The sequence below is a fragment of the Saccharothrix isguenensis genome (assembly GCF_052936305.1).
Window position 1 is genome coordinate 6,409,699 of sequence record NZ_CP193626.1, and the last position, 56,097, is coordinate 6,465,795.

General features: G+C 72.0%; 59 protein-coding genes (2 of these 59 cut by a window edge). 21 read left to right on the plus strand and 38 right to left on the minus strand.

What is annotated here, in order from left to right; genetic code table 11:
* Window positions 1-22: the final stretch of an aminotransferase class V-fold PLP-dependent enzyme gene (locus ACRAKI_RS28540; protein ID WP_447003582.1), read on the plus strand. 1,364 nt of this gene lie to the left of the window's left edge; the window shows 22 of its 1,386 coding nt (coding positions 1,365-1,386); its start codon lies off the left edge, out of view; its stop codon occupies window positions 20-22.
* A gap of 4 nt (window positions 23-26) precedes the next feature.
* Here the strand turns inward: ACRAKI_RS28540 and tesB are convergent, their stop codons facing one another.
* Both tesB and pyk read right to left on the minus strand, forming a co-directional pair.
* On the minus strand, window positions 27-950 hold the full coding sequence (gene tesB, locus ACRAKI_RS28545) for an acyl-CoA thioesterase II (protein WP_447003583.1): 924 nt from the start codon (window positions 948-950) through the stop codon (window positions 27-29).
* Window positions 951-958: 8 nt separating this feature from the next.
* Complete coding sequence (gene pyk / locus ACRAKI_RS28550; RefSeq protein WP_447003584.1) at window positions 959-2,383, minus strand: pyruvate kinase; 1,425 nt, start codon at window positions 2,381-2,383, stop codon at window positions 959-961.
* 106 nt (window positions 2,384-2,489) lie between these two features.
* Between pyk and ACRAKI_RS28555 the strand changes: the two genes are divergently transcribed.
* Window positions 2,490-2,822, plus strand: coding sequence for a VanZ family protein (locus tag ACRAKI_RS28555; RefSeq protein ID WP_447003585.1), 333 nt, complete (start codon window positions 2,490-2,492; stop codon window positions 2,820-2,822).
* Here ACRAKI_RS28555 and ACRAKI_RS28560 read toward each other — a convergent pair.
* Window positions 2,800-3,453, minus strand: a complete 654-nt coding sequence (locus ACRAKI_RS28560; protein ID WP_447003586.1) for a DUF2461 domain-containing protein — start codon at window positions 3,451-3,453, stop codon at window positions 2,800-2,802. The genes ACRAKI_RS28555 and ACRAKI_RS28560 overlap by 23 nt on opposite strands.
* Before the next feature lie 93 nt (window positions 3,454-3,546).
* Between ACRAKI_RS28560 and ACRAKI_RS28565 the strand changes: the two genes are divergently transcribed.
* Window positions 3,547-5,499, plus strand: coding sequence for a helicase-associated domain-containing protein (locus tag ACRAKI_RS28565; protein ID WP_447003587.1), 1,953 nt, complete (start codon window positions 3,547-3,549; stop codon window positions 5,497-5,499).
* A gap of 88 nt (window positions 5,500-5,587) precedes the next feature.
* Here ACRAKI_RS28565 and ACRAKI_RS28570 read toward each other — a convergent pair whose 3' ends face one another.
* On the minus strand, window positions 5,588-5,965 hold the full coding sequence (locus ACRAKI_RS28570; RefSeq protein WP_447003588.1) for a carboxypeptidase-like regulatory domain-containing protein: 378 nt from the start codon (window positions 5,963-5,965) through the stop codon (window positions 5,588-5,590).
* Between the two features lie 80 nt (window positions 5,966-6,045).
* Complete coding sequence (locus ACRAKI_RS28575) at window positions 6,046-6,981, minus strand: hypothetical protein (protein ID WP_447003589.1); 936 nt, start codon at window positions 6,979-6,981, stop codon at window positions 6,046-6,048.
* A 296-nt stretch (window positions 6,982-7,277) separates the two neighbouring features.
* On the opposite strand from ACRAKI_RS28575, the gene ACRAKI_RS28580 reads away from it, so the two are divergent.
* Complete coding sequence (locus ACRAKI_RS28580) at window positions 7,278-7,976, plus strand: hypothetical protein (RefSeq protein WP_447003590.1); 699 nt, start codon at window positions 7,278-7,280, stop codon at window positions 7,974-7,976.
* A gap of 119 nt (window positions 7,977-8,095) precedes the next feature.
* Window positions 8,096-9,094 (plus strand): IS481 family transposase, encoded by a 999-nt coding sequence (locus ACRAKI_RS28585; RefSeq protein WP_447003591.1) that lies wholly within the window; start codon window positions 8,096-8,098, stop codon window positions 9,092-9,094.
* 63 nt (window positions 9,095-9,157) lie between these two features.
* Here ACRAKI_RS28585 and ACRAKI_RS28590 read toward each other — a convergent pair whose 3' ends face one another.
* From ACRAKI_RS28590 to dctA, 3 genes are all read right to left on the minus strand, one after another.
* The gene (locus tag ACRAKI_RS28590) at window positions 9,158-10,663 is read right to left on the minus strand and encodes a glutamate synthase subunit beta (RefSeq protein WP_447003592.1); all 1,506 of its coding nucleotides are present in this window, start codon (window positions 10,661-10,663) and stop codon (window positions 9,158-9,160) included.
* Window positions 10,656-15,194 carry a glutamate synthase large subunit gene (gltB, locus tag ACRAKI_RS28595; RefSeq protein ID WP_447003593.1) on the minus strand — a complete coding sequence of 1,513 codons (4,539 nt, stop codon included), beginning with the start codon at window positions 15,192-15,194 and terminating at the stop codon, window positions 10,656-10,658. Before gltB ends, ACRAKI_RS28590 begins: the two co-directional genes overlap by 8 nt.
* 366 nt (window positions 15,195-15,560) lie before the next feature.
* On the minus strand, window positions 15,561-16,934 hold the full coding sequence (gene dctA / locus ACRAKI_RS28600) for a C4-dicarboxylate transporter DctA (RefSeq protein ID WP_447003594.1): 1,374 nt from the start codon (window positions 16,932-16,934) through the stop codon (window positions 15,561-15,563).
* Window positions 16,935-17,087: 153 nt separating this feature from the next.
* Between dctA and ACRAKI_RS28605 the strand changes: the two genes are divergently transcribed.
* Window positions 17,088-18,026, plus strand: a complete 939-nt coding sequence (locus tag ACRAKI_RS28605; RefSeq protein WP_447003595.1) for a TAXI family TRAP transporter solute-binding subunit — start codon at window positions 17,088-17,090, stop codon at window positions 18,024-18,026.
* Between the two features lie 34 nt (window positions 18,027-18,060).
* Here ACRAKI_RS28605 and ACRAKI_RS28610 read toward each other — a convergent pair whose 3' ends face one another.
* Window positions 18,061-19,416, minus strand: a complete 1,356-nt coding sequence (locus tag ACRAKI_RS28610) for an ATP-binding protein (RefSeq protein WP_447003596.1) — start codon at window positions 19,414-19,416, stop codon at window positions 18,061-18,063.
* A 77-nt stretch (window positions 19,417-19,493) separates the two neighbouring features.
* Here ACRAKI_RS28610 and ACRAKI_RS28615 point away from each other — a divergent pair, with 77 nt between their 5' ends.
* Entirely contained in the window at window positions 19,494-20,030 is a 537-nt protein-coding gene (locus tag ACRAKI_RS28615) for an AMIN-like domain-containing (lipo)protein (RefSeq protein WP_447003597.1), read from the plus strand.
* Between the two features lie 35 nt (window positions 20,031-20,065).
* Here ACRAKI_RS28615 and ACRAKI_RS28620 read toward each other — a convergent pair whose 3' ends face one another.
* From ACRAKI_RS28620 to ACRAKI_RS28650, 7 genes are all read right to left on the minus strand, one after another.
* Window positions 20,066-20,731, minus strand: coding sequence for a response regulator transcription factor (locus ACRAKI_RS28620; protein ID WP_447003598.1), 666 nt, complete (start codon window positions 20,729-20,731; stop codon window positions 20,066-20,068).
* Window positions 20,732-20,737: 6 nt separating this feature from the next.
* Window positions 20,738-21,835 (minus strand): prolipoprotein diacylglyceryl transferase, encoded by a 1,098-nt coding sequence (gene lgt / locus ACRAKI_RS28625; protein ID WP_447003599.1) that lies wholly within the window; start codon window positions 21,833-21,835, stop codon window positions 20,738-20,740.
* A 280-nt stretch (window positions 21,836-22,115) separates the two neighbouring features.
* Window positions 22,116-22,901, minus strand: a complete 786-nt coding sequence (trpA, locus tag ACRAKI_RS28630) for a tryptophan synthase subunit alpha (RefSeq protein ID WP_447003600.1) — start codon at window positions 22,899-22,901, stop codon at window positions 22,116-22,118.
* Window positions 22,898-24,121 (minus strand): tryptophan synthase subunit beta, encoded by a 1,224-nt coding sequence (trpB, locus tag ACRAKI_RS28635; protein WP_447003601.1) that lies wholly within the window; start codon window positions 24,119-24,121, stop codon window positions 22,898-22,900. Before trpB ends, trpA begins: the two co-directional genes overlap by 4 nt.
* Before the next feature lie 11 nt (window positions 24,122-24,132).
* Window positions 24,133-24,942, minus strand: a complete 810-nt coding sequence (gene trpC / locus ACRAKI_RS28640; protein ID WP_447003602.1) for an indole-3-glycerol phosphate synthase TrpC — start codon at window positions 24,940-24,942, stop codon at window positions 24,133-24,135.
* Between the two features lie 210 nt (window positions 24,943-25,152).
* Entirely contained in the window at window positions 25,153-25,662 is a 510-nt protein-coding gene (locus ACRAKI_RS28645; protein WP_447003603.1) for a Trp biosynthesis-associated membrane protein, read from the minus strand.
* Complete coding sequence (locus tag ACRAKI_RS28650) at window positions 25,655-27,196, minus strand: anthranilate synthase component I (RefSeq protein ID WP_447003604.1); 1,542 nt, start codon at window positions 27,194-27,196, stop codon at window positions 25,655-25,657. The genes ACRAKI_RS28645 and ACRAKI_RS28650 overlap by 8 nt, the downstream gene beginning before the upstream one ends.
* A 96-nt stretch (window positions 27,197-27,292) precedes the next feature.
* Here ACRAKI_RS28650 and ACRAKI_RS28655 point away from each other — a divergent pair, with 96 nt between their 5' ends.
* On the plus strand, window positions 27,293-27,910 hold the full coding sequence (locus ACRAKI_RS28655; protein ID WP_447003605.1) for a TetR/AcrR family transcriptional regulator: 618 nt from the start codon (window positions 27,293-27,295) through the stop codon (window positions 27,908-27,910).
* On the opposite strand, the gene hisI is transcribed toward ACRAKI_RS28655, so the two are convergent.
* Genes hisI through hisF form a run of 3 tightly spaced genes read right to left on the minus strand, consistent with a single transcriptional unit; the run spans window position 27,891 to window position 29,394 of the window.
* Entirely contained in the window at window positions 27,891-28,247 is a 357-nt protein-coding gene (gene hisI / locus ACRAKI_RS28660; RefSeq protein ID WP_447003606.1) for a phosphoribosyl-AMP cyclohydrolase, read from the minus strand. The genes ACRAKI_RS28655 and hisI overlap by 20 nt on opposite strands.
* Window positions 28,244-28,621 carry a hypothetical protein gene (locus ACRAKI_RS28665; RefSeq protein WP_447003607.1) on the minus strand — a complete coding sequence of 126 codons (378 nt, stop codon included), beginning with the start codon at window positions 28,619-28,621 and terminating at the stop codon, window positions 28,244-28,246. Before ACRAKI_RS28665 ends, hisI begins: the two co-directional genes overlap by 4 nt.
* Entirely contained in the window at window positions 28,621-29,394 is a 774-nt protein-coding gene (hisF, locus tag ACRAKI_RS28670; RefSeq protein WP_447003608.1) for an imidazole glycerol phosphate synthase subunit HisF, read from the minus strand. The genes ACRAKI_RS28665 and hisF overlap by 1 nt, the downstream gene beginning before the upstream one ends.
* 342 nt (window positions 29,395-29,736) lie before the next feature.
* Here hisF and ACRAKI_RS28675 point away from each other — a divergent pair, with 342 nt between their 5' ends.
* The 3 genes from ACRAKI_RS28675 (at window position 29,737) to ACRAKI_RS28685 (ending at window position 31,149) form a co-directional block, all read left to right on the plus strand.
* Entirely contained in the window at window positions 29,737-29,940 is a 204-nt protein-coding gene (locus ACRAKI_RS28675) for a cold-shock protein (protein WP_033437808.1), read from the plus strand.
* Window positions 29,941-30,016: 76 nt separating this feature from the next.
* Entirely contained in the window at window positions 30,017-30,385 is a 369-nt protein-coding gene (locus ACRAKI_RS28680) for a PPOX class F420-dependent oxidoreductase (protein ID WP_447003609.1), read from the plus strand.
* Between the two features lie 38 nt (window positions 30,386-30,423).
* Window positions 30,424-31,149, plus strand: a complete 726-nt coding sequence (locus tag ACRAKI_RS28685; protein WP_447003610.1) for a Clp protease N-terminal domain-containing protein — start codon at window positions 30,424-30,426, stop codon at window positions 31,147-31,149.
* On the opposite strand, the gene priA is transcribed toward ACRAKI_RS28685, so the two are convergent.
* From priA to ACRAKI_RS28710, 5 genes are read right to left on the minus strand one after another with little or no spacing between them, the layout of a single operon-like run.
* Complete coding sequence (gene priA, locus ACRAKI_RS28690; protein ID WP_447003611.1) at window positions 31,112-31,846, minus strand: bifunctional 1-(5-phosphoribosyl)-5-((5-phosphoribosylamino)methylideneamino)imidazole-4-carboxamide isomerase/phosphoribosylanthranilate isomerase PriA; 735 nt, start codon at window positions 31,844-31,846, stop codon at window positions 31,112-31,114. The two genes, ACRAKI_RS28685 and priA, sit on opposite strands and share 38 nt — an antisense overlap.
* Before the next feature lie 9 nt (window positions 31,847-31,855).
* Window positions 31,856-32,491, minus strand: coding sequence for an imidazole glycerol phosphate synthase subunit HisH (hisH, locus tag ACRAKI_RS28695; protein WP_447003612.1), 636 nt, complete (start codon window positions 32,489-32,491; stop codon window positions 31,856-31,858).
* A gap of 9 nt (window positions 32,492-32,500) precedes the next feature.
* Window positions 32,501-32,977, minus strand: coding sequence for a hypothetical protein (locus ACRAKI_RS28700; protein WP_447003613.1), 477 nt, complete (start codon window positions 32,975-32,977; stop codon window positions 32,501-32,503).
* Between the two features lie 9 nt (window positions 32,978-32,986).
* Window positions 32,987-33,883, minus strand: coding sequence for a transketolase family protein (locus ACRAKI_RS28705; RefSeq protein ID WP_447003614.1), 897 nt, complete (start codon window positions 33,881-33,883; stop codon window positions 32,987-32,989).
* Window positions 33,883-34,572: a transketolase gene (locus ACRAKI_RS28710; protein WP_447003615.1), complete on the minus strand. Its 690-nt coding sequence runs from the start codon at window positions 34,570-34,572 to the stop codon at window positions 33,883-33,885. Before ACRAKI_RS28710 ends, ACRAKI_RS28705 begins: the two co-directional genes overlap by 1 nt.
* A 71-nt stretch (window positions 34,573-34,643) precedes the next feature.
* On the opposite strand from ACRAKI_RS28710, the gene soxR reads away from it, so the two are divergent.
* Window positions 34,644-35,087, plus strand: coding sequence for a redox-sensitive transcriptional activator SoxR (gene soxR / locus ACRAKI_RS28715; RefSeq protein ID WP_447008541.1), 444 nt, complete (start codon window positions 34,644-34,646; stop codon window positions 35,085-35,087).
* Between the two features lie 52 nt (window positions 35,088-35,139).
* Window positions 35,140-35,655, plus strand: coding sequence for an RNA 2'-phosphotransferase (locus tag ACRAKI_RS28720; RefSeq protein WP_447008542.1), 516 nt, complete (start codon window positions 35,140-35,142; stop codon window positions 35,653-35,655).
* Here ACRAKI_RS28720 and ACRAKI_RS28725 read toward each other — a convergent pair.
* The 5 genes from ACRAKI_RS28725 to hisD all read right to left on the minus strand — a co-directional run bounded on the left by ACRAKI_RS28725 (window position 35,627) and on the right by hisD (window position 39,562).
* The gene (locus ACRAKI_RS28725; protein ID WP_447003616.1) at window positions 35,627-36,217 is read right to left on the minus strand and encodes a TetR/AcrR family transcriptional regulator; all 591 of its coding nucleotides are present in this window, start codon (window positions 36,215-36,217) and stop codon (window positions 35,627-35,629) included. The genes ACRAKI_RS28720 and ACRAKI_RS28725 overlap by 29 nt on opposite strands.
* Before the next feature lie 176 nt (window positions 36,218-36,393).
* Complete coding sequence (locus ACRAKI_RS28730) at window positions 36,394-36,549, minus strand: hypothetical protein (RefSeq protein WP_447003617.1); 156 nt, start codon at window positions 36,547-36,549, stop codon at window positions 36,394-36,396.
* The gene (gene hisB, locus ACRAKI_RS28735) at window positions 36,550-37,149 is read right to left on the minus strand and encodes an imidazoleglycerol-phosphate dehydratase HisB (RefSeq protein WP_447003618.1); all 600 of its coding nucleotides are present in this window, start codon (window positions 37,147-37,149) and stop codon (window positions 36,550-36,552) included. It lies immediately after the preceding gene.
* The gene (locus ACRAKI_RS28740) at window positions 37,146-38,249 is read right to left on the minus strand and encodes a histidinol-phosphate transaminase (RefSeq protein ID WP_447003619.1); all 1,104 of its coding nucleotides are present in this window, start codon (window positions 38,247-38,249) and stop codon (window positions 37,146-37,148) included. The genes hisB and ACRAKI_RS28740 overlap by 4 nt, the downstream gene beginning before the upstream one ends.
* Window positions 38,246-39,562, minus strand: coding sequence for a histidinol dehydrogenase (hisD, locus tag ACRAKI_RS28745; protein ID WP_447003620.1), 1,317 nt, complete (start codon window positions 39,560-39,562; stop codon window positions 38,246-38,248). Before hisD ends, ACRAKI_RS28740 begins: the two co-directional genes overlap by 4 nt.
* Window positions 39,563-39,743: 181 nt before the next feature.
* Between hisD and ACRAKI_RS28750 the strand changes: the two genes are divergently transcribed.
* Window positions 39,744-41,054 (plus strand): M14 family metallopeptidase, encoded by a 1,311-nt coding sequence (locus ACRAKI_RS28750; protein ID WP_447003621.1) that lies wholly within the window; start codon window positions 39,744-39,746, stop codon window positions 41,052-41,054.
* On the opposite strand, the gene ACRAKI_RS28755 is transcribed toward ACRAKI_RS28750, so the two are convergent.
* Both ACRAKI_RS28755 and ACRAKI_RS28760 read right to left on the minus strand, forming a co-directional pair.
* Window positions 41,035-42,165 (minus strand): aminotransferase class V-fold PLP-dependent enzyme, encoded by a 1,131-nt coding sequence (locus ACRAKI_RS28755; protein ID WP_447003622.1) that lies wholly within the window; start codon window positions 42,163-42,165, stop codon window positions 41,035-41,037. The two genes, ACRAKI_RS28750 and ACRAKI_RS28755, sit on opposite strands and share 20 nt — an antisense overlap.
* Entirely contained in the window at window positions 42,162-43,709 is a 1,548-nt protein-coding gene (locus ACRAKI_RS28760; protein ID WP_447003623.1) for an ABC transporter substrate-binding protein, read from the minus strand. The genes ACRAKI_RS28755 and ACRAKI_RS28760 overlap by 4 nt, the downstream gene beginning before the upstream one ends.
* A gap of 29 nt (window positions 43,710-43,738) precedes the next feature.
* Between ACRAKI_RS28760 and ACRAKI_RS28765 the strand changes: the two genes are divergently transcribed.
* On the plus strand, window positions 43,739-44,518 hold the full coding sequence (locus ACRAKI_RS28765; RefSeq protein WP_447008543.1) for a carbon-nitrogen hydrolase family protein: 780 nt from the start codon (window positions 43,739-43,741) through the stop codon (window positions 44,516-44,518).
* A 113-nt stretch (window positions 44,519-44,631) separates the two neighbouring features.
* Window positions 44,632-45,549, plus strand: coding sequence for a DUF2382 domain-containing protein (locus ACRAKI_RS28770; protein ID WP_447003624.1), 918 nt, complete (start codon window positions 44,632-44,634; stop codon window positions 45,547-45,549).
* 60 nt (window positions 45,550-45,609) lie between these two features.
* On the opposite strand, the gene nadC is transcribed toward ACRAKI_RS28770, so the two are convergent.
* Genes nadC through nadA form a run of 3 tightly spaced genes read right to left on the minus strand, consistent with a single transcriptional unit; the run spans window position 45,610 to window position 49,099 of the window.
* A complete protein-coding gene (gene nadC / locus ACRAKI_RS28775; protein WP_447003625.1) occupies window positions 45,610-46,452 on the minus strand; it encodes a carboxylating nicotinate-nucleotide diphosphorylase in 843 nt (280 codons plus the stop codon).
* Window positions 46,449-48,083 carry an L-aspartate oxidase gene (locus ACRAKI_RS28780; RefSeq protein ID WP_447003626.1) on the minus strand — a complete coding sequence of 545 codons (1,635 nt, stop codon included), beginning with the start codon at window positions 48,081-48,083 and terminating at the stop codon, window positions 46,449-46,451. Before ACRAKI_RS28780 ends, nadC begins: the two co-directional genes overlap by 4 nt.
* Window positions 48,080-49,099, minus strand: coding sequence for a quinolinate synthase NadA (nadA, locus tag ACRAKI_RS28785; protein WP_447003627.1), 1,020 nt, complete (start codon window positions 49,097-49,099; stop codon window positions 48,080-48,082). The genes ACRAKI_RS28780 and nadA overlap by 4 nt, the downstream gene beginning before the upstream one ends.
* Window positions 49,100-49,163: 64 nt before the next feature.
* Here nadA and ACRAKI_RS28790 point away from each other — a divergent pair, with 64 nt between their 5' ends.
* From ACRAKI_RS28790 to ACRAKI_RS28810, 5 genes are all read left to right on the plus strand, one after another.
* On the plus strand, window positions 49,164-49,853 hold the full coding sequence (locus ACRAKI_RS28790) for an NUDIX hydrolase (RefSeq protein ID WP_447003628.1): 690 nt from the start codon (window positions 49,164-49,166) through the stop codon (window positions 49,851-49,853).
* A complete protein-coding gene (locus ACRAKI_RS28795; RefSeq protein ID WP_447003629.1) occupies window positions 49,850-50,530 on the plus strand; it encodes an LON peptidase substrate-binding domain-containing protein in 681 nt (226 codons plus the stop codon). Before ACRAKI_RS28790 ends, ACRAKI_RS28795 begins: the two co-directional genes overlap by 4 nt.
* 79 nt (window positions 50,531-50,609) lie before the next feature.
* Window positions 50,610-51,299 carry a type I 3-dehydroquinate dehydratase gene (locus ACRAKI_RS28800; RefSeq protein ID WP_447003630.1) on the plus strand — a complete coding sequence of 230 codons (690 nt, stop codon included), beginning with the start codon at window positions 50,610-50,612 and terminating at the stop codon, window positions 51,297-51,299.
* Window positions 51,300-51,565: 266 nt separating this feature from the next.
* Window positions 51,566-52,828, plus strand: coding sequence for an MFS transporter (locus ACRAKI_RS28805; RefSeq protein WP_447003631.1), 1,263 nt, complete (start codon window positions 51,566-51,568; stop codon window positions 52,826-52,828).
* A complete protein-coding gene (locus ACRAKI_RS28810; RefSeq protein WP_447003632.1) occupies window positions 52,825-53,613 on the plus strand; it encodes a putative hydro-lyase in 789 nt (262 codons plus the stop codon). Before ACRAKI_RS28805 ends, ACRAKI_RS28810 begins: the two co-directional genes overlap by 4 nt.
* Here the strand turns inward: ACRAKI_RS28810 and ACRAKI_RS28815 are convergent.
* The 4 genes from ACRAKI_RS28815 to bioD all read right to left on the minus strand — a co-directional run.
* Window positions 53,610-54,206, minus strand: a complete 597-nt coding sequence (locus tag ACRAKI_RS28815; protein WP_447003633.1) for a DUF2567 domain-containing protein — start codon at window positions 54,204-54,206, stop codon at window positions 53,610-53,612. The two genes, ACRAKI_RS28810 and ACRAKI_RS28815, sit on opposite strands and share 4 nt — an antisense overlap.
* Window positions 54,207-54,246: 40 nt before the next feature.
* On the minus strand, window positions 54,247-54,435 hold the full coding sequence (gene bsaP / locus ACRAKI_RS28820; protein WP_447003634.1) for a biotin synthase auxiliary protein BsaP: 189 nt from the start codon (window positions 54,433-54,435) through the stop codon (window positions 54,247-54,249).
* A complete protein-coding gene (gene bioB, locus ACRAKI_RS28825) occupies window positions 54,432-55,448 on the minus strand; it encodes a biotin synthase BioB (RefSeq protein ID WP_447003635.1) in 1,017 nt (338 codons plus the stop codon). The genes bsaP and bioB overlap by 4 nt, the downstream gene beginning before the upstream one ends.
* A 111-nt stretch (window positions 55,449-55,559) precedes the next feature.
* A protein-coding gene (gene bioD / locus ACRAKI_RS28830) for a dethiobiotin synthase (RefSeq protein ID WP_447003636.1) crosses the window boundary here: on the minus strand, window positions 55,560-56,097 show its 3' portion. Its footprint extends 179 nt past the window's final position; 538 of the gene's 717 nt are visible here — the last part of the coding sequence; its start codon lies beyond the right edge, outside the window; the stop codon is at window positions 55,560-55,562.

Genomic DNA, 56,097 nt, shown 5'->3' on the forward strand with positions numbered 1-56,097 from the left:
CCTGCTGCGGGCCGGTGGCTGATCGGCTACAGGACCCGGAGCAGGCCCTCTTGGACGACGGTGGCCACCAAGTGGCCGTCCTGGCTGTAGAAGCGGCCGGTGGCGAGGCCGCGGGCGCCCGAGGCCGACGGGGACGCGCAGTCGTACAGGAACCACTCGTCCGCGCGGAAGCGGCGGTGGAACCACATGGCGTGGTCGAGGCTGGCTCCCAGGACCTTGTCGGTGCCCCAGTACACGCCGTGCCGCACCAGCACCGAGTCGAGCAGGGTCATGTCCGACGCGTAGGCGAGCACGCACACGTGCAGCATGTCGTCGTCCGGCAGCTTGCCGTCCGCCCGCATCCACACCTGGCTGCGCGCCTCCGCCGGCCCGTCCTCGCGCGCCAGCCACGGCGGCGACGTCACGTACCGGATGTCGATCGGGCGGGGCAGCCGGGCCATGCCGACCTTCTCCAGGTACCCGGCCGCCGACTCGGCGTACGTGGGCAGCGACGACGGCGGCGGCACGTCGGGCATCGGTTCCTGGTGGTCCAGGCCGGGCTCGTCCAACTGGAAGGACGCCGACAGGGTGAAGATCGCCTTGCCGTGCTGGACGGCGACCACGCGACGGGTGGTGAAGGACCGTCCATCGCGGACCCGGTCCACTTCGTACACGATCGGCACGCTCGGGTCGCCGCCGCGGATGAAGTACGAGTGCAGCGAGTGCACCCGGCGCTCCGGGGGGACGGTCCGACCGGCGGCCACCAGGGCCTGACCCGCGACCTGCCCGCCGAACACCCGCACGGGCGATTCGGCGGGCGACACCCCGCGGAAGATGTTCTCCTCGATGCGCTCCAGGTCGAGCAGCGCGACGAGGCGGTCGAGCACGGGCTGCCCGTGCGGCACGCCGTCGGTGTCCAGCGGAACGTCCGAGAACTCGGCGGAAGCCGCGGCGCGGGCAGCCTCGGTCACGTCAACTCCTAAGCGTGGTCGTCCTCTCCCAGGCGGTGCACCCGGATGAGGTTCGTCGAGCCGATGGTGCCAGGCGGCGAGCCTGCCACGACCACGACGAGGTCGCCGGGCTGGTAGCGGCCGATGTCGATCATCGACATGTCCACCTGGCGGACCATCTCGTCCGTCGAGTCCACCTTAGGCACGATGAACGTCTCGGTGCCCCAGGTGAGAGAAAGCTGACTGCGCACGCTGGGCTCCGGCGTGAACGCCAGCAGCGGCAGCGGCGTGTGCAGGCGGGCGAGGCGCCGCACCGTGTCACCGGACTGGGTGAACGCGACCAGCGCCTTGGCGTTCAGCCGCTCGCCGATGTCCCGCGCCGCGTACGAGATCACGCCGCGCTTGGTGCGCGGGACGTGCGTCAGCGGCGGGACCACGGTGGACTCGGTCTCGACGGCCTCGATGATGCGGCCCATCGTCTTGACCGACTCGATGGCGTACCGGCCGACCGACGTCTCGCCGGACAGCATCAGCGCGTCCGCGCCGTCGAGCACCGCGTTCGCGACGTCCGACGTCTCGGCCCGCGTCGGCCGGGAGTTGGTGATCATCGAGTCGAGCATCTGGGTGGCCACGATGACCGGCTTGGCGTTCTCGCGGGCGATCTGGATGGCCCGCTTCTGCACCAGCGGCACGTGCTCGAGCGGCAGCTCGACGCCCAGGTCGCCGCGGGCGACCATGACGCCGTCGAAGGCGAGCACGATCGCTTCGAGGTTGTCGACCGCCTCCGGCTTCTCGATCTTGGCGATCACCGGCTTGCGGCCGTGGCCCACGCGGTCCATGACCTGGTGGACCAGGTCGATGTCCGCGGGCGAGCGCACGAACGAGAGGGCGATGAAGTCCACGCCCAGGTTGAGGGCGAACTCCAGGTCCTCGATGTCCTTCTCGGACATCGCGGGCACCGACACGTCCATGCCGGGCAGCGAGAGGCCCTTGTTGTTGCTGACGGGGCCGCCCTCGGTGACCTCGCACACGACGTCGGGGCCGTCGACCTCGGTGACGACGAGGCCGACCTTGCCGTCGTCCACCAGCAGCTTGTCGCCGACCTTGGCGTCCTGCGCCAGCATCTTGTAGGTCGTGGAGACGCGGTCGTGGGTGCCCTCGACCTCCTCCACCGTCACCCGGACGACGTCACCGGTGCGCCATTCGACCGGGCCGTGGGCGAACCTGCCCAGGCGGATCTTGGGTCCTTGCAGGTCGGCCAGGATGCCCACCGCGCGGCCCGAGGCCTCGGCCGCGGCGCGGACGAGCTCGTAGACCTGCTTGTGGTCGGCATGGCTGCCGTGGCTGAAGTTCATCCGGGCAACGTCCATACCGGCCGCCACCAACTCGTTGACCTTGTCCTCGGTCGCGGTGGCAGGGCCCATCGTACAGACGATCTTCGCGCGTCGACTCACGTCTCAGGAGAGTAGTCGCTGTCACTGGACCGATCAGGATGTACCGGGGGGTAACGTCGGAGAAACCGGCAGAATCTGCCCGGTGGGCGTCAGAATCCTTCCGTTCGTGGTCGCTGCGTTGCTGAGCGTCATCGTGTTGTTCACCCCCGCGTCAGGTGTGCCGACGTCGCCGCCGGGCACCGACAAGGTGGTGCACTTCCTCCTGTTCGCCCTGCTCACGGCCACCGGGTGCTACGGCGGGCTGCGGCCCGTACCGCTGCTCGCCGGCCTGGTCGGTTACGCCGCGGTCTCGGAAGTGTTGCAGTGGCTCATCACCGGGCTGGGCCGCGGCGGCGACGTCCTGGACGGCCTCGTGGACGTGGCCGGCATCGCGTTCGGCTACCTCGTGGCCCGGCGGTGGGCGGCACGGCGGCCGGTCAGCGGAAGCCCACCTCGGTGAGCCCGATGTGGTCGGCGCACCAGTCGACGAACGGGGTCGCCTCGCGCCACGCGTCGCGGACCCGGTCGAGGCACTCCGGCTCGTGCAGCACGTCGTCCGGCGGCCACACCTTCGCCACGTAGAGGCGCTTGTGCTTGAGCAGCTCGATGCGCGGGTGCTCGGGGTCGAAGCCGCGCGGCGCACGCTTGAGCTTGTCGCCGCGCAGCTCCCAGCCGGTGCGGGCCAACCCTGCGAGCAGCTTCTCCAGCGCACGTCCGCGCAGGTCGTCCGCCGCGGACTCGCGGTAGCGGGCGACCTGGTCGGACGCCATGGCGAACGACCCGCCGGCCACGAACAGCCCTTCGGGGCCGACTTGGACGTAGTGCGCGCCGCCGCCGCGGCCCAGCTCGACCACTCCGCCGCAATGGTCCTTATAGGGCGTTTTGTCCTTGCTGAACCGCACGTCGCGATAGGGCCGGAAGACCTTGCCCTTGCCGAACTCCGGCTCCAGCGCGGCGAGCAGCGCCTCCATGGGCGCGCGGACGTCCTCCAGGTAGACGTGCTTGTGGTCCTCCCAGTACGCCTTGGAGTTGTCGACCTGGAGCCCGTCGTAGAAGTCGATGGCGTGTTCGCCGAAACCGGTGAAATCCACGGCGTCAAGCCTACGTTCGTCCATTGGTGGCTCATTCGAACGCCCTATCGCAATGCATGACCGACCTGTCACGTTCTGTGCATAATCGGCCGGGTGGGTAGGAAAGCGGCGCTGGCCGGCTGGTTGCGGGGGCTCGACGCACAGGACATCCGGGACATCTTGGCGCTGCGCAAGGACGCGGCGGACAGCCGGCCGCAGTCGCTGCGCGCGCTGGCGGACGAGTTGGCCACGACGGCGTCGTTGCGGACGGCCGTGGACGGGCTGGACCAGGCGTGCCGGGACGTGCTGGACACCGCGCTGAGGCTCGGTGACGAGGCCGGCGCGGAGGCGCTGGCGGAACGGTTGCGGTGCAACGGGAAGGCATCGCGGGCGGAGCTGAAGCGGACGTTGGGCGAGCTGCGGGCGAGGGCGTTGCTGTGGCCGGCGGACGGCCGGTTGGTCACGTCACCGGGGTTGCGGCAGTTGGAGGAGGAGCCGCCGCGCCGGATCACACCCGCGCCGCGCACCCCGCGCCGTGCCGCCCAGCACCGGGGTTTCGCCGACCGGGCCGCGATCGCGCCCGCGACGTCCACTGTGGATGGTGTGACGCGGCTGGTGGAGCTGTGCGACGTCGAGCAGGTGGCGTGCCGCACGGGGGTGGGGCTGCGGGAGCTGCGGCGGATCGCGGGCGTGCTGCGGACGGAGGAGAGCCGGGCGCGGCTGTGGGTGGAGCTGGCGCTGGAGGCGCGGCTGCTGGCGGTGGACGACAGCCGGTTGGCGCCGACCAGCGGGTCGGACGCGTGGCGGGACGAGTCGCCCGCCGGTCGGCTCACCACGTTGGCCGACGCGTGGCCGCGGATGGCGTGGACGCCGGGCAAGCAGCGTGCGGCGTCGGCGGAGCCCTCGTCGACCGAGTCCGGCGACCGGACGCGGCGGGGTGTGCTGGAGCGGTACGCGGTGCTGGGCGAGGACGAGGCGTACGAGCACCGGCACGAGGTGGTGGCCGACCTGGTGTGGACGCGGCCCGCGGTGCACGGCCGGGCGGCGACCGAGGCGGCGCTGGTGGAGGCCGAGTCGGTGGGCCTGGTGGCGCTGGGCGCGTCGACCGCGCTGGGCCGGGCGGTGTTGGCGGGTGTCACGGCCGAGGTGGCCGACAAGTTCGTGCCGCCCGCCGCGACGACCGCGCACCTGCGGCCGGACCTGACCGCCGTGGTGGCCGGGTTGCCGTCCCGTGAGCTGAGCGGCGTGCTGGACCTGGCGGCGGACTGCGCGACGGGCGGGTGGCGGTTCAGCGGGGCTAGCGTGCGGCGGGCGTTGGACGCGGGGCACGAGCCGGACGCGTTGCTGGCGCGGCTGGCGTCGGTGGCCGAGCACGGCGTGCCGCCGACGTTGGAGCACCTGGTGCGGGAGGTGGCGCGGCAGCACGGGCGGATCACCGTGACGCCGGTGGCGTGCTGCGTGCGGACGGAGGACCCGGCCCTGCTGCGGGAGATCGCCGGGCACCGGCTGCTGGCGCAGCTGTCGTTGCAGCACCTGGGGCCGACGGTGTTGGCGTCGTCGCAGCCGGTCGCCGAGACGTTGGCGCTGCTGCGGGCGGCCGGGTACGCGCCGACGACGTCGACGCCGGACGGGATCGCGATGGTGGAGCGGGTGCCCCGGCGTCGGGTCGAGCCCCCGCCCCCGAAGGTGGCCGAGGGCGGGTGGCGCGCGCCGTTGACGGGGCACGAGCTGGCGAAGCTGGCGATGGCGCTGGTGGAGCGGGAGCGGCCGAGCCCCAGGTTCGTCGTGCCGGCGGCGGACTCGCTGCGGATCGGGACGGTGCGGCTGCTGCGGGACCAGTCGCTGGTGCTGCGGGACTCGGAGGTCGCACTGCTGGCGGAGGCGCTGGCGAGCCGGACGTCGGTGGAGATCGCCGTGGCGAACGGGCCCCGGAGCACGGTGAAGCACGTGATCACGCCCGTGGACCACGCGGCGGGCAACCTGAAGGCCAACTGCGCCCCTCGCGGCGACCGCTGCGAGTTCCCGGTGAGCCGCATCCGTTCGGTGCGCGCGGTGACCGGGGTCTGATGCGCGACCCGCGGTCCGGTCGTCTCCCGGCCACGAGGTGGGCCCCGGCCCGGGTCCGCGGGCCGGGGCTCTCGTCGGCGGGGCGAGGTCAGGGCAGGTGGAGTTCCACCTGTTCGGTCTCGCCCGCCGCCGCGGTGACCTCGGACGGAGGCCCGGTCCGGTCGTCCTTCGTGGCGGTGAACTCGTAGTGCCCCGCGTCCAGGTGCCATTCGTAGCGGCCGTCCGGTCCGGACAGGACCGCCAGTTCCGGCACGGGCCGCGGTGGTGAGTCGAGCGACTTCGGTTGCACCAGGGCGCCCTCGACAGGACGGCCGCTCTGGTCCACGACCACGCCGGTGACGGTGGCCTGGGTGTTCGTCAGGGGTGGTGGCGGGTCCTGGTCGGACGTGCCGGTTTCCCGACCGCACGCCCCGAGCACCAGCAAGCCGATCAGCAGGACCGCTCGCACGCGCAGTGGATGTCGCACGATCTGCTCCTCTCGGTCACGTCGAGGACGGAACGGTCGGGGTGCGCGGTTGCCTGGCAGGCAGGTGGCGGCGCCGAACCTCAGCGCCAGCCGAGGACCAGGTTGAGCCGGCTCTCGGTGATCCGCGGCCCGCTGTTGTGCGTGCCCGAGCCGACACCGTAGGCGTGGAACGCCAGGGAGCACCGGCCGGAGCACCCGGACGACCCGGCCGCGCGCACCGTGTGCACCGAGCTGCCGCTGTTGCCGCCGACGGTGTCGTTGTCGTAGTACAGGCGCAGGGAGTTGCTGACGCGGACCTGGTCGGAGTGGGTCCACTGCTGCTGGGACTTGTCGCCGGGGTAGCCCTGGATCGTGGTGGGCGTGCCGTTGAGCGACGCGGTGGTCCAGTACGCGCCGTACCAGCCGGTGGTGTTGCCGACGGAGCAGTCGAGGGTCGCGCCGCCGTAGTCGGCGTCCGGGCTCCCGTCGACGGTCCAGCCGGTGTTGGACCGCAGGGTCGCGGCGGTGCAGGAGCCGTACGGGTAGGTGGTCCCGTCCGCGCCGGGGTAGAACTTGAGCTGGCCGGTGTACCAGCCGGTGCTCTGGTTGAACACGCAGTGCCCGGCGGTGAGCACGAGGCTCGCGCCGAACATCCAGCCCGTGCAGTGCAGCCGCTCGACACCGCTCACCGTGCGGGTGATGAGCACCGTGGCGCGAGCCGGGAAGCCCGTCGTCGGGGTGACCCGCACGCGGCCGTCCGCGCCGATGATCGACTGGATGCCGATGTCGTCGCCGGTGGGCGACTCGTAGCCCTCGATCCGGTGCCCGGCGGGCACGCGCTGCGCCCCGTACGCGGTCACGTCGCCCGGCACCCCGGTGCCCTCGTAGCTGGACACGCCGCGCAGCCCGCGCGCCGGCGCGGCCGACGTGGTCACGCCCGCGGTGTCGCTCGCTCCGAGTTCCACGCCCTCCGGCGCGCCGGCGGACGACGGCGACACCAGCCCGAGGGTCGCCAGCAACGCGCTCGCGAGCACCACGCCGCCACGTTGCGATGATCTACGCATATTCACCGCGATATCCTTTCGTCGGGGAAAGGCTCTCCAACCGCTTGAGTCGCCGGAAACGTCGTTCCGCTACAGAGAAAGTGAAACTTCGCCCACTCGCCGACTCGAATGGCGCCACCGGCCCATTACCCGACCCCCCGATGGCGGCACGAGAACTATTCAGCCCAAGTGACGTGGAAATTACCGGAGGGACGATGTTGTCCAGCGATAGCGCTCCCGCCGCAGTGCTGGATGCGGAGTCGCCGGATCGGCGCGCGCACATCCGACGTTTGATCGACAGCACCGAGGAGGGCTTGGACGACAAGATCCTGGCACTGCTCGGAGACGAGCGGAGCACGGTGGAGGCGGTGCTCTGCCGCATCCTCGCGGAGCGGGACCCGGACCGGGACCCGTTTTACGCGCTCGCCACCTTCGCGCGCCGGCCGAAGTCCGGGAGGAAACCGGGCCGGATCGACGCATGGTTGCGCAGTCAGGCCTATCGCACCCCGATGGGGATCCCGTACGGGATTCCCCGTCTCCGTCGCGCGTCGCCGATCGAGCACTATCGACGGGACCTGACGAGTCGGATCGCCCTACGTCGGTTCAACCCGGTGTTTTCCCTCGGTGACACGGCGGACCCGGCCGCGGTGCCGCTCGTCGTGAAGGCGTTGCGGGACTGGAAGTGGTACATCCGCACGGAGGCCGCCGGGGCGATCCGCCGGCTCATCAGGGATGGTGCCGTCGCACCGGAGGCGGTGGAGTCGGTGGCCGACGCTCTGGTGGCCACCTGCCTTGTTGCGGACCGCAAGCCGAAGGTCGTGGAGCACGCGGCGGCGGCGTTGTCCGCACCGTTGCTCCGCGACCGGTTGGTGGAGGCGCGGCGCTCGTCCCGGCTGAACCCGGCGAACGCCGCACTCGTGGACGCGGCACTCGAAGGCAAGGCGCCCGCACTGCCACCTATCTGGGTGGGTGACGTGGAAGGCGGCTAGCTGTACTGCCCTGGGAGGTTGTGGGCGGTCCGACACGTAGTCGGATGATGTTGGAATGAGGGAGGGCCTCCGGGTTCGGTGTGGATTGCGACGTCTACACCAAGCCCACGGAGGCCCTCGTGACCCACGCTAACGCACCGCTGACCCCGGCGGGCAGGCTGCGCCTGGCCCGGTGTGTCGTGCAGGACGGCTGGCCGCTGCGACGCGCGGCCGAGCGGTTCCAGGTCTCGCCGACCACCGCCGCGCGCTGGGCCCGGCGCTACCGCGAGCACGGGGAGGCGGGTCTGGTCGACCGCTCCAGCCGCCCCCACCGCAGCCCACGCCGCCTGCCGACCCGCCGCGAGCGCCGCATCGTGAAGGTGCGTCTGGCGCGTCGGTGGGGGCCGGCCCGCATCGCCTACCTGCTCGGCCTGAACCCCTCCACGGTGCACCGGGTGCTGCGGCGTTTCGGCCTGGCCCGCCTGGCGCACCTGGACCGGGCCACCGCCGTGCCGGTGCGCCGCTACGAACACGCCGCGCCCGGCGACCTGGTCCACGTCGACATCAAGAAGCTGGGCAACATCCCCGACGGCGGCGGCCACAAGGTCCACGGCCGGCAGGCCGGCGGGCGCAACAGCTCCGCCCACCGCGACCCGGGCAGGCCGCGCAAGGTCCACGGCCGTCCCAACCTCGGCTACGCCTACCTGCACAACGCCGTGGACGACCACTCCCGCCTGGCCTACACCGAAATCCTCCCGGACGAGACCAAGCAGACCGCCGCCGCGTTCTGGACCAGGGCGCAAGCGTTCTTCCGGGCCGCCGGGGTGACGGTGAAACGGGTGCTGACCGACAACGGCTCCTGCTACCGCTCACACCTGTGGCGCGACACCCTCACCCAGTCCGGCATCACCCACAAACGCACCCGCGCCTACCGGCCGCAGACCAACGGCAAGGTCGAACGCTTCAACCGCACCCTGCTCGACGAATGGGCCTACGCCCAGGCATACCGGTCCGAGACCGAGCGGCGAGAGGCGCTGCCGCGATGGCTGCACACCTACAATCACCACCGCGGCCACACCGCACTCGGCGGCCAGCCACCCGCCACCCGCGTACCCAACCTCACAGGACAGAACAGCTAGCGAACGTCCGAGGTGGAGGCCGCCCCGACGACGCTGTCGGGGCGGCCCGGGCGATCCAGCGGATCACACCACGGCGAGCGGAAGCATGTTGGGGATCACCGGGGACGGCAGGTCGGACGAGCCGGTCAGGTAGCGGTCCACCGCGTTGGCCACCGAACGGCCCTCGGCGATCGCCCACACGACCAGGGACGCGCCGCGGTGGGCGTCACCGCAGACGAACACACCGGGCGACTGCGTCTGCCAGTCCGAGCCGCACGAAATGGTGCCGCGCGGAGTGAGCTGGATGCCCAGCCCGTCCAGCAGCGGCATGTGCTCGACGCCCTCGAAGCCGATGGCCAGCAGCACCAGGTCCGCCGGCAACACCTCGACCTCCTCGGACGTCGGCACCACCTGGCGACGGCCGGAGGCGTCCTTCTCCACCCGCACCTTGCGCAGCCGGATCTGCCGCACGTGCCCGTCCTCGTCGCCGACGAACTTCTCCACCGCGACCGCGAACTTCCGCTCCCCCGCCTCCTCGTGCGCGGCGTAGGTGCGGAGGATCCAGGGCCACAGGGGCCACGGCGACCGCGAATCGTCCCGAGTGGACGGTGGCATCGGGTACTGGTCGAGCTGGAGCACCGAAGCCGCGCCCTGCCGGGACGCCGTGCCGTAGCAGTCGGCGCCGGTGTCGCCGCCGCCGATGATCACGACGTGCTTGCCGGCCGCGTCGACGGCGGGCGGGCCGTCGCCCTCGCACGCGCGGTTCGCGGGCACGAGGTGTTCCATGGCCAGGTGGATGCCCCGTAGCTCACGGCCGGGCGTCGTCGTGTCGTCACGGCCGCGCAGAGCGCCCACCGCGAGCACCACGGCGTCGAACTTCGACCGCAGCTCCTCGACCGTCAGGTCCACCCCGACCTCGCAGCCGGTGACGAACTTCGTGCCCTCCTTGCGGAGCTGCGCGAGCCGCCGGTCGAGGACCTTCTTCTCCATCTTGAACTCGGGGATGCCGTACCGGAGCAGCCCGCCGAGCCGGTCGTCCCGCTCGAACACGGTGACCTCGTGCCCGGCGCGCGTGAGCTGCTGCGCCGCCGCGAGCCCGGCCGGACCGGAGCCGACGACCGCCACCCTCTTGCCCGACACCACCTGCGCCTGCGCGGGCCGCACGTAGCCCTGCTCCCAGGACACGTCGGCGATGGTCTCCTCGACCCGCTTGATGGCGACCGCGCCGCCCGCGTCGTGGCTGATCGCCAACACGCACGCCGCCTCGCACGGCGCGGGGCACAGCTTGCCGGTGAACTCCGGGAAGTTGTTCGTCGCGTGCAACCGGTCGGACGCCAGCTCCCAGTCGCCCGTGCGGACCAGGTCGTTCCACTCGGGGATCAGGTTGCCCAGCGGGCACCCGGCGGACCCGGAGTGGCAGAACGGGATGCCGCAGTCCATGCACCGCGCCGCCTGCGTGCGCACCTCCGCGTCACGCTGCTCCGCCGGGACGTCGAGGTAGACCTCGTTCCAGTCGGACAGCCGTTCGGCGGCGGGCCGCTTCTTCGGCTCGGCACGGGAGTGCTTGAGGAAACCGTACGGGTCAGCCACGAGAGGCCTCCATGATCGCCTGGTCGACGTCCCTGCCTTCCGCGCGGGCGAGCCTCATCGCTTCGAGCACGCGCTGGTAGTCACCGGGCATGACCTTGGTGAACGACGCGGAACGCCGGGGCCAGTCGCCGAGCAGCGAGGCGGCCACCGCCGAACCGGTGAGCTGGTGGTGGCGTTCCACCACTTCGCGCAGCCAGCGCAGGTCGTCCGCGCCGGGCCGCTGCAACTCGACCATCGCGGTGTTGACCGCCGCCGGGTCGAGGTCGAGCACGTACGCCACGCCGCCGGACATGCCCGCGGCGAGGTTGCGGCCGGTCGGCCCGAGCACCACGGCCCGGCCGCCGGTCATGTACTCGAACGCGTGGTCGCCGACTCCCTCGGCGACGGCCAGCGCACCCGAGTTCCGCACGCAGAACCGCTCGCCGACCCGGCCGCGCAAGAAGATCTCGCCGCCGGTCGCGCCGTAGCCGATCACGTTGCCGGCGATGACCTGCCGCTCGGCCGCGAACGGCGCGTCCGGGTGCGGTCGGACGATGATCCGGCCGCCGGACAGGCCCTTGCCGACGTAGTCGTTGGCGTCGCCGACCATCTCCAGGGTGATGCCGCGCGGCACGAACGCGCCGAGCGACTGGCCGGCCGACCCGGTGAACGTCACGTGGATCGTGTCGTCGGGCAGGCCGTCACCGCCGAACCGGCGGGTCACCTCGGCGCCGAGGAGCGTGCCGACGGTGCGGTTGACGTTGCGCAGCGGCAGTTCCAGCCGCACCGGGCGGGCGTCCTCCAACGCGGCGTCGGCGAGCTGGATCAGCGTGCGGTCCAACGCCTGCGCCAGCCCGTGGTCCTGGTCGCGGACCTTGCGCTTGGCCGTGCGGTACGGCGTCTCGGGCACCTCGAACACCGGCGACAGGTCCAGCCCGGCCGCCTTCCAGTGCTCGACGGCGTCGTCGGTCTTCAGCAGCTCGGCGTGGCCGACGGCCTCGTCGATGGTGCGGAAACCCAACGACGCCAGCAGTTCCCGGACTTCCTGGGCGACGAACTCGAAGAACGCCACCACGTGGTCGGCCTGCCCGGTGTACCGCTTGCGCAGCTCCGGGTTCTGCGTGGCCACGCCCACCGGGCACGTGTCCAGGTGGCACACCCGCATCATGATGCAGCCCGCGACGATCAGCGGCGCGGTGGCGAAGCCGAACTCCTCCGCGCCGAGCAGCGCGGCCACCACGACGTCACGGCCGGTGCGCAGGGCGCCGTCGACCTGCACGGTGATCCGGTCGCGCAAACCGTTGAGCAGCAACGTCTGCTGCGTCTCGGCGAGGCCGATCTCCCACGGCGTGCCCGCGTGCTTGAGCGAGTTCAACGGGGACGCGCCGGTGCCGCCGTCGTGGCCGGAGATCAGCACCACGTCCGCGTGCGCCTTCGCCACGCCCGCCGCGACCGTGCCGACGCCGACCTCGCTGACCAGCTTCACGTGCACGCGGGCCTGCTCGTTGGCGTTCTTCAGGTCGTGGATCAGCTGGGCGAGGTCTTCGATCGAGTAGATGTCGTGGTGCGGCGGTGGGGAGATGAGGCCCACGCCCGGCGTGGAGTGCCGGGTCCGCGCGATCCACGGGTACACCTTGTAGCCGGGGAGCTGGCCGCCCTCGCCGGGCTTCGCGCCCTGCGCCATCTTGATCTGGATGTCGCTGGCGTTGACCAGGTACTCGCTGGTGACGCCGAACCGGCCGGAGGCCACCTGCTTGACCGCGCTGCGCCGCTCCGGGTCGTACAGGCGCTCCGGGTCCTCGCCGCCCTCGCCGCTGTTGGACCGGCCGCCCAGCCGGTTCATCGCGATGGCCAGCGTCTCGTGCGCCTCCGCCGAGATCGACCCGTAGGACATGGCGCCGGTGTTGAACCGCTTGACGATCGAGGAGACCGGCTCGACCTCGTCGATCGGGATCGGCGTGCGGCCCTCGGCGGCGAACGAGAACAGCCCGCGCAGCGTGCCGCCCATCCGGGACAGCCGCTCGACCTCTTCGGTGTAGCGGCGGTACACGTCCTGCTTGCCGGTCTTCGTGGCGTGCTGGAGCAGGAACACCGTCTCCGGCGTGAACAGGTGCAGCTCGCCCTCGCGGCGGTAGGCGTACTCGCCGCCCACCTCCAGCCGGCGGTGCGCGCGGTCGGCCGGGTTGTCCGGGTGGGCGCGGCGGTGGCGCAGGGCCACCTCCTCCGCCAGCACGTCCAGGCCCGCGCCGCCGAGCTTCGACACCGTGCCGGTGAAGTACTCGTCCAGCAGGTCCTTGGACAGGCCGACGGCCTCGAACACCTGCGCCGCCGTGTACGCGCCGACGGTCGAGATGCCCATCTTCGACATGATCTTCAACGTGCCCTTGACCAGCGCCGTCACGTAGTTCCGGACGGCCTTGCGCGGCTCGATGCCGGTGACCGCGCCGGTGCTGATCATGTCTTCGATCGTCTCGAACGCCAGGTACGGGTTCACCGCGGCGGCGCCGTAGCTCAGCAGCGCGGCGATGTGGTGCACCTCGCGGGCGTCACCGGTCTCCACGACCAGCGCGACGCGCAGCCGTTCCTTGGTGCGCACCAGGTGGTGGTGCACCGCGGAGACGAGGAGCAGCGACGGGATCGGCGCCATCCGGTGGTCCGAGTCGCGGTCCGACAGCACCAGCGTGCGGGCGCCGTTCTCGATCGCCTCGGACGCCTCGCGGCGCACCCGCTCGACGGCCGCCGCCAGCGCCGCGCCCCCGCCGTCCACTTCGTACAGTCCACTGAGGACCGTGCAGGCGAAGCCGGGCAGGTCGCCGTCGTCGTTGATGTGGATGAGCTTGGCCAGCTCGTCGTTGTCGATCACCGGGTAGGTCAGCTTGATGTGCCGGCAGCTCACCGGGCCGGGCTCCAGCAGGTTCTGCTCCGGACCCATGACCCGGGACACGCTGGTGACGATCTCCTCGCGGATCGCGTCCAGCGGCGGGTTCGTGACCTGGGCGAAGTTCTGCACGAAGTAGTCGTAGAGCAGCCGGGAGCGCTGCGACAGCGCGGCCACCGGGGTGTCCGTGCCCATCGAGCCCAGCGGCTCGGCGCCCGCCGTGGACATCGGGCCGAGCAGGACGCGCAACTCCTCCTCGGTGTAGCCGAACGTCAGCTGGCGCCGCACCACGGACTCGTGGCTCTGCACCACGTGCTCGCGGTCGGCCAGGTCGGCCAGCTCCAGCAGGCCGGCGTGCAGCCACTCGTCGTACGGCTTCTCCTCGGCCAGCGCGGCCTTGACCTCGTCGTCCTCGACCAGCCGGCCGGCGACCGTGTCGACCAGGAACATCTTCCCAGGCTGGAGGCGGCCCTTGGCCACGACCTGGTCCGGCGGGACGTCCAGCACACCGGCCTCGGAGGCCAGCACGACGCGGCCGTCGGCGGTCTGCCACCAGCGGGCGGGGCGCAGCCCGTTGCGGTCCAGCACCGCGCCGACCAGGGAGCCGTCGGTGAACGTGACGCAGGCCGGGCCGTCCCACGGCTCCATCAGGCTGGCGTGGAACTCGTAGAACGCGCGGCGCTTCGGGTCCATCGAGGTGTGGTTCTCCCACGCCTCGGGGATCATCATCAGCACCGCGTGCGGCAGGCTCCGGCCGCCCAGGTGCAGCAGCTCCAGCACCTCGTCGAAGCTCGCCGAGTCGGAGCCCTCCGGGTGGCAGATCGGGAACAGCCGGGCCAGGTCGCCGGGGATGAGGTCGGAGGCGAGCAGCGCCTCGCGGGCCCGCATCCGGTTCCGGTTGCCGCGCACGGTGTTGATCTCGCCGTTGTGCGCGACGTACCGGAACGGGTGCGCCAGCGGCCACGACGGGAACGTGTTCGTGGAGAACCGGGAGTGGACCAGGGCGATCGCGCTGGCCAGCCGCTCGTCGCGCAGGTCGGGGAAGAACGCGGGCAGCTGGCCCGTGGTCAGCATGCCCTTGTAGACGATCGTCCGGGACGACAGCGACGGGAAGTACGTGCCGACGTCGGCCGCCGCGGTCTCGTGCTCGACCCGCTTGCGCAGGGCGAACGTGAGGCGGTCCAGCTCGACGCCGTGGTGGCCGGTCGCGGACTTGAGCAGCAACATCGCGAAGTGCGGCATCACCGACCGGGCGGTCGGGCCGACACCGGCGTGGTCCGGGGCGGTCGGCACGTCGCGCCAGCCCAGGACCTCCAGGCCCTCTTCGGTAGCGATCCGCTCGGCCAGCTGGACGGCCTTCCCGCGGTCGCCCTCGCCAGAGGGCAGGAACGCGATGCCGGCCGCGTACGCGCCCGGTTCGGGCAGGTCGAAGTCCAGCACGTCCCGCAGGAACGCGTCCGGCAGCTGCAGCAGGATCCCCGCGCCGTCACCGCTGGTCGGCTCGGCGCCCGCGGCGCCTCGGTGTTCCAGGTTGGCCAGCGCGGTGAGCGCGTCGACGACGATGTCGTGCGAGCGCCGGCCCTTGATGTCGGCGACCATCGCCACACCGCAAGCGTCACGTTCCGCGGTGGGGTCGTAGAGCCCCTGCGGGGACGGGATGGCGGAGAAGATCACTGCGCAGACCTCCTTCGTCGTCCTTGGTGAAAGAACGAGTCCTCGTGTCCAGGTCCTGGAATCCGGGTAGCTGGGCACGGGACGACGATGGCCCGCGTGTTGACGCGACTTTAACAGTCGCGAAACCGGACCACACCATCCATCGGGTGATCTCAGTCGTCAAGTCGTAACGATTCGGCCCGCAGGAGCGATACCGGGAACCGACTTGTTACGCGTTGTTAAGCATAACTGAGCCCAGGGCTCCGCGCGCGTGGGTGAGACCTTGTCTACAGCACCCCGTCGTCACGTAAGCGCAGGTGAGCCCCCCGGTTGCCGCCGCCTGGGCGCGGAAGGCGGCGACGTCCGGGGGGCTCACGGCCGGATGGCTCAGCGGGTCGCGCCGGCTCCCACCGGTTCGCGGTCGCCGACCTCGTCGTCGTGCTGACGCTCCATCAGGGCGTCCACGTCGACCAGCGACGGGTCGTCCATGACCTCCCGCAGCCGTTCCTGGTCCAACTGGCGCTGCCAGCGGGCCACCACGAGCGTGCCCACGCCGTTGCCGATCATGTTGGTGATCGCCCGCGCCTCGGACATGAACCGGTCGATGCCCACGATCAGCGCGATGCCGACCGCCGGGATGGCGCTGTTCGCCTCGAACGCGCTCAGCGAGGCCGCCAGCGTGACCAGGCCCGCACCGGTGACGCCCGCCGCTCCCTTGCTCGCCAGCAGCATGAACAGCAGCAGCCCGATCTGGGTGCCCAGGCCCACCTCGACACCCGTCGCCTGGGCGATGAAGATCGCGCCCATGGTCAGGTAGATGCAGGTGCCGTCCAGGTTGAACGAGTAGCCGGTCGGGATGGTGAGGCCGACCACCGACTTGTCCGCGCCCGCCGCCTCCAGCTTCACCAGCATCCGCGGCAGCACCGTCTCGGACGACGACGTGCCGAGCACGATCAGCAGTTCGTCCTTGATGTACCGGAGGAACTTGAAGATCGAGAACCCGGCGTACAGGGACACACCGCCGAGCACCACCAGGATGAACAGCAGGCACGTCGCGTAGAACGAGCCCATCAGCCAGGCCAGCTTGCCCAGGATCGAGCCGCCGAACTTGCCGATCGTGTAGGCGATGCCACCGAACGCGCCGATCGGCGCCGCGTACATGACGATCTTGATGACGCCGAACATGACCTTGGCGACGGTGTCGAGCGCCGCCACCACCTTCTCGCCGCGCTTGCCCATGCCCGCCACGGCCACCGCCACCAGGACCGCGACGACCAGCACCTGGATGAGCTGGCCGTCGGTGAACGCGCTGAGGAACGACTTGGGCACCAGGCTGAGGACGAAGCCCGTCACACCGCCCGTCTCGGCGGTCGCGGCGTCGGCGAGGGTCTTCTCCGCCGCGGCGTCGTTCAGCGGGACCGACGCGCCGTGGTGGCCGGGCTCGACGAGGTTGACCACGACGAGCCCGATGGCCAGCGCCGCCGTCGTCATCGCGGTGAAGTACAGGATCGTCCGCAACGCCAGGCCGCCCGCCTTGGCGAGGTTCCCCAGGCCCGCGATGCCGACCACGATGGTGCAGAAGATGGTCGGGGCGATCACCACCTTGACCAGCGCGATGAAGAAGTCGGCCAGCCACTTCATGCCGGACGCCTGTGCGGGGAAGGCGTACCCGACGACCACGCCGAGCACGATCGAGACCAGGACCCAGAAGTAGAGGTGCTTGTAGATCGGTTTGCGCTCACGTGTCGGCGCGCTGACCACGTCTCCTCCAAGGGGACCGTTGCCTGCCGGCTGGCTGGGGTTGGTTGGTGATCCTCAGCACGGGGCGGGGTCGCGACAAGGAGCGCGCCGGAAACTTCAGGTCCCTCTGACGTAACTCCCCGTCCACCCGGCCGACGGGACTAGTCTGCGGCCGTGCGCGTTACCCGGCGTTCCGTGCTGCTGGCCGCCCTGGCGGCGGGCGTGCCGTGCGCCGGGTGCGCGTCGGGCGGCGCGCCGGTCCTGGAGGAGCTGGTCCTGGCGACCGGGCCGGACGGCGCGGTGTTCCGCGAGATCGGCGGGGCGCTGGCGGCGGCGCTGGCGGACGAGCTGCCGGAGACCCGAGTGGTGTCCCGCCCGACCGGGGCGTCGGTGGAGAACGTCCGGCTGTTGCAGGAGGGCGGCGTCCAGCTGGGACTGTCCTCTTTGGATCCCATCGTGGGCGGCGCGCTGCTGAGCGCGGACGATCCCGCCGGCATCAGCGCTGTGGGCCGCCTGTACGACAGCTTCATGCAGGTCGTGGTGCCCGCGGATTCCCCGGTGCGCCGCCTGTCCGACCTGGCCGGGCGGCCGGTGTCCTTCGGCCCGAGCGAGTCGGGGACCGAGTTCACCGCGACGCGCCTGCTGTCCCTGCTGGGGATCCCGGTGGATGCCCGGCGGATGGCGCACGCCGAGGCGTCACGTCAGCTGGTGGCCGGGTCGCTGGACGCGTTCCTGGCCCTGACCGGCATCCCGACCCCCGCGATCACGGACATCCTGGACGCGTTCCCCCTCCGGTTGCTGGACCTGCCCGAGGAGGCGGTCCGGCTGGCCGCCGTCCACTCCGGCCCGTACGTGCCCGCGACCATCCCGGCCACGACGTACGGCGCCCTCGGCCCGTGCCGCACGTTCGCCGTGCCGAACCTGCTGCTGGCGCGGACGGCGTTGGACGCGGACGTGGTGGAGGTGGTGACGCGGACGGTGTTCACGCAGTCGGAGCGGATCGCCGCGGGGCACCCGGAGGCGAGCCGGATCAACGTCCGAACCGGCATCGCGACTGGTCGGGTGCCGCTGCACCGAGGCGCCGAACGCTGGTTCCGGGCCACCAAGCGCTGACCGCCCGGCTCGTGCGCGCCGAGGTCGCCGGCGGTCACGCGCCGAGGCGGACCACCGCGTCCAGGCCGTGCGGCTCGGCGGGCAGCAGCGCCAGCTCGCCGCCGGCGGACCCGATCAGCTCGGCGCAGATCGCCAGGCCCAGCCCCGTGCCGACGACGTTCTGGTGGCGTGGCGCGCGCCAGAACCGCCGCACGGCGTCCGCCCGTTCCTCGTCGGACAGCCCTGCTCCGTCGTCGGTCACGTGCAGCTCCACCCGCCCGTCGACCGCTCTCCCCCACACCCGGACGCGGGTGCCGCCGGACAGGCGGATCGCGTTGCCCACCAGTTCGTCCAGCACGCTGCCCAGGCCGCCGGGCGGTTCCAGCACCCGCAGGCCGGGTGGGACGGCGACGTCCAGGCTCAGGTCGCCGGCCAGCGCTCGCCAGCCCGGGACGTGGGTGGCCAGGAGGCTGTCCACTTCGACCGGCTCGGCGGCGGACGCGCTGTCCAGGCGGGTGGCGGCCAGGAGGGTGTCCAGGACGCGGCCCATCTCCTCGGCCTCGTCCACCGCTATGCGTTGCGCCTCGCGGCCCGCGTCGCCGGTCACGTGCGGGGCCAGGTTGTCGACCGCGAGCCGGAGGGCGGCCAAGGGGTTGCGGAGTTGGTGGGAGGCGTCCGACACGAACGCGCGTTGCCTGCGCAGGGCTCTCCCGACCACGTCGACCATCGCGTTGAAGCTGGTGGCCAGCCTGCGCAGTTCGGGTGGGCCGCCCAGCTCGTCCGCGCGGGCGTCCAGCCGGCCGCCGGCCAGGGCCGCGGTGGCTTCGTCCAGCCTGCGGACCGGGCGGAGGACCCAGCGGGACATCGGCCACGCCACCGCGACCACACCCAGCATGGGGACCAGGCCGACGAGCGCCAGCAGGCCCCACTGCCGGAGGATCGCGGACCTCAGGGTGTCGGTCGGGGAGATCGTGACGACGGCCGCCACCACCTCGCTGTCCCGGCCGACCGGCTCGACCACGACCAGGTCCACCCGTTCCCACGGCCACACCGACTGGTCCGCCTCACCCCGGTAGCCGCCGAACGCCGCCTCCAGGCCGACCTCCACGCGCGGGTCGGTCAGCGGGAACGGCTGGCGGGAGGCCTCGACGACCGTGCCGTCGGTGCGGACCAGGCCTGCCGAGATGCCGTAGAGCTGGTCGTACCGGATCAGTTCCTCGCGCAGCGCCGTCAGCCTGCCCGACGCCAGGGCGTTCTCCGCCAGCGACGCGAACCGCCCGGCGTCGCCCAGGCGGTCGAGGTAGGTCTCCTGGCTCTCGCGTTGCACGACCGCGAACGCCAGGGGCACGCCGAGCGCCGCCACCAGGGCGACGAGCAGCGGCACGATGAGGACCAGCAGGCGGCGCAGCACGCGGAGACAACCTCCCCTGGGGGATGTGCGTCATATCACAGTGGGCCGCTCCGGCCCACGAGAGGTGAGAAGGGGGAATGGGCATGCTACGCAAGATCGCGCTCCTGCTGTCCGCGGTCACCGCGATCGTCGTGGTGGCGCCGCTGACGGGTTCCGCCGCGGCGACCGCCTGCCCGACGGTCTACTGGGGTTCCGGCCCCAAGGTGGCGTCGCAGACGACCACCGGCGCGTTGACGAACATCCGGGCCGGCAGACACGAGTGCTACGACCGACTGGTGTTCGACTTCATCGGGACGAACGACGGCTACAACGTGCAGTACGTGTCCGAAGTGGTCCAGGAAGGCTCCGGCTTCCCGGTTCCGCTGCGCGGTGGCGCCAAGTTGCGGATCACGGTGAACTCCCCGGCTCACGACCACCACGGCAACCCGACCTACCGCTTCGCCAACCCGTCCGAGTTGGTGGACGTGACCGGCTTCTCGACGTTCCGCCAGGTCGCGTGGGCCGGGTCGTTCGAGGGCCAGACGACCGTCGGGCTCGGTGCGCGGGCACGGCTGCCGTTCCGCGTCTTCACGCTCCCCGGGCGGGTCGTGGTGGACGTCGCCCACGTGTGGTGACCGGTCGCCGTTGACGGCGACGAGCTGATCCGAAGTCAGGTGTGGGCTGCCACCCGGTAGCCCACACCTCTGATCGTCTCGATGCGCAGGGACTCGCCGAGCTTGCCGCGCAGTGCGGCGATGTGGGTGTCGAGCGTGCGCGACGGCGCTTCCCAGTGCGCCTGCCACACCTGGTCCACGATCAGGTCGCGGCTGACGACCGTGCCCGCCCGCCCCACGAGGAGGGCGAGCAGGTCGAACTCCTTGCGGGTCAGGGTCACCGGGTCGCCGTCGATCGTGGCGAGCCTGCTGCCCGGGTCCAGGGTGAGCGGGCCCAGCGTCACCTGGTGCTCCCGTTCGGCGGCACGTGCCGCGCGGGTGCGCCTGAGCACCGCCTCTATCCGGGCCAGGAGTTCCGCGGTGCCGAACGGCTTCACCACGTAGTCGTCCGCGCCGAGGCGCAGGCCGAGCACGCGTTCCCGCTCCTCACCGCGCGCGGTGACGGTGATGACGGCGGTGCCGGCGCGGTGGCGAAGCTCGCGCAGCACGTCGAGGCCGTCGCCGTCGGGCAGGCCGAGGTCGAGCAGGACGACGTCCGCCGGCGGTGCGGTCAGCGCCGCGGCGGCCGTGCCCGCGCGGTGGACTTCGTAGCCCGCGTGCCGGAGTGCGGTGAGCAGACCACGCGCCACCCGGTCGTCGTCCTCGACGACGAGGATGCGCATCCGCGCCTACTGGGCCGGCTTGTCGTCGATGTCCGCGGACTTGTCGCGCGCCGTGTTCGTGTCGGGGACGGTCGCTCCCCCGGGTGCCGTGGCGTCGGCGTCGGGGGTGTCGGCCGGGCTTGCCCCGGACGCGCTCGTCCCGGCCGGGCTCGCCCCGGACACGACCGTCCCGGACTCCGTCGTCCCGGTCACCGCCTGCCCGTCCGGGGAGGCGTCGGGGTCGGGTTCCGCTCCGTCGTCGGGATCACGGCGGACGATGACCTCGCGCTCGCCCCTCTTCGCGGCGAGCACGAAGTAGATGACCGCGCCGACGAACACGATGGCGGACACGAGCACGTTGATGCGCATCCCGAACACCTGGGTGGCCGGGTCGACGCGCATGATCTCGATCCAGAACCGGCCGGCCGTGTAGCCCGCGACGTACAGCGCGAACACGCGGCCGTGGCCCAGCCGGAACTTCCGGTCGGCCCACACGATGAGCAGTGCGACGCCGAGGTTCCACAGCAGTTCGTAGAGGAACGTCGGGTGCACGATCTCGATCGGGGTGTGGTCGAGCGCGACGCCGGCCAGGTCGTCCTTGAAGCCGGTGTCCGGGTCGACCCGCTCGTAGATCTCCAGGCCCCACGGCAGCGTGGTGGGACCGCCGTAGAGCTCCTGGTTGAAGTAGTTGCCGAGGCGGCCGATGGCCTGCGCCACGACGATGCCGGGTGCGAGGGCGTCCGCCATCGCGGGCAGGGGGATGCCCCTGCGCCGGCAGGCGATCCACGCGCCCACGCCACCCAGCGCGATGGCGCCCCAGATGCCGAGGCCACCGTTCCAGATGGCCAGGGCGTCGAGCGGGTTGCGGCCCTCACCGAAGTACTTGTGGTAGTCCGTCGCCACGTGGTAGAGCCGGCCGCCGACCAGGCCGAAGGGGACGGCGAAGACGGCGATGTCGGTGACATCGCCCTTCTGTCCGCCTCTGGCCACCCAGCGGCGCTCACCCCACCAGATGGCCAGGATGATGCCGAGGATGATGCACAGCGCATAGGCGCGGATCGGGATCGGTCCCAGTTGCCACACGCCCTGGTCGGGGCTGGGGATCGTCGCGAGGTAAGTCGTCACCACGGCCACCACCGTAGTGGGTGCGCCCGTTCGTCCTGGACGGACAGCTCGATTGTTACCGGGAAGGGTCGTTCGAGCCTCAGCGAGCCGCCCTCGCCGTGGGCGATGCGCACGTGCTCGACGCCGTCGAGTTCGGGCAGGGTCGCCACCGGCTCACCGGCCTTCGGGTCGACAACCCCAGGGGGTGGTCGAAGTGGCGTTCGCAGTCCGCCGTGCCACACCGGAGGTATTGCCGCATGGCGCTGCCGTCCGAACGGCGTAGTTCACCCGACCGTGCGTGCTAAGCGGGCGTCGCCACCTGGCGGACCCCGGTGGCCAACTCCTCGGTCAGCGCCGCCACGGTGCCGTCCTGCACCGCCGACACGAACGCCGAGCCGACGATGACCCCGTCCGCGAACGCCGCCAGCTCGGCCGCCTGCGCCCCGCTGCGCACGCCCAACCCGACGCCGATCGGCATGTCGGTGTGCTCACGCACCCGCTTGACCAGCGCCGGAGCGGCCGACGACACGACATCGCGCGCTCCGGTCACCCCCATCACGGACGTGGCGTAGAGGAAGCCGCGCGACGACTGCGCCGCCAGGTCGATGCGCTCGGCGCTGGACGACGGCGCGACCAGGAAGATCCGGTCCAGGTCGTGCGCGTCGGTGGCCTCGACCCACTCGGCGCCCTCGTCGGGCACCAGGTCGGGCGTGATGACGCCCAGCCCGCCGGCCGCCGCCAGGTCGCGCGCGAACCGGTCCACCCCGTACGCCAGCACCGGGTTCCAGTACGTCATCACGACCGCGCGCCCACCGGCCGCCGCCACCGACTCGACCACGCCGAACAGGTCCCGCACCCGGAACCCGCCGCGCAGCGCCTGTTCAGCGGCGCGCTGAATGGTCACGCCGTCCATGACCGGGTCGGAGAACGGCAGGCCGACCTCGACCAGGTCGCACCCGGCCGACACCATCGTCTTCAGCACGTCCTTCGAGCCCTCGACCGACGGGTAGCCCGCCGGGAGGTACCCGATCAGGGCCGCCCGCGACTCGGCCCGACAGGTCGAGAAGACCGAAGCCAGTCCACTCACGACTCCACCCCCAGGCCGAACCACTTGATCGCGGTGTCCATGTCCTTGTCGCCGCGACCGGACAGGTTGACCAGGATCAAGCCCTCCGGCCCCAGCTCACGTCCGAGCACGAGGGCTCCGGCCAGCGCGTGCGCCGACTCGACCGCCGGGATGATGCCCTCTTCCCGCGACAGCAGCGCGAACGCCTCCATCGCCTGGGCGTCCGTCACCGGCCGGTACTCGGCGCGTCCGGTGTCCTTCAGGTGCGCGTGCTCGGGTCCGACGCCGGGGTAGTCCAGGCCGGCCGAGATGGAGTGCGCCTCGGTGATCTGCCCGTCCTCGTCCTGCAGGACGTACGACATCGCGCCGTGCAGCGATCCGGGCGTGCCGGCGGTCAGCGTCGCGCCGTGCCGGGCCGTGTCGATGCCGTCCCCGCCCGGCTCCAGGCCGACGAGCCGCACCGACGGGTCGTCGATGAACCCGTGGAAGATGCCGATGGCGTTCGACCCGCCGCCGACGCACGCGGCCACCACGTCGGGCAGCCGGCCGGCCTTCTCCACGATCTGCTGCCGCGCCTCGATGCCGATGATCCGGTGGAAGTCGCGCACGAGCACCGGGAACGGGTGGGGCCCGGCGGCGGTGCCCAGCAGGTAGTGCGTGTCCTCGACGTTGGCGACCCAGTCGCGCAGCGCCTCGTTGATGGCGTCCTTGAGCGTGCGCGAGCCGGTCTTCACGGGGATGACCTGCGCGCCGAGCAGCCGCATCCGGGCGACGTTCAGCGCCTGCCGCTCGGTGTCGACCTCGCCCATGTAGACGACGCAGTCGAGGCCCATCAGCGCGCACGCGGTGGCGGTGGCCACGCCGTGCTGGCCGGCGCCGGTCTCGGCGATGACCCGCTTCTTGCCCATCCGCTTGGTGAGCAGCGCCTGGCCCAGCACGTTGTTGATCTTGTGCGAGCCGGTGTGGTTGAGGTCCTCGCGCTTGAGGAACACCCGCGCGCCACCCGCGTGGGCGGCGAACTTCGGCGCCTCGGTCAGCAGCGACGGGCGGCCCGCGAAGTCGCGCAGCAGCCTGGCGAACTCGTCCAGGAACTCCGGATCGACCCGCGCCTTCTCGTAGAACGCGGCGAGTTCGTCGACGGCGCCGATGAGCGCCTCCGGCATGAACCGGCCGCCCCACCGCCCGAAGTGGCCCCGGTCGTCCGGGTCGTGGGGTGTCGGAGCCAACTGGCCACGCGACATGCGCTCTCCCTCTACCTGCTCGGCCGGGGGCACGCGGGATGGGACCCCGCGGTCACCAGCTTGTTCACCGCGACCTTGGGGTCGCCGCTCGTCACCAGGCTCTCGCCGACCAGCACCGCGTCGGCGCCCGCGCCCGCGTACGCCATCAGGTCGCCGGGGCCGGTCACGCCGGACTCCGCGATCTTGATGGTGTCGAAGGGCAGGCCGGGCGCGATCCGCCCGAACACGTCCTTGTCGACTTCCAGGGTGTGCAGGTTGCGGGCGTTCACGCCGATGACGCTCGCCCCCGCCTCCAGCGCGCGGTCGGCCTCCTCGGCCGTGTGCACCTCGACCAGGGCGGTCATGCCGAGCGACTCGACCCGGTCGAGCAGGGAGACCAGGGCGTTCTGCTCCAGCGCGGCCACGATCAGCAGCACCAGGTCGGCGCCGTGCAGGCGGGCCTCGTGCACCTGGTACGGGCTGACGATGAAGTCCTTGCGCAGCAGGGGAACGCCCACCGCCGCGCGCACCGCGTCGAAGTCCGCCAGGGACCCGCCGAAGCGGCGTTCCTCGGTCAGCACGCTGATCACCCGCGCGCCGCCCAGCTCGTACTGCGCGGCGAGGTCCGCCGGCTCCGGGATGTCGGCCAGCTGCCCCTTGGACGGGCTGCGCCGCTTGACCTCGGCGATCACGCCGACGCCCGGTCCGCGCAGGATGGTCATCACGTCCTGCGGCGGCGGCACCTTCGTCGCCTTCTCCCTGAGCACGTCGAAGGGCAGTGCCGCCTCACGTGTGGCGAGGTCTTCGCGGACGCCTTCGATGATCGATTCGAGCACGGTCATCCGCGCACCCCGCTCGACTCCGTCAGACCTTCCGGTTCAGTCGCAAGCTCCCGCACGTCATGCTCCCCTTCCCGCCACGAGGATGCTAACCCCGCCACGAACGGCCTCCGGCCACCGGGGTAGGCCCGTTCGCGCTGCTGGCCGGGGTCCTGACGAGCCGACGTGCGCAAACGTGCGGGACCGGCGGTCCGGTCTGCCGCCGCCGAGCGGTCAGTCCCGGTCCGTGGGATCGTCGCCGCGCTCCAACGCGTTCCACAGCTCCCGTTCGGGATCGGCGGTCCGCTTGGCCGCGCCGGGCGTCTGGTAGCCGCCGCCGAGGCGTGGCATGGCCGATCCGCGCACGACGAGCAGCGCTCCCGCCGCGACCACGAGCGACGCGGCCACGAGCACGAGTCCGCGGCCGGTCGGCGGACCGTCGGCGGCCAGCCCCTGGAACCCCGCCGCGACGCCCGCGAGCAGCACCACGACGCCGAGCGCGCGCCGCACCCAGCCGCTCAGCGCCACCACGGCGGCGATCGCGGCCAGGCACAGCAACGCCAGCGGTGTGAGCGCGGGCACGACGTCCGCGCCGGTCCGGTCCGCCGACGAGTCCCACGTGACGCCGGAAGCGCCCCACATCGCCGCCGCGCCGAGCAGCAGCAGGGCCACCACGATCCACAGTGGACGCCGGCCGCGCCGGTCGCCCGGCACGGGCGCGCCGGACCCGCGCACGTCAGACACGCGCCGGGTCCACCGCCGGCGCCATGGTCTGCGCGGTCGCGATGGCGGACAGGACGGCGCCCGCCTTGTTCAGGCACTCGTTGTCCTCGGCGACCGGGTCGGAGTCGGCCACGATGCCGCCGCCCGCCTGCACGTACGCCACGCCGTCGCGCACGAGGGCGGTCCGGATGGCGATCGCGGTGTCGGCGTCGCCGGCGAAGTCCAGGTAGCCGACGACGCCGCCGTACAGGCCGCGCCGGGTGGGCTCCAGCTCCTCGATCAGCTCCATCGCGCGCGGCTTGGGCGCGCCGGACAGGGTGCCGGCCGGGAAGCACGCGGCGACCGCGTCGAACGCCGTCCTCCCCTCGGCCAGCTCGCCGCTGACCGTGGACACGATGTGCATGACGTGGCTGTACCGCTCGACCTTGAAGAAGTCGACCACCGTCACCGAACCGGGCTTGCACACCCGACCGAGGTCGTTGCGGCCCAGGTCGACGAGCATCAGGTGCTCGGCGCGTTCCTTGTGGTCGGCCAGGAGGTCCTTCTCCAGCAAGGCGTCCTCCTCCTCGTCCACGCCCCTCCAGCGGGTGCCCGCGATGGGGTGCGTGGTGGCCTTGCCGTCGCGCACGGTCACCAGGGACTCGGGGCTGCACCCGACGATGTCGAAGTCGTCCAGCCGCAGCAGGTACATGTACGGGCTGGGGTTGGACGTGCGCAGCACGCGGTAGATGTCGAGCGCGTCGGCGTCGGTGCGCATCTCGAACCGCTGCGACAGCACGACCTGGAACGCCTCACCCTCGCGGATGGCCTCCTTGGCCTTCTCCACGGCCGCGTAGTGCTCCTGCTGGGTCCGGCGGCGGACGAACTCCGGCTTGGGCCGGGCGAACACCGCGGCCGAGGGCGGCGCGGCGCTCTGCAGGTCCTGCGTCATGCGGTCGAGGCGGGCCACCGCGTCGTCGTACGCGGCGTCCACCCGTTCCGGTGAGTCGTCCCAGTTGATGGCGTTGGCGATGAGCGTGACGGTGCCCTCGTGGTGGTCGAGCGCGGCGAGGTCGGTGGCCAGCAGCATGACCAGCTCGGGCACCTCCAGGTCGTCCTCGGTCAGCGACGGCAGCCGCTCCAGCCGGCGGACCGCGTCGTAGCCGATGTAGCCGACCATGCCGCCGGTCAGCGGCGGCAGGCCGGGCAGCGGGTCGGTGCGCAGCACCTCGATGGTCTCGCGCAGCGCCACCAGCGGGTCGCCGCCCTCGGGCAGGCCGACCGGGTGCGGGCCCTGCCAGAACGCCTCGCCGCCGGTCGCGGTCAGGGCGCCGGCGCTGCGCGCGCCGACGAACGACCAGCGTGACCAGGAGCGGCCGTTCTCGGCCGACTCGAACAGGAACGTGCCGGGCCGGTCCGCCGCCAGCTTGCGGTACAGCCCGACCGGTGTCTCCGCGTCCGCCAGCAGCCGCCGCACCACGGGGACGACCCGCCGCTCGGCGGCGAGCTCGCGGAACTCCTCGCGCGTCGGACTGACCTCGCCCAGACCAGCACCTGCACCGATGACGCTCACCATGGGCGTCATTGTGCCGGTCGTGTACAGGCGCCCGTTCGACCGGGCTCTATTTCAACGCGCGTTGAAAAACTTCCGGGTCTGACGCATGATGGTGGGGTGAACCCAGGCTCGCAACACAGCACCGAACCGAAGCGCCGGGGTCGCCGCGCCGGCGGCGAGGACACCAAGGCGGCGCTGCTGGCCGCCGCGCGCGAGGTGTTCGTGGAACGCGGCTACGAGGGCGCGACCGTCCGGTCCATCGCCGCGCGCGCGGGCGTCGACGCGGCGATGGTCAACCACTGGTTCGGCGGCAAGGAAGGCCTGTTCGCCAAGGCCGTGCTGCAACTGCCGATCGACCCGAACGCGCTGGTCGACCGCCTCCTCGACGGCCCGGACGAGGAGATCGGCCAACGGATCGTCCGCACGTTCCTCACCGTCTGGGACCCGATCGGCGGCGGCCCGTTCGCCGCCATGGTGCGCAGCGTGACGTCCCACGACCAGGTCGCCGACGTGCTGCGCGGCTTCTTCGTGAACACCCTGCTGCGGCGGATCGTCGTGCACCTCGACGCGCCCGACGGCGACCTGCGCGCGACCCTCGCGGCCAGCCAGATCATCGGCATGGGCATGGTGCGCTACGTGGTCCGGTTCGAGCCGCTCGCCTCGGCGGACGTGGACACGATGGTCAAGGCCATCGCGCCCAACGTCCAGCGCTACCTCACCGGGGATCTGGGCTGAGCAGCACGGTCGCGTCGAAGCACGTCGCGTCGCCGGTGTGGCAGGCGGCGCCGACCTGGTCCACCTGGAGGAGCAGGGTGTCGCCGTCGCAGTCCAGCCGCACCTCGTGCACGTACTGCGCGTGGCCGGACGTCTCGCCCTTCACCCACAGCTGCCGGCGGCTGCGCGAGTAGTACGTGGCGCGGCGGGTGGTGAGCGTGCGGTGCAGGGCCTCGTCGTCCATCCAGGCCACCATCAGCACCTCCCCCGTGCCGCGGCGCTGCGCCACGGCGCACACCAGGCCGTCGGCGGTGCGCTTGAGGCGTGACGCGATGGACGGGTCGAGCGCGCTGGTCAACGCTTGCCTCCGAGGAAGTGGTCCCGGGCGGGCCGGGTGTTGAGCAGCACCACGGCGAAGACGTGGGCCGCGGAGAGCAGGCCGGAGAGCGCGCGGACCCACAGCTCGCCCTGGTTGAGGACCGTGAGCAGGTGCACCAGGGCCACCAGGGCGAACACCGCCATCGCCGTCAGCCGGGCCGGGCGCGGACCCGCCATCAGGCCGCCCACCGCCAGCAGCCCCAGCACCGCGATGATCACCGGGAACCTGATCCAGCCCGAGTCGCCGTCGCCCTGCCACTGGATCAGGCCCATGAGGACGAACGCCAGGCCGCCCACCGCGCCGATCAGGACCGCGAGGGACACCTCTTGGGGCGCGTTGCGGGGAACGAGCATCAGCGGACCTCCACGCCCGCGTCGCGCAGGCCGCGCTTCACGTCACCGATGCGCAGCGTGCCGAAGTGGAAGACGCTGGCGGCGAGCACGGCGTCCGCGCCCTCGACCACGGCCGGCGGGAAGTGCTCCACCGCGCCCGCGCCGCCGCTGGCGATCAGCGGCACGTCCACGACCTCGCGGGTCAGCCGGATCAGCTCCAGGTCGAAGCCGGCCTTGGTGCCGTCGGCGTCCATCGAGTTCAGCAGGATCTCGCCGACGCCCAGCTCCTGGCCCTTGGCGGCCCACTCGACCGCGTCGATGCCGGTGCCCTTGCGCCCGCCGTGCGTGGTGACCTCGAAGCCGGAGGGGGTGGGCTTCTCGCCTGCCGGCACGCGCCGCGCGTCGACCGAGAGCACGATGCACTGGGCGCCGAACCGGCGGGACAGCTCGCCCAGCAGCTCCGGGCGGGCGATCGCGGCCGTGTTCACGCTGACCTTGTCCGCGCCCGACCGCAGCAGCTTGTCCACGTCGTCCGCGCTGCGCACGCCGCCGCCCACCGTGAGCGGGATGAACACCTGCTCCGCGGTGCGCCTTACCACGTCGAACGTGGTCTCGCGGTCACTGGACGACGCCGTCACGTCGAGGAACGTCAACTCGTCCGCGCCCTCCGCGTCGTAGGCCCGCGCCAGCTCGACCGGGTCGCCCGCGTCGACGAGGTTGGTGAAGTTCACGCCCTTCACCACCCGGCCCCGGTCGACGTCGAGGCAGGGGATCACGCGCACCGCTACTGACATGGGTAAAAGCCTACGGGGGCGTCCTGAGCGGCCGGCTCGCGGTGCCGGAGTGGTCGACTCGCGGTGCCCGACCGCGCGGCTCGCGGTGCCGGAGTGGAGGGCTCGCGGCGGCTGGGCGGAGGGGTCGCGGGGGTCCCACTTTTGGGGAGTGGGACGTGCGACACGTGCCGAGGGGGCGACGTGGCGGCCAAAGTGTGGTTCACTTATGGAGGTCGCAAGTTTTGTGTTCGTGTTTATCCACGCTCGCGAAACGCGTTTGAGCGTGTGATTCCTCAGGGTCAGCGTTTGGACCGGCCGCAGCGGGTGCGTTCGCCCCGTTGGTAGCTGTATGAGGAGTAAAGCATGGCGCAGGGCACCGTGAAGTGGTTCAACTCGGAGAAGGGCTTCGGCTTCATCTCCCCCGAGGATGGCGGCGCTGACGTGTTCGTCCACTACTCGGAGATCCAGAGCGGCGGCTACCGCAGCCTGGAAGAGAACCAGCGCGTGAGCTTCGATGTCGGCCAGGGTGCCAAGGGCCCCCAGGCCACCAACGTGACGGTCATCTGACCTGAGCGTTACCGGTTGAGCCCCGTTCCCACTTGTGGGAGCGGGGCTCTTCCGCGTTCCGGCTAACGTTCCGGGCATGGATCTCGCAACCGGCAAGTACCTCCTGCTGATCACCTACCGCAAGAACGGCGCCGCCGTGCCCACCCCCGTCTGGGTCGCGGGCGAGGGCGGCAAGCTGTACGCGTGGTCCGCCGCCGACGCGGGGAAGGTCAAGCGCATCCGCCGCAGCGGCGACGTCCGGATCGGCCCGTGCGACATCAAGGGCAAGCCCACCGGCGAGCAGGTCCCGGCCACCGCCCGACTCCTCGACCAGGCCGGCAGCGACCGGGTCCGGTCCCTCATCGCGAAGAAGTACGGCCTGGTGGGCAGGGTCACGCTCTTCGGCAGCCGCCTCCGCCGGGGCCGCGACGGCACGATCGGCATCGAGATCACTCCGTCAACCTGAAGTTGACCGGCCGCTGATCGTCAACCTACAGTTGACGAGTGGTAGCCCCTCCGGTCCAGCTCACGGACCTCATCGTCACCGTCGCGTCGGAACACCCGGACGTGCTGGGCAGACTGGCCGCGGCCGTGGAGCTGAGCGGCAAGCTCGACGAGCTGGGCGACCACCTCATCGGCCACTTCGTGGACGAGGCGCGGCGCGCGGGCGCGAGCTGGACCGACATCGGCGAGAGCATCGGCGTCACCAAGCAGGCCGCGCAGAAGCGGTTCGTGCCCAAGGTGTCGGCGGAGGTCAAGCCGAGCTTCGACCGCTACACCGACCGGGCGCGCCGGGTCGTCGTGCTGGCCCGGCACCACGCCCGGTTCAGCGAGCACATCGGCACGGAACACCTGCTCCTGGGCCTGCTGGACGAGTCGGGCGGCCTGGCGGCGAAGACGATCGCCAAGCTGGAGGCGGCGGAGGGCACCACCCGGATGGCGGTGCTGAACGCGTTGGACGGCACGGTCCGTCAGCGGCCCGAGCCGCAGCCGTTCACCGCGCACTGCAAGAAGGCGCTGGAACTGGCCGTGCGCGCGTCACTGCGCCACGGCCACACCTTCGTGGGGCCCGAGCACCTGCTGATCGGCCTGCTGGCCGAGGGCGAGGGCACCGCGGCCAAGGCCCTGGCCGACACGGGGGTGACCAGGGAGGCCGCGGAGACCCACATCGTCCGCGAGATCAACGACGCGATCAGCCGCGGACCGCGGCCAGCGCCTCCGGGAGCGTGAACGCGCCCGCGTAGAGGGCCTTGCCGACGATCGCGCCCTCGACGCCGTCGCGGGACAGCTTCGACAGCGCGACGAGGTCGTCCACGCTGGACACGCCGCCGGAGGCGATCACCGGGGCGTCGGTGCGCGCGCAGACCTCGCGCAGCAGGTCGACGTTCGGACCCTGGAGGGTGCCGTCCTTGCCGACGTCCGTCACGACGTAGCGGGCGCAGCCGTCGCGGTCCAGCCGCTCCAGCACCTCCCACAGGTCGCCGCCGTCCTTGGTCCAGCCGCGTGCGGCGACCCGGTGGCCCTGGTCGGTGATCCGGACGTCCAGCCCGACCGCGATCTTCTCGCCGTGCTCGGCGACGACCTTCGCGCACCACACCGGGTCCTCGAGCGCGGCCGTGCCCAGGTTCACCCGGGCGCAGCCGGTCGCGAGCGCGGCGGCCAGCGAGGCGTCGTCCCGGATGCCGCCGGACAGCTCGACCTTGACGTCCAGTTCACCGACCACGCGGGCCAGCAGCTCGCGGTTGCTGCCGCGGCCGAACGCGGCGTCGAGGTCGACCAGGTGCACCCACTCGGCGCCGTCGCGCTGCCACGCGAGGGCGGCGTCCAGCGGGTCGCCGTAGTTGGTCTCGGTGCCGGCCTCGCCCTGCACGAGGCGAACGGCCAGGCCATCGGCCACGTCAACAGCCGGGAGCAGCGTGAAAGTCACACGAACAGCCTAGTTGAAGCTCTCCAACCAGTTCTCCAGCAGGTGCGCGCCCGCGTCGCCGGACTTCTCGGGGTGGAACTGGGTCGCCCACAGCGGCCCGTTCTCCACCGCCGCGACGAACTCGTCGCCGCCGTGCTCCGCCCACGTCACCAGGGGCGCCTTGAGCGTGTCCGACGAGTCCAGCTCCCACTGGCGCACGCCGTAGGAGTGCACGAAGTAGTAGCGGGTGTCCGCGTCGAGGCCCGCGAACAGCTTGGTGTCCGCGGGTGCGCGGACCGTGTTCCAGCCCATGTGCGGCACGACCGGGGCGTCCAGCCGCTCCACCGTGCCGGGCCACTCGCCGCAGCCCTCGGTGCGCACGCCGTGCTCGATGCCCCGCTCGAACAGGATCTGCATGCCGACGCAGATGCCGAGCACGGGACGTCCGCCGGCGAGCCGCCGGCCGATGAGCAGGCCGCCCTTGATGGCGTCCAGCCCGGCCATGCAGGCGGCGAACGCGCCGACGCCGGGCACCACCAGGCCGTCCGCGTCGAGCGCGGCCCGATGGTCGGCGGTCACCTCCACGTCGGCGCCTACGCGTTGGAGCGCGCGCTCGGCGGAGCGGATGTTGCCGAATCCGTAGTCCAGCACAACGACTCGTGGCACGTCACCAGGTTAGGCCAACGGTGAGCCGCCCTGCGTCACCGGGACCACCGGCAGGACCGTGTTGATGGGCAGACCGGCCCGGTCGGGCAGCGCGGTGACCCACGTGTCGGCGCGGCCCTCGTCCACCAGGGCCCGGACCTCGGTGACGTCCGTGGGCAGCTCGACGGGCCGGGGCAGGGCGTCCAGCCGCCACCAGCGCAGCAGGCCGACCAGCCGGCGGGCCGAACCCGTGGAACCCGCCCGCTCGCCGTCCGTCCACACCTCGGCCCCGGAGGTCCAGCGCAGCAGCAACGCCGCCGCGCCCGTCCCCCGGACCTGTTCGGCGAGCCGTGCGGCGTCCGCGAACCCGATCTGCCTGCGCGGCAGCAGCACGGTCCCGGACGCCACCGGGACCAGTGCGGCCGGGCCCGCCGCCGCGCGGTGCAGGTTCAGCTGCAGCTCCGCAGTCGGCGCGGGTGTCCAGATCAGGGTTCTCGGCACGCTCACAGGAAGAGATCATGCCGCAGCCGCCGGGTGGCCGAACATCCGACGCACGGCCGCGGTGATGCCGAGCACGTCGAGGTCGTGCGCCGAATCGTGGTCCTCGGCGGTGCCGTAGGCGCGGAGCTCGGCGTCACGCCGGACACCGAGGGACCGCAGCCGGTGCGGCACGTCGGCCAGCGCCTCCGCCGCCAGGTGCGCGGACGTCCCCTCCAGGTAGGGCTCGACCAGCAGCACGTCGGCCCGGCCGGTCCGGCTTACCGCCTCTTGGAGGCCGGCGTCGTCGAACGGACGGACGGTGGTCGCGTAGAGGACGGTCACGTCCGCGTCCTTCGTCGCCTCCAGCACCTTGTCGAGCATCGGCCCGACGGCCACCACCACGCCCCGCCGGCCGCGCCGCACTTCGGTGAACCCCTCGACCACCGGGTGCGGCGACGCGTTCTGCCGCAGCGACAGGCGGATGTAGATCCGGTCGTCACGTCGCAGGGCGTCCCGGACGATCGGCTCGACCTCGTCCGGGTGGCCGGGCACCCGGACCGTCCAGCCGGGCAGCGTGTCGAACAGCGCCACGTCGCCGGGCGCCTGGTGCGTGCGGCCCCACACCGGGTCGTCGTACGAGCCGCCGATGCCGACCAGCACGCCGCCCACGTCCTGGTGGCCGAAGTCCAGCTTGATCTGCTCGAACGGCCGCTCGACCAGGAACGGCGCGTAGGTGTGCACGACCGGCCGCATCCCGCTCAACGCGAGCCCGCTGCCGACGCCCACCAACGCCTGCTCGCGGATGCCGACGTTGATCACGCGTTCCTGCGGCGTGAACACGTCCCGCGAGATCTCGGCGAGCACGACCGCCACCCGCGGGTCGTGCCGCATCACGTCCTCCACGGTGTCCACGAACACCTGTCGCATCGACATCACCACTCCCCCTTCCGGATCTCCGCCACCACGGCCAGCGGACCTTCGTGCGCCTGCGTGAGCGCCTCGTGCAGCGCGTCGTGGTCACGCCCGTCCACTGTGGACGTCTGCCAGCCCTCGACCTCGAACCTCCGCGCCACCCCGCCGGGCCAGCCGTGCGTGCCGGACTCGTTGTCCACCACCACCGTGACGAGGCGGTGCAGGCCGAGCCGCGCGGCCAGCGCGATCGCCTCGTGGTTGCTGCCCTCGTCCAGCTCCGCGTCCCCGACCAGCACGAAAGTCCGTGCCGCGCGGCCCTGGAGCCGCAGCCCGAGAGCGGTGCCGACGGCGATCGGCAGACCGTGCCCCAGCGAGCCGCTGCTGATCTCCACGCCGTTGACCAGGACCCGGTCCGGGTGCTGGCCCAGCGGCGAGTCCCACGCCGTCCAGGTGTCCAGTGTGGACGGTTCGAGGTAGCCCTTCGCGGCCAGCACGGCGTAGTACGCCATCGGTCCGTGCCCCTTCGACAGCAGGAACCGGTCCCGGTCCGGGTCGTCCACCCGGTCCGGCGACACGTCCAGCACCCGGTCGTAGAGCACCCACAGCACGTCCAGCGTGGACGCCGCCGCCCACTCGTGCTTCTCGTCCCCCGTCATCCGCCGGAACAACGCGGGTATGTCGGCGAACCCCGACTCTCTCGTGACTGCCATGCACCCACCAAACAACTTCGACTTAGGTCGAGGTCAACCCATAGGATGGGCACGTGAGCAAGTTGCCGGAGATGTTGACCATCGGTCAGGTGGCCGAACGCAGCGGCGTGCCGCACACCGCGCTCAGGTTCTACGAGGAACGGGGGCTGATCGCGTCGGAGCGCACCACGGGCAACCAGCGCCGGTACCCGCGGCACGTGCTGCGGCGGCTGGCGTTCATCCGCACCGCTCAGCGGGTGGGGCTGTCGCTGGAGGACGTGCACGACGCGTTGGCGACGCTGCCGGAGAACCGCACGCCCACCAAGTCCGACTGGAGCAGGCTGTCCGCCAACTGGCAGGTCGAGCTGGATGCGCGGATCGACGCGCTGCGGCGGCTGCGGGACCGGCTGACGTCGTGCATCGGGTGCGGCTGCCTGTCGCTGCGGAGCTGCTCCCTGCACAACTTCGACGACGAGCAGGCGTCGGACGGCCCGGGGGCGCCGAAGCTCAAGCCCGCCGTCGAGGGCGGCACCTGAAATCCGGTTGTGCCGCCGTGCTGCACTGGATGTCGTGCAAGAGCAGAAGCAGATGGTCCGCTTGTCGAAGCGGATGTCCAGGGTCCTGCGCCACGCGCCGGAGGAGGTCGGGCTGACGCTCGACGCGGCGGGGTGGGTGGACCTGGACGACCTCGTGCGCGCCCTGGGCGTGACGCGGGCGCAGGTGCTGGAGGTCGTGGCGGGCAACGACAAGCAGAGGTTCGCGATCGAGGACGACCGCATCCGGGCCAGTCAGGGGCACACCGTGGCGGTGTCCTTGGACCTGCCGGTGGCCGAGCCGCCCGCCGAGCTGTACCACGGGACGGTGGGCCGGGTCCTGCCCGACGTCTTCCGCGACGGGCTTCGGCCGATGGCGCGGCACGACGTGCACCTGTCGGCGACCGTCGAGACGGCCGTGCGGGTCGGGTCGCGGCGGGGGAAGCCGGTGGTGCTGGTGGTCGACGCCGCCGCCATGGCCGCCGCCGGCCACGAGTTCCGGGTCAGCGCCAACGGCGTGTGGCTGGTGGCCGCCGTGCCGCCTAGCTACCTGCGAGAACACGTCTCGTGAGCCAGTCGAGGCCCGCGACCACCTCGTCCGGGCCGAGACCGCGCACCTGTCTTTGGTACTGGTAGACCTCCGGGGCGAGGGGCGCCATCAGGGCGTCCACCACGGCCGAGGGGGCGCCGTCGACCAGCGCGGCCACGTGCCGCCGCCAGAACCCGTAGGCACCGGCCCGGAACCGCGCCCGGCCCGTCTCCGCGCCGAGGACCAGGTGCAGGTGCCGTTCCAGCAGACCCACCATGGCACGGTAGAACGCGGCCAGCCGTTCGTCGGGCGGTGCGCCCGGCCCCAGCGGCGGCGGTCCGCTGAGGATGCGTTCCTGGATCACGGACTCGTGCTCGTCCAGCAGCGCCTGAGCAATGGAGGTCGTGTCCGGGTAACGCCGGTAGAGCGTGGCCCGACCCACCCCGGCAGCCCTGGCGATGTCCTCCATCGTGACGCCGACAGACCCACCCGCGGCGGCGAACACCTCCTCCGCGGCGGCGAGCACGCGGGCCCGGTTGCGGGCCGCATCGGCCCGCTCCCGAGGACGACCGACGGTGATGGTGGCCTCACCCGGTGACGACATGTGACCAACCATACGCAGACAGCCAAACCCACCACGACCGGAGCGTGCAACTCGCGGTGCCCGAGTGGACGACTCGCGGGTGGGAGCGCTCTCACCTCCGCGAGTCGTCCAGTCCGGCACCGCGAGTCGACCGGTCGGGCACCTGGAACTTGCCGGTCGGGCACTGGGGGTGGCGGTCAGAGGAGCCAGGTGAGGGCGGCGGCGGCCGTGACGACGGTCAGGACCAGGAGGATGACGGCCAGGCCTCTGGCCGTCTTCCACGTGCTGTAGACGCCGCCGATCAGGAAGCCGGCCACGGCCAGCAGGCCGATGACCACGTACTCCTTGGGCATCTACAGGACGCCCTTGGTGGAGGGGACGCCTCCGACGCGCGGGTCGGGTTCGACGGCGGCGCGCAGTGCCCGTGCGACCGCCTTGAACTGGGCCTCGGCGATGTGGTGCGGGTCGCGCCCGTACTCCACCCGGACGTGCAGCGCGATACCCGCGTGGAACGCCAGCGAGTCGAACACGTGCCGGTTCAGCACGAACGGGTAGTTCCCGCCGATCGTGAAGGTGTTGAACTGCTCCGGCTCGCCCACGTGCACGCAGTACGGCCGCCCGGACACGTCCACCGCCGCGTGCGCCAGCGTCTCGTCCATCGGGATCCACGCGTCGCCGAACCGGCGGATGCCCGCCTTGTCCCCCAACGCCTCCCGCAACGCCTGGCCGAGCACGATCGCCACGTCCTCCACGGTGTGGTGCGCGTCGATCTCCACGTCACCCGTCGCCCGCACGACCAGGTCGAACGACCCGTGCACGCCCAGCGCGGTGAGCATGTGGTCGTAGAACGGCACGCCCGTGCCGATCTCGACCTTCCCGGTGCCGTCGAGGTCGATCTCGACGTACACCGACGATTCCCTGGTGGTCCGCTCCACCTTGCCGACCCGGCTCACCGGCCAACCTCCTTGCTCGCCGCGAGGAACGCGTCGTTCTCCTCCGGAGTACCGACCGTCACCCGCAGATGTCCGACGATGCCGACGTCCCTGATCAGCACACCGCGTTCCAGGTACGACCGCCACGTGGCGTGCGCGTCCTCGAACCACCCGAACAGGACGAAGTTCGCGTCGCTGTGCACGACCGAGAAGCCGAGCCCCGCCAACGAGTCCATCACCCGGTCGCGTTCGGCCGCGAGGAGGGCCACCGACCCCAGCGTCTCCGACGCGTGCCGCAGCGACGCCCGCGCGGCGGCCTGGGTCAGCGCCGACAGGTGGTAGGGCAGCCGCACGAGCTGCAACGCGTCCACCACGGCGGGAGCGGCGGCGAGGTAGCCCAGCCGACCGCCGGCGAAAGCGAACGCCTTGCTCATGGTCCGGCTCACGATCAGCTTGGCCGGGTAGTCGTCGAGCAGCACGACGGCGCTGTCCCGCGACGAGAACTCGACGTAGGCCTCGTCCACCACGACCATCCCCGGCGAGGCCTCGATCAGCACGCGCAGGTCGGCCACCGGCAGGCTCTGCCCGGTCGGGTTGTTCGGGCTGGTCACGAACACCACGTCCGGGGCGCGCTCGGCGACGATCTCCGCCGCGCGCTCCACGTCCAGCGAGAAGTCGGCGCGGCGGGGCGTCGGCACCCACTCGGTGCGGGTGCCGGCCGCGATGATCGGGTGCATCGAGTACGACGGCTCGAAGCCCAGCGCCGTCCGCCCGTGGCCGCCGAACGCCTGGAGGATCTGCTGCAGCACCTCGTTGGACCCGTTCGCCGCCCACACGTTGGCCGAGGTCAGCGGCACGCCGGTGGACGACGCCAGGTAGGCGGCCAGGTCCTCGCGCAGCGCCACCGCGTCCCGGTCGGGGTAGCGGTGCAGCTCACCGGCGATGGCGGCCACCTCCCGCACCACGTCCGCCACCAGGGCGGGCGTCGGCGGGTACGGGTTCTCGTTCGTGTTCAGCCGCACGGGCACGTCCAGCTGCGGCGCGCCGTACGGCGTCCGGCCGCGCAGGTCCTCGCGCAGGGGCAGGTCGACCAGCTCCACCCGCGATCCGATCGGCTTCACCGGCTGAACCTCGCCGTGACGGCCTGGCCGTGCGCGGGCAGGTCCTCGGCGTTGGCGAGCGCCACGACGTGCGGCGCGACCTCGCGCAGCGCGTCCTCGCTGTAGTCGATCACGTGGATGCCGCGCAGGAACGTCTGCACCGACAGCCCGGACGAGTGCCGCGCGCAGCCGCCGGTGGGCAGCACGTGGTTGGAGCCCGCGCAGTAGTCGCCCAGCGACACCGGCGAGTGCGGCCCGACGAAGATCGCACCGGCGGCGCGCACGCGGGCGGCGACCTCGCGGGCCGAGGCGGTCTGGATCTCCAGGTGCTCGGCGGCGTACACGTCCACCACCCGCAACCCTTCATCCACACTGGACACCAGCACGGTGCCGGACTGCTTGCCCCGCAACGCCGTCCGCACCCGCTCGCTGTGCTTGGTGACGGCGGTCTGGCGGTCCAGCTCGGCGTCCACGGCGTCCGCCAGGGCCTCGGACGTGGTCACCAGCACGCTAGCGGCCAGCGTGTCGTGCTCGGCCTGGCTGATCAGGTCGGCGGCCACGTGCACCGGGTCGGCCGTCTCGTCGGCCAGGATGGCGATCTCGGTCGGCCCGGCCTCGGAGTCGATGCCGACCAGTCCGCGCAGCAGGCGCTTGGCGGCGGTCAGGTAGATGTTGCCGGGACCGGTCACCAGGTCGACCGGGTCCAGCGCCCCGCCGCCGGTGTCCGTGCCGCCGTAGGCGAGCAGGGCGACCGCGAGCGCGCCGCCGACGGCCCACACCTCGGTCACGCCCAGCAGGGCGGCGGCGGCGAGGATCGTCGGGTGCGGCAGGCCGCCGAACTCCGCCTGCGGCGGCGAGCAGACCACCAGGGAGTCGACGCCCGCGAGCTGCGCCGGCACCACGTTCATCACCACGCTGGACGGGTAGACCGCCAAGCCGCCGGGCGCGTACAGGCCGACGCGGGACACCGGCACCCAGCGCTCGGTCACCGTGCCGCCGGGCACCACCTGCGTGGTCGTGTCGACCCGGCGCTGGTCGGCGTGCACCTTGCGGGCGCGCGCGATGGACTCCTCCAGCGCCGCGCGCACGGCCGGCTCCAGCTCGGACAGCGCGCGCTCCAGCTCGGACGCGGGCACGCGGATCGAGACGGGCCGGACCTTGTCGAACTTCTCGCCGTGCTCCAGCACGGCCTCGACGCCCCGTTCGCGCACGTCGTCCACCAGGGGCCGGACGTGATGCAGCACCGCGTCCACGTCGACCTCGGCGCGCGGGAGCGCGGCACGCAGTTCTGCCGGTGACGGGACCCGACCTCGCAGGTCGATGCGGCTGAGCATGGCTCCAAGGGTAAGCGGTCCCGAATTCCGTCAACTGTCACCCCACACCGGGGCGGCGAACCCGACAAACGGGGGCTACCTCATTCCGTGAGCACAGGGCCACGCTGCGTGTGCACCACTTCTGTGCTGCCCCTCCGGTGCGGCACATCTCCGTCGCAACCCTGCTGATGATGGAGGCTTGATGTTCACCAAGCGCCGCGGCCTCGTGGCCGCCGCACTGGTAGCGAGCGTGACCCTGGTGCTTCCCGTGCACCCGGGGTCGGCACAGCCCGCGACCGGGCAGACCCAGCGGACGGTCTTCGAGATCACCGCGACCACCCCCGAGGCGAGGACGAAGGTCGCGCGGACCGGGGTCGACGTCCTCGGCCAGGACGGCGACCGGCTGACCGTCATCGCCGAGCCGCGACAGCACCGGGCGCTGCGCGCGACCGGGCTGCCCATGAAGAACACCGGTGACGCCGACGCCCAGCTCGCGGGCCTCGGCAAGGCCGACTTCGCCGACCCGCAGGTCGGCGCGCAGGACTTCCCGTCCGGCTACGCGGGCTACCACAACTACGCCGAGATGGTCGCCGAGCTGAACCAGACCGTCCGCGACCACCCGAACCTGGTCACGATGCGCAGCATCGGCAAGTCGTACCAGAACCGGGACCTGTGGATGATCAAGATCAGCGACAACCCGTCGGTCGACGAGGCCGAGCCCGAGGTGCTGTTCACCTGCAACCAGCACGCGCGGGAGCACCTGACCGTGGAGATGTGCCTGCACATCATCAAGCGGTACACGGACAACTACGCGTCCAGCTCGGCGGTCAAGGCCGCGGTCGACAGCCGGGAGATCTGGGTCATCCCCAGCGTCAACCCGGACGGCGCGGAGTACGACATCGCCACCGGCTCGTTCCGCGCGTGGCGGAAGAACCGGCAGCCGAACTCCACCGCGGTCGGCACCGACCCGAACCGCAACTGGGGCCACCAGTGGGGCTGCTGCGGCGGCTCCAGCGGCAGCGGGTCCAGCGACACGTACCGCGGCACGTCCGCGTTCTCCGCGCCGGAGGTCGCCCGCGTGCGCGACTTCGTGAACGGCCGCGTGGTGGGCGGCGTGCAGCAGATCAAGTCGCACATCGACTGGCACACCTACTCGGAGCTGATCCTGTGGCCGTACGGCTACACGTACGCCGACACGGCCGCCGGTCTGGACGCCACCCAGGCGAACGTGTTCCAGACCATGGGCCGGCGGATGGCGTCGCTGAACGGCTACACGCCGCAGCAGGCCAGCGACCTGTACATCACCGACGGCAGCGTGGACGACTGGATGTGGGCCGCCCACAAGATCTGGAGCTACACGTTCGAGATGTACCCCAGGTCGGCGAGCGGGACCAGCGGCTTCTACCCGCGCGACACCGTGATCGCGGCGCAGACCTCGCGCAACGACACCGCGGTCCAGCTGTTCCTGGACTACTCCGACTGCGTCCCGCGCATCACCGGGCGCACCTGCTGACGGCCTCCACGGCCTGATCCACCTGCTCGGGCCGGACGAAGTAGTGGGGCGACGCCCGCACCACCTCGTCCAGCCCGCGCCGGGTCATGTCCAGCAGCGTCGAGGACGCCAGGCTGACGGTGACCGTCACGCCCTCGCGGGCCAGCCGGTCGCGCACCTCGGCCGCGCCGAGGCCGTCCACGGTGAACGTGACGAGGCCCGCCTTGCGCACGCCCGGGTCGCGCACCGTCACACCGGGCAGCGCGCTGAGCCCGGCACGCAGCCGGTCCGCGCGTTCACCGACCTCGCGCTCGATCACGTCCAGGCCCCTGGCCAGCGCGTACCTGGCCGCCGCGATGAGACCGAGGCGGGCGGCGACGTTCGACTCCCAGATCTCGTAGACCCTGGCGTCCTCGCGCAACCGGATGTCGTGCGGACCCACCCACGCGGCGCTGTGCAGGTCGATCAGGTTCGGCCGCATCCGCCGGGCCGCCTCGCGCCGCACCACCAGCGCACCCGTGCCGCGCGGGCCGCGCAGCCACTTGCGGCCGGTGCAGCTGATCAGGTCGACACCCAGCTCGTCCGCGCGCACCGGCATCTGCCCGATCGACTGGCACCCGTCCAGCAGCACCAGCGCGCCCACCTCGTGCGCCGCGTCGGCGACCTCGCGCGCCGGGTTGACCAGTCCGCTGTTGGTCGGCACGTGCACCAGGGACACGAGCTTGACCCGCTCGTCCAGCATCTCCTCCAGCGCGCCCACGTCGATCTGCCCGGACGAGTCGGACGGCACCGCCTCGGCGACCGCCCCCACCTGGCGCGCCCGGTGCAGGATGGGGATCGCCGTGCCCGCGTACTCGGCCTCGCTGTACAGCACCCGGTCGCCGGCGGCCAGCGGCACGGCGTCGAACGCGGTCAGCCAGGCACGGGTGGCGCTCTCGGTGAACGCGATCTCGTCCGGCTCCGCGCCCAGCAGCTCGGCGAACACCCCGTACCCGGCCTCCAGGTCGTCCCGGCGCTCCCGCGCGGCGACGTACCCGCCGATCTCGGCCTCCCGGCGCAGGTGCCCGAAGACCTCCTCCGACACCTCCTCCGGCGGCAGGGACGAACCGGCCGAGTCCAGGAAGACCGTCATCGGGGCGACCACTTCTCCAGGTTCCACCAGGGGCCCCAGGACAGCGCGCCGTGGGCGTACGGGTCCACGACCTCCTGGTAGCCGTTCCAGTTGTCCCGCATCACGTACGTGTGCCGCACGGACGCCAGCACCACCATGCCCGGGGCCGCCGCGTACGCCCGCTGGAACTGCTTGTACGCCGCCGCGCGCTGGGCCGGGTCCAGCAGCGACCGCCCGGTGTCCAGGGCCGCGTCGACCTGCGGGTCCGAGTAGCCCCACGGGTTGCCGGTGTGCAGCGACGGGTAGGCCATCAGGTCCGGGTCGAACGGGGTGCCGCCGCCGTGCAGCAGCGCGTCCACGCCGAGCCGGGGCGTGACGGCCTCCCAGCTCAGCCCGGCCAGCTGCACGTCGATCCCGACCGCCTTGGCGTCCGCGGCGAACGCGGTGGCCAGGTCGGCGCGCACCACGTCGCCGATCGGGTACATCAGGGTGAACCGGGCCGGCACGCCGTCGCGGGCCCGCACGCCGTCCGCGCCGCGCACCCAGCCCGCCTCGTCGAGCAGCAGCTCGGCCCGCGCCTTGTCGTGGTCGAACCGGGCGGCGGGCTCGACGAACTCCGGCAGCGTGTCCGGCACCGGCGTGCTCACCGGCGCGCCCTTGCCGCCCAGCAGGTTGTCGACCATGCCCTTGCGGTTGACCGCGTGGTTCAGCGCCATCCGGATCGCGCCGTCGCCCGTCACCGGCCCCCCACCCGGAAGGGTGATGGCACGCAGGTCGGCGCTGCGGTGCGTGACGACCCTCATACCGTTGGTGGCGCCGAACGACGCGGCCAGGCGGGGCGGCAGGACCGTGCCGTCGAACTCCCCCGCCTGCATGCGCTGGGCGCGGGTGTTGTCGTCGGGCACGAACACCACGGTCAGCTTGCGGATCTTCGGCTCGCCGCCGAAGTACGAGGCGTTGGCCTCCAGCACCATCCGGTCGCCCTTGCGCCAGTCCACCAGCCGGTACGGGCCGGTGCCGACCGGCTGGACGTCCGGCAGCGGCGCGCCGAGCGCCTCGCTGGGCAGCACGCCGAGCACGAGCATGTGCGGGAACGCGGCCCACGGCCTGGCCAGCGTGAACCTCACCGTGCGGGTGTCCAGCTGCTCCACGCCGGTCAGCTCCCGGTAGGCGGCGCGCTCGGTCGAGCCGGACGCCGGGTCCAGCAGCGCCCGGTAGGTGGCCACCACGTCCTCGGGGCCGAACGCCGTGCCGTCCGAGAACTTGACGTCGTCGCGCAGCCGCACGGTCCAGCTCAGCCCGTCCGGGGCGGGCGTGGGCGCGTCGGCCGCGAGCTGGGGCCGCACGGAGCCGTCCGCGCGGTGCTCCACCAGGCCGTCGTACAGCTTGGACACGCCCTCGCGGCCGTAGCCGAGCAGCGGGTTCAGCGTGGTGGGCTCGACCGGGTCGGCCAGCACGAGCGCGCTGCCGTCCGCGGTGCCCTCGGCGTTCGGTGTCGTCGTGCCGGTGCACCCCGCAAAGGCAAGGACGGCTGTGACGACAAGCAGGGGCAATAGGGGGCGCACGAGTCCCGACACTACCTAGAGTGGACGACATGCGTGTCGCCCTGTGCCAGATCAACTCGTCCACCGATCCGGCGGCGAACCTGGAGCTGCTGCGTTCCGAGACGACGCGCGCGGCGGCCGGCGGCGCGCGGGTGGTCGTGTTCCCCGAGGCCACGATGTGCCGGTTCGGTGTGCCACTCGGTGAGGTGGCCGAGCCCCTGGGCGGACCGTGGGCGAGCGCGGTGCGGGACATCGCCGACGAGCACGGCGTCGTCGTCGTGGTGGGCATGTTCACCCCCGCGCCGGACGGCCGGGTCGCGAACACGCTGCTGGTCACCGGCGGCGGCCGGCACCTGGGGTACGACAAGATCCACTTGTTCGACGCGTTCGGGTTCTCCGAGTCGCGCACCGTCGCGCCCGGCTCCGAGCCGGTGGTGGTGGAGGTCGACGGCGTCACGTTCGGCCTGGCCACCTGCTACGACGTGCGGTTCCCCGAGCTGTTCCGGGCGTTGGCGGACCGGGGCGCGACGGCCGTGCTGCTGTGCGCGTCGTGGGGCGCCGGGCCGGGCAAGCGGGAGCAGTGGGAGCTGCTGGTGCGGGCCAGGGCGCTGGACTGCACGTCGTGGGTGCTGGCGTGCGGCCAGGCCGACCCGGGCGTCGAGCACGGCGGCGCGCCCACGGGCATCGGCTTCAGCACGGCGGTCTCACCGCTGGGTGGCGTGGTCGAGCAGCTGGCCGGCGAACCGGGCCTGATCCTGGCCGATGTGGACACCCGGAGTGTCCCTGAAGCGCGGCAGATCCTGCCCGTGCTGGCCAATCGTCGGCTCTGAAGTTCTTTCGGACGATACCCCCCTCACACGTTCGGGTGGCAGCCGAATAGGTGTCCCTTGGTGCCGGGAACCCTTGCGCGGACGTAAAAACACACGCGAAGGGGACCTTGGCCATGATCAACCAGGCCGAAGTGGACCGCCTGTACGACTGCGAAGTGATCGACGAGCACGGTGAGCGCATCGGCTCGGTGAAACAGGTCTGGCTCGACGACCGGGACGGCCGGCCGATGTGGGCCTCGGTGCACACCGGCCTGTTCGGGCTGAAGGAGTCGTTCGTGCCGATCCAGGACGCGACCCTGGGCGACGGCGTCGTCACCGTGCCCGTGGAGAAGCAGCAGGTGAAGGACGCGCCCCGGATCGACGTGTCGGATGAGCACATGTCCGACCGGCAGCAGCACGAGCTGTACGAGTACTACGGCTTGATCCCGTCCCACCGCACCGCCGAGCACGACCGGCTGCCGGGCCGGGGCCGTGGCGAGACCACCCCCATGGCGGGGGGCCGCACGGCCACCGGGCAGACCGGTCGCACGACGGGCGACCAGACGATGACCGGTCGGATGCCCGAGCAGACCGACGGACAGCACGCCACGGGCCAGGCGGCAGCGGGCCAAGCGGCAGCGGATCACACGGCCGGCCGCCGGGGCAAGCACGAGGCCCGGACCGACGACTCGGTCACCCGGTACGAGGAAGACCTCGAAGTCGGCACCCGCGAGGCGGAGGCCGGCCGGGTCCGGCTGGTCAAGCACGTGGTGACCGAGCAGAAGGACGTCACCGTGCCGGTCTCGCACGAAGAGGTCCGCGTGGTGCGCGAACCCGCCGACGGCGAGCCGACCGGACGGGCGTTCACCGAGGAGGAGGCCGAGGTCACGCTGCGCCGGCAGGAGCCGGTGGTGGAGAAGAAGGCCAGGCCGGTGGAGAAGGTCCGGATGGACAAGGAGACCGTCACCGAGCAGGAGCGCGTCCGCGGCCAGGTCCGCAAGGAGCGCGTGGACGTGGAGCCCGACGACCGGACCAAGCGTCGCGACACCTGACCTGGGCGTACCCGCGCCCCGTGCCCCGGGCGCGGGTGCGTCCGACCCCCTGTCGGCGGCTCAGCGCAGGTCCAGCCCCAGGTCCAGTGCCGGGGCGGAGTGCGTGAGGCCGCCGACGGCCAGGTAGTCCACGCCGGTCTCGGCGTAGGCCCTGGCCACGGCGAGCGTCAGCCCGCCGGACGCCTCCAGCCGGACGCCGCCCGCCCGCCGCACCGCCTCCGCGCAGTCGGCGACGGTGAAGTTGTCCAGGAGCACCAGCTCGGCGCCCTCGGCCACGGCCTCGTCCAGCTGGTCCAGCGAGTCGACCTCGACCTCGCACGGCAGGTGCGGGGCGTGGGCGCGCACGGCGGCCATCGCCGCCCGCACGGAACCCGCCGCCCGCACGTGGTTGTCCTTGATCAGCACGGCGTCGCCGAGGCCGAGCCGGTGGTTGACGCCGCCGCCGCAGCGGACCGCGTACTTCTCCAGCAGCCGCAGGCCCGGCAGGGTCTTGCGGGAATCCCGCACGCGCGCCTTGGTGCCGGCGACCTCGTCCACCCAGGCGGCGGTGAGCGTGGCCACGCCGGACAGGTGGCAGAGCAGGTTCAACGCGGTGCGCTCGGCGGTGAGCAGGCCGCGCACCGGTCCGCGCAGCACCAGGGCGGGCTCGCCGGGCACGGCCTTGTCGCCGTCCTCCCGGCTCTCCAGCACCTCCACGTCGGTGACCTGCCGGAACACCTCCAGCGCCACCGGGACGCCCGCCAGCACGCCGGCCGCGCGCGGCGTCAACTCGGCCACCGCGACCGCCTCGGCGGGCACGGTGGCCTCCGTCGTCGCGTCCGCGCCGTACCGGAGGTCCTCTTCGAGCGCCGTCGCGATCACGCGGCGCGCGTCGTCCAAGTCGAGTCCGTGCCGGGCTGTCATGCCACTCCCATCTCGACCAGCGGGTCCGCCAGCACGGGCTGACCCGACGGGTTGAGCCGGACCACCTGGCTGCGGTGCCGGCGCGCCTCGTCCCGCTCGGTGAAATCGGTGCGGACGTGGCAGCCGCGCGACTCCTCGCGCTCCGCCGCCGCCGCGATCAACGCCCGCGCCGCCACGGTGAGCGCCGCGTCCTCCACCAGTTCCCGGGTGTCCAGCACCCGGTCCGCGGTGGACAGGTCGAGCACCGAGCCGACCACGGCGAGGCCCTCGGCGTCACGGCCGATCGCCGCGTACCGGGACATCACGCGCTGCAACGAGTCCCGGGCCGCGACCGGCGCCGTCGGCAGCTCCACGGGGCCCGACGCCGGGCCTGAAGCGGAACAGCGGGCCAGCACGTTGAGCGCCAGGTCCGCCGCGACCGCCTCGGCCGCGCGCGTGCCGACGACCAGGCCTTCGAGCAGGCTGTTGGACGCCAGCCGGTTCGCGCCGTGCAGCCCGGTCCGGGCCACCTCGCCCGCCGCGTACAGGCCGGTCACGCCCGTTCGTCCATCCACATCGGACACCACGCCGCCGCACGCGAAGTGCGCCGCGGGCGCCACCGGGATCGGGTCGCCCGCCGGGTCGATGCCCGCCTGGAGGCAGGCCGCGTGCACGGTCGGGAACCGGCGCGCGAAGTCGGAGATGCCCGTGGCGTCGAGGAAGACGTGGTCGTCCACGCCGCCGGGGCCGGCCGCCATGTGCCGGGTGATCGCCGCCGCGACCACGTCCCGAGGTGCCAGGTCCTCCAGCGGGTGCAAGCCGCGCATGACCCGCGCGCCGGTCGCGTCGACCAGCACCGCGCCCTCGCCGCGCACCGCCTCGGTCACCAGCGGGCACCGGCCACGCGCACCGCGCCCGGTGTAGAGGACGGTCGGGTGGAACTGGACGAACTCGACGTCCGCCGCCACCGCGCCCGCCCGCAACGCCAGCGCGAGGCCGTCACCCGTGGCCACCTCCGGGTTGGACGTGGCCTGGTAGAGCTGCCCGAGGCCGCCGCTGGCCAGCAGCACCGCGGGCGCGCTGAGCACGCCCGGCACGCCGTTGCCGTCCAGCACGAGCAGCCCGCAGACCTGACCGAGCGGGGTCCGGATCGCGTCCACGGCGACGTGCTGCTCCAGCACCGGCACCCGTCCGTCGGACGCCGCCGCCAGCAGCGCGCGCTCCACCTCCGCGCCGGTCGCGTCACCGCCCGCGTGCACCACCCGGAACGCGCTGTGCCCGCCCTCCCGCGTGCGGGCCAGCCCCCCGGACGACGCGGCGTCGAACACCGCGCCGCGCTCGCGCAGCCTGGCCACCGCCGCCGGACCACCCGCGATGATCGTCCGCACGGCGGCCTCGTCGCACAGCCCCGCGCCCGCGACCACCGTGTCGCGCACGTGCGCGTCGACCGAGTCGCCCTCGTCGTGCTCGCCGGGCAGCACGACGGCCACGCCGCCCTGCGCCCAGCGGGTGTTGCCGTCCGCACCGGACGCCTTGGTCAGCACCAGGACGCGCAGCCCCAGCTCACGCGCCCGCAGCGCCGCCGTCAGCCCGGCCACCCCCGTGCCGACGACCACCAGGTCGGCTCTGGCCTCCCACAGCGGACTGGTCATTCGCCGCCGCCGGGCTGCCCGATCTCGATCATGCGCTGCACCGCGCCCCTGGCCCGCTCGGCGGTCTCCAGGTCGACGTGCACCTCGTCCTTGCCCTCGCGCAGCCCGCGCAGCAACGCCGCCGGGGTGATCATCTTCATGTAGCGGCACGACGCCCGGTCGTTCACCGCCCGGAAGTCGATCTCCGGCGCGGCCCGCCGCAGCTGGTGCAGCATGCCGACCTCGGTGGCCACCAGCACCGACTTCGCGCTGGTGCGCCGCGCGGCCGTGATCATGTCGCCGGTCGAGAGGATCTTCACCTTGTCGCTGGGCACGATGCCCTCGCCCGCGAGGTAGAGCGCCGACGTGGCGCAGCCGCACTCGGGGTGGATGAACAGGTCCGCCTCCGGGTTCGCCGCCGCGCGCGCCGCCAGTTCCGGGCCGTTGATGCCCGCGTGGACGTGGCACTCGCCGGCCCAGATGCGCAGGTTCTCCCGACCCGTCTCGCGCTTCACGTGCTGGCCCAGGTACTGGTCCGGCAGGAACAGCACCTCGCGGTCGGCCGGGATCGACTTCACCACGTCCACCGCGTTCGACGAGGTGCAGCAGATGTCCGTCTCCGCCTTCACCTCCGCCGTCGTGTTGACGTACGAGACGACCACCGCGCCGGGGTGCTCGGCCTTCCACTCCCGCAACTGCTCGCCCGTGATCGAGTCCGCCAGCGAGCAGCCCGCCCGCTCGTCCGGGATCAGGACCGTCTTGTGCGGCGCCAGGATCTTCGCCGTCTCGGCCATGAAGTGCACGCCGCAGAACACGATGGTGGACGCGTCGCTCGCGGCGGCGATGCGGCTCAGCGCCAGCGAGTCGCCGGTGTGGTGCGCGATGTCCTGGATCTCGGGGAGCTGGTAGTTGTGCGCCAGGATGACCGCGTCCCGCTCGCGCGCCAGTTCCAGCACCTCGTCGCGCCAGGCCGCGTCCGGCGCGATCCCGTCGTAGGCGCCGTCCGAGGTTCGCTCCACGTAGGCGGTGGCGACCATGGGTTCCTCCCTTGAACCAGGTTTTCGCCTATCGGTCGAAAACGTGGCCGATAGTATCAGCCGAGTGGGACTCGCGGGACATGAGGTGCTGGCCGCGGTGCTCCAGGTGAGAGCCGGATCACTCCAGGTCATGCTGTGGGAGCGCGCGCGGGAACCGCACGCTCACCGCTGGTCACTGCCCGGCGGCGGGCTCGGCGACGACGAGGACGTGGAGACGTCGATCCGCCGTCAGCTGGCGGAGAAGGTCGACGTGCGACAACTGTCACACGTCGAGCAGCTGGCCGTCTTCAGCAACCCAGCGCGGGTGCCGGGCCCCCGGGTCGTGGCGACGGCGTTCCTCGGCCTGGTGCCGTCCCACATCGACCCGGTCGTGCCGTCCGACACGGCGTGGCACCCGGTGGACGACCTGCCCGCGACGGCGTTCGACCACCAGGCGATCTGCCGCCGCGCCCGCAGCCGACTGGCGTCCAAGCTGTCGTACACGAACCTGGGGTTCGCGCTGGCGCCGCCGGAGTTCACCATCTCCGCCCTGCGCTCCCTGTACTCGGCGGCGCTGGGGTACAAGGTGTCGGCGACCAACCTCCAACGCGTGCTGTCACGGCGGGGGTTGCTGGAGCCGACGGGCGGGACCGTGCAGCCCGGACCGTCCGGCGGCCGGCCGGCGGCGCTGTTCCGCTTCGCGTCGGGGGAAATGCGGATCACCGATCCCTTCGCCGTGCTGCGGCCACCGTCCACCCGTAGCTTGGGTTCGTGACGACGACGCTCCCCCTGTTCCCGCTGGGCACCGTGCTGCTGCCCGGGGCGTCCCTTCCGCTGCACGTGTTCGAGCCGCGCTACCGGCAGCTGACCGTCGACCTGGTGACGGGCGCGGTGCCGGAGCGGACGTTCGGCGTGGTGTCGATCAAGCAGGGGTGGGAGGTCGGCGCGGAGAACGTCGAGGCGCTGTGCGACGTCGGTTGCACGGCGGTGCTCCAGGAGGCGCGGCGGCTGCCGGACGGGCGGTACGACCTGACCACCGTCGGCGGCCGGCGGTTCAGGCTGCTGGACGTGGACGAGGACAGTGCCCCGTACCTGATCGCGTCGGTGCGGTGGCTGCCGGACACGGAAGCGCCGCCGGAGGTCGACGCCGTGCTGCCGTTGCTGGCGGAGAGCGCGCGGGCGGCGCACGGGCGGTACCGGGAGGTGGCGTACGAGAGCGTGGTGCGTCGGCCGCCGGCAGCGGACACGGCGATGGCCGACCTGGCGTACGCGTTGGCCGGGGACTGCCTGCTGACGCTGGAGGACCGCCAGCGGCTGCTGGAGGAGACGTCACCGGCGCGTCGGCTGCGGCTCGTGCGGAAAGTGCTGCACCGCGAGACGGGCATTCTCGACGCGCTGAGCGCCGTGCCCGCACCGTTGTCCGAATTGGGTCAACTGCCTCATCACAACTGACCGTTCCGGTGCGCGGTGTAGGATCCCGCGGGTGAATAGCCTGCGTGCGCTGGTCGACGGCGGTGTGCCACTGGTCGCGGTGAGCTTCGACGACGAGGACTGCGAGCGCGCGGCGCGGGAAGCGCTGGCTTCCGGTGTCGATGTCGCGGAATTGCGCATCGACCGGTTCTCGCGGACCGACGTCGGGCACGTCCTGGAGAAGGTGCACGCGTTCCGGGGTCTGCCGGTTCTGGCGACCGTGCGCTCAGGCGCCGAAGGTGGCGGGTGGGGCGGCACCGAGGAGGAGCGCCTCGACTTGTTCCGCGCTGTCGCGCCGCTGGTGGAGGCGGTGGACGTCGAGCTGTCGTCGAGCGGCGTCCTGGCCGACGTGATCAGCGCCGCCCGTGCGCACGACGCGCTGTCGATCGTGTCGTACCACAATTTCGACCACACGCCCGGCCTGGACGCCCTGGAAGAGATCGTCCGTGACGCCGAGGCCGCCGGCGCCGATATCGTCAAGGTTTCCACGATGGCGACTTCCGGTGCCGATCTGAAGGTATTGGCGTCGCTATTGCTGAATTCGGCCGACGAGACCCGGATGATCGTCATCGCAATGGGTGGGACCGGCACCGCATCGCGGATCTTCTTCCCCGCCCTGGGTTCGCTGCTGACTTATACGTTCATCGGCCACCTGCCCACGTCGGGCCAACTCGACTTCGCCGAGACGTTCGCCCTGATGCGCAAGTTCTACCCGGAGTTCGACCGGCGCAAGGCCCGCACCGACTCCTGAACGTCCACCTCGGGTTAGCCCGAACGCGGGACTCACCGTGCCCCGCTGGACAACTCGCGGTGCGCCAGTGGACGACTCGCGCGTGAGAGCGCTCTCACACCTCGCGAGTCCTCCAGTCCGGCACCGCGAGTTGACCAGTCCGGCACTGCGCGGGCGCCGATCGGGTGAGTTGTTGGTTCGCCCTATTGCTCTATGGTGGGATTGTTCAACAATCCTCTAGCGTGTGGGCCACGGCACACCCTCACGGCTGCGAGGTGATCCCCGACATGAGCACCACGGACATCGACACCGAGGAAGTCCGAGGCCCGTTCGCCTGGTTCCACACGCTGGGTCGCAACGGCAAGCGCGCGTTCGTCGGCGCGTTCGGCGGCTTCGGCCTGGACGCCTACGACTTCCAGGTCCTCCCCCTGGGCCTGTTCGCCATCACCGCCTACTTCGGCATCACCAACGGCCAAGCGGGCCTGCTCAACACCGTCACCCTCGTCGTCTCCGCCCTCGGTGGCGCGATCGCGGGCATCTTCGCGGACCGCATCGGCCGGGTCCGCACCCTCATGATCACCGTCGTCACCTACGCCGTCTTCACCGTCCTGTGCGGCTTCGCCACCAGCTACGAGATGCTGCTGGTGTTCCGCGCCCTCCAAGGGCTCGGCTTCGGCGGCGAGTGGGCGGCCGGCGCGATCCTCGTCGCCGAGTACTGCAAACCCCGGTACCGGGGCCGGACGGTCGCGTTCATCCAGAGCTCGTGGGCCGTCGGCTGGGGCCTGAGCGTGATCGTCTACACCGCCGTGTTCAGCTTCCTGCCCCAGGACATCGCCTGGCGCGTGCTGTTCTGGACCGGCGCCATCCCCGCCGTCCTGGTCTTCTACATCCGCCGCCACGTCAAGGACGCGCCGAGGGCCGAGACGGTGCTGAAGACCAGCCCGGTCAAGGGCAGCTTCAGGGCCGTCTTCCGCGGCGACCACGGCCGCACCACCCTGTTCGCGGCACTCCTCGCCACCGGCGTCCAGGGCGGCTACTACACGCTGGCGAGCTGGGTGCCGACGTTCCTCAAGACCGAACGCGGGCTGAGCGTCGTCGGCACCGGCGGCTACATGGCCCTGCTCATCACCGGTGCGTTCGCCGGGTACGTCACCGGCGGCTACCTGACCGACCGGCTCGGCCGCAAGCACACGTTCACGCTGTTCGCCGTGCTCAGCGCGATCCTCCTGGTCCTGTTCACCCAGATACCCGCGGGCGCGAACTGGCTGATCCTGCTGGTCACGTTCCCGCTCGGCTTCACCACGTCGGCGATCTTCAGCGGCTTCGGCGCGTTCCTCGCCGAGCTGTACCCGACCGAGCTGCGCGGCACGGGTCAGGGCTTCACCTACAACTTCGGCCGCGCGGTCGGCGCGTTGTTCCCCGCGCTGGTGGGGTTCCTGGCGGAGGGCATGGGCGTCGGCGGCGCGATGATCTTCGGCGCGGTCGCGTACGGCATCGCCGTCCTGGCGCTCTTCGGCCTTCCCGAGACGAAGGGCACCGAGCTGACATGACCACGACACCGGAAGAAGTGCGCCGGGACCACCGCGGCCCGACTGCCGGGCTCGCGGACGGCTACGCGCAGGTCAACCTGATCGCCGTGCCGGCGGACTGGGCCTACGACGTGCTCCTGTTCACCCAGCGCAACCCGAAAGCGTGCCCGGTCCTGGACGTGACCGACGCGGGCGCCACCACCACGGTCCTGGCGCGCGACGCCGACCTCCGCCGGGACCTGCCCCGCTACCGGATCTGGGAGCGCGGCGAGCTGAAGGAGGAACCGACCGACGCCTCGGACCACTGGCGGGACGACCTGGTCGCGTTCCTCATCGGGTGCAGCTTCACGTTCGAGTCCGCGTTGCAGCGGGCGGGCGTCCCCCTCCGGCACGTCGACCAGCAGCGGAACGTCCCGATGTACGTCACGGACCGCGAGTGCCGCCCGGCGGGCCGCGTGCACGGACCGATGGTGGTGTCGATGCGCTACATCCCGGCCGACCTCACGAGCAGGGCGTGGGACGTCACGGCGCGCATGCCCGCCGTCCACGGCGCACCCGTCCACATCGGTGATCCGCACGCGCTCGGCATCGACGACCTGGACCGGCCGGACTTCGGCGAACGCACCGACCCGCAGGAGGGCGACGTGCCGGTCTTCTGGGCGTGCGGCGTGACACCGCAGGCCGCGGTGATGGCGTCGAAACCGCCGTTCGCGATCACCCACGCACCGGGGCACATGTTCGTCACCGACGTGCCCGACACCGAGTACCGGCTCCAACTCGGCGCTCCAACCCGGCCGACGCTCTAACCCAGCCTGCGGCCGAGGTCGTCCAGACCGTTCCACGCGGCCAGGCAGCCGTACGCCAGCGCCGTGCCCAAGGGCCACGCCAGCACGCCCCACCACGTCTCCAGCACCGGGGCCAAGGCGATCACGTCACCGGCCTCGGGCGCGGCGCCGACGGCGTACTTGCCGGCGGCCGTCCCGGTGCCGGTCAGGTGGCCGAGGTAGGCCGCCAGGACCGAGCCGAGCGTGGCCGCCAGCATCACCACCGGCCCGCGCCGTTCCCGCAGCATCCACACCGCGATGCCGGTGACCAGCCCGATGCCCAAGCCGATCAGCACGAACAGCATCAGCCCGTCGAGCCGGTGGTAGCTCTCGCCGGTCACCGGGACCATCGACCCGTCCTGCTGCACGACCACGTTCTGCGGCGGCGCGAGCCACGCCCACACCCACCCCACCGGCAGTCCCAGCAGCGCGATCGCGGACAGCACGGAGAACCCGGGCAGCAGGTCGCGCTTCACCACGACCCGCGGCCGCTGCACCACGTAGTAGTACTCGAACGCCGGCGCGGGTGGCACCGGAACGGGCGTCGCCCGCTCGTCCACCGGTTGCTCCGCCACCCGACGACCTCCCTGCACACGTGACCAGATGCGGGGCAGGTTACCGCGCGGAGGTGATCTCCCCGTGGCGGCTGCACGCGGCGGCCCACCCGGCGGGCGTCACCTGCACCACCATCCGGCGCGCGCACTCGCCGCAGAACCGCGGCGGGTCGATCACGCCGAGCCGCGAGGCGCACGCCGAGTGGTCCGTGGCGGCGAGGTCCTTGCCGCAGTATCCGCAGTACGTCACAGCGTCTTGCTCAGCTCCTTGATCGGCATGGACAGCTCGCCCAGCATGTCGAGGTCCTGCTGCGCCGGACGGCCGAGGTTGGTCAGGTAGTTGCCGACGATGATCGCGTTGACGCCGCCGAGCATCCCCTGCTTGGCACCGAGGTCGCCGAAGGTCAGCTCACGGCCGCCGGCGAAGCGCAGGATCGTCCGCGGCAGGGCCAGCCGGAACGCTCCGACCGCTCGCAGGGCGTCAGGGCCTTCCACGATCGGGTAGTTCTCGTATGGCGTGCCGGGGTTCGGGATGAGGAAGTTCAGCGGCACCTCGTCCGGCTCCAGCGAGGCCAGCTGCACGGCGAACTCGGCGCGCTGCGCCAGCGTCTCCCCCATGCCGATGATGCCGCCGCAGCAGACCTCCATGCCGGCCTCGCGGATCATCTTCAGCGTGTCCCACCGCTCTTCCCACGAGTGCGTGGTGACCACGTTGGGGAAGTGCGAGCGGGCCGTCTCCAGGTTGTGGTTGTAGCGGTGGACGCCCATCTCCACCAGCTCGTCCACCTGCTCCTGGGTGAGCATGCCGAGCGAGCAGGCGATCTGGATGTCGTTGCCGTCCTCGCGGATGGCCTTGATGCCGTCGCGCACCTGCGACAGCAGCCGCTTGTCCGGCCCGCGCACGGCGGCGACGATGCAGAACTCGGTGGCGCCGGTGTCGGCGGTCTGCCGGGCAGCCTTGACGAGGCCGGGGATGTCCAGCCACGCCGAGCGCACCGGCGACGGGAACTGCCCGGACTGGGAGCAGAAGTGGCAGTCCTCGGGGCAGCCGCCGGTCTTGAGCGACACGATGCCCTCGACCTCGACCTCCGGTCCGCACCAGCGCATGCGCACGGCGTGCGCGAGCTCCAGCAGGTCGGGGATGCGCTCGTCGGGCAGCTGGAGCACTTCGAGCACCTGCTCCTCGGACAGCCCGACGCCCTGCTCCAGCACCTGCTCACGGGCAACGCTGAGGACATCGACCTGTTCGGGCGCTGCGGTCACGACTTCTCCTCGGGAACTCCGGCGGTGGTCCGCCGTGCAGTCTGCCGCACGGAACTGCGCCCGACCCAGCGATGTGCGTCACTGGATTCGGTCGACGGGCGCGCGGCGGGGTCAGCAGGTGTGCGGCGCGGCGAACTTCTCCGGGTCGAAGTCGCCGCCGAACCACGGTGACAGGGCGTTCCGGGCCATCTCCGCGAACTCGGTGCGGTCCAGCGCCGCCGCGCCGTCGGGCAGCACGCCGAGCAGCGGCGCGCCCGCGGCTTCGGGCAGGTCGACGAGGTTGGTGCGGGTGGCCAGGTCGGGTGCGGTGGGCCAGCGGCCGACCACCACGCCGACGGACTCCAGCCCGCGCCGGAGCAGGGCTTCCGCGGTCAGCGCGGTCATGTTCAGCGTGCCGAGGCCGGGGTGGGCGACGATCAGCACGGGCGCGTTGAGCGCCCACGCCGCGTCGGCGATGGTGGAGCCCACGTCGTCGAACCGGACCAGCAGCCCACCCGCGCCCTCGACCAGCACCAGGTCGTGCGTCTCGTCCAGCGCCACGGCCGCCGAGGCGATCCGGCTGGGGTGCACGGTGGGCAGGCCGGACCGGCGCGCGGCCGTGGCCGGCGCCAGTGGTTCGGGATATCGGCGCAGCTCACGAGTGGTCACC

Excerpts from the sequence above, each read along its gene's own strand:
- ACRAKI_RS28615 (WP_447003597.1), top strand. The coding sequence starts at position 19,494 with ATGGGCATGCTACGCAAGATCGCGCTCCTGCTGTCCGCGGTCACCGCG.
- ACRAKI_RS28620 (WP_447003598.1), bottom strand. The coding sequence starts at position 20,731 with ATGCGCATCCTCGTCGTCGAGGACGACGACCGGGTGGCGCGTGGTCTG.
- trpB (WP_447003601.1), bottom strand. The coding sequence starts at position 24,121 with ATGTCGCGTGGCCAGTTGGCTCCGACACCCCACGACCCGGACGACCGG.
- trpC (WP_447003602.1), bottom strand. The coding sequence starts at position 24,942 with ATGACCGTGCTCGAATCGATCATCGAAGGCGTCCGCGAAGACCTCGCC.
- ACRAKI_RS28650 (WP_447003604.1), bottom strand. The coding sequence starts at position 27,196 with ATGGTGAGCGTCATCGGTGCAGGTGCTGGTCTGGGCGAGGTCAGTCCG.
- ACRAKI_RS28665 (WP_447003607.1), bottom strand. The coding sequence starts at position 28,621 with ATGCTCGTTCCCCGCAACGCGCCCCAAGAGGTGTCCCTCGCGGTCCTG.
- hisF (WP_447003608.1), bottom strand. The coding sequence starts at position 29,394 with ATGTCAGTAGCGGTGCGCGTGATCCCCTGCCTCGACGTCGACCGGGGC.
- ACRAKI_RS28675 (WP_033437808.1), top strand. The coding sequence starts at position 29,737 with ATGGCGCAGGGCACCGTGAAGTGGTTCAACTCGGAGAAGGGCTTCGGC.
- ACRAKI_RS28680 (WP_447003609.1), top strand. The coding sequence starts at position 30,017 with ATGGATCTCGCAACCGGCAAGTACCTCCTGCTGATCACCTACCGCAAG.
- ACRAKI_RS28705 (WP_447003614.1), bottom strand. The coding sequence starts at position 33,883 with ATGTCGATGCGACAGGTGTTCGTGGACACCGTGGAGGACGTGATGCGG.
- ACRAKI_RS28710 (WP_447003615.1), bottom strand. The coding sequence starts at position 34,572 with ATGGCAGTCACGAGAGAGTCGGGGTTCGCCGACATACCCGCGTTGTTC.
- soxR (WP_447008541.1), top strand. The coding sequence starts at position 34,644 with ATGTTGACCATCGGTCAGGTGGCCGAACGCAGCGGCGTGCCGCACACC.
- ACRAKI_RS28720 (WP_447008542.1), top strand. The coding sequence starts at position 35,140 with ATGGTCCGCTTGTCGAAGCGGATGTCCAGGGTCCTGCGCCACGCGCCG.
- ACRAKI_RS28725 (WP_447003616.1), bottom strand. The coding sequence starts at position 36,217 with ATGTCGTCACCGGGTGAGGCCACCATCACCGTCGGTCGTCCTCGGGAG.
- ACRAKI_RS28730 (WP_447003617.1), bottom strand. The coding sequence starts at position 36,549 with ATGCCCAAGGAGTACGTGGTCATCGGCCTGCTGGCCGTGGCCGGCTTC.
- hisD (WP_447003620.1), bottom strand. The coding sequence starts at position 39,562 with ATGCTCAGCCGCATCGACCTGCGAGGTCGGGTCCCGTCACCGGCAGAA.
- ACRAKI_RS28750 (WP_447003621.1), top strand. The coding sequence starts at position 39,744 with ATGTTCACCAAGCGCCGCGGCCTCGTGGCCGCCGCACTGGTAGCGAGC.
- ACRAKI_RS28755 (WP_447003622.1), bottom strand. The coding sequence starts at position 42,165 with ATGACGGTCTTCCTGGACTCGGCCGGTTCGTCCCTGCCGCCGGAGGAG.
- ACRAKI_RS28765 (WP_447008543.1), top strand. The coding sequence starts at position 43,739 with ATGCGTGTCGCCCTGTGCCAGATCAACTCGTCCACCGATCCGGCGGCG.
- ACRAKI_RS28770 (WP_447003624.1), top strand. The coding sequence starts at position 44,632 with ATGATCAACCAGGCCGAAGTGGACCGCCTGTACGACTGCGAAGTGATC.
- nadC (WP_447003625.1), bottom strand. The coding sequence starts at position 46,452 with ATGACAGCCCGGCACGGACTCGACTTGGACGACGCGCGCCGCGTGATC.
- ACRAKI_RS28780 (WP_447003626.1), bottom strand. The coding sequence starts at position 48,083 with ATGACCAGTCCGCTGTGGGAGGCCAGAGCCGACCTGGTGGTCGTCGGC.
- nadA (WP_447003627.1), bottom strand. The coding sequence starts at position 49,099 with ATGGTCGCCACCGCCTACGTGGAGCGAACCTCGGACGGCGCCTACGAC.
- ACRAKI_RS28805 (WP_447003631.1), top strand. The coding sequence starts at position 51,566 with ATGAGCACCACGGACATCGACACCGAGGAAGTCCGAGGCCCGTTCGCC.
- ACRAKI_RS28810 (WP_447003632.1), top strand. The coding sequence starts at position 52,825 with ATGACCACGACACCGGAAGAAGTGCGCCGGGACCACCGCGGCCCGACT.